At 51.1% G+C, this 57,671-nt stretch carries 43 protein-coding genes and 1 tRNA gene (2 of these 44 only partly in view); 23 read left to right on the top strand and 21 right to left on the bottom strand.

Annotation, left to right across the window (positions count from 1 at the left end; all coding sequences use genetic code 11):
• The 10 genes from rpmC to rpsJ all read right to left on the bottom strand — a co-directional run.
• A protein-coding gene (gene rpmC / locus SH451x_RS01040; RefSeq protein ID WP_479360416.1) for a 50S ribosomal protein L29 crosses the window boundary here: on the bottom strand, window positions 1-166 show its 5' portion. It extends 29 nt beyond the left edge of the window; 166 of the gene's 195 nt are visible here — the first part of the coding sequence; it begins with the start codon at window positions 164-166; the stop codon falls past the left edge of the window.
• A 47-nt stretch (window positions 167-213) separates the two neighbouring features.
• A complete protein-coding gene (rplP, locus tag SH451x_RS01035) occupies window positions 214-621 on the bottom strand; it encodes a 50S ribosomal protein L16 (RefSeq protein ID WP_479360415.1) in 408 nt (135 codons plus the stop codon).
• Window positions 569-1,282 (bottom strand): 30S ribosomal protein S3, encoded by a 714-nt coding sequence (gene rpsC / locus SH451x_RS01030; RefSeq protein ID WP_479360414.1) that lies wholly within the window; start codon window positions 1,280-1,282, stop codon window positions 569-571. The genes rplP and rpsC overlap by 53 nt, the downstream gene beginning before the upstream one ends.
• 21 nt (window positions 1,283-1,303) lie before the next feature.
• Window positions 1,304-1,654: a 50S ribosomal protein L22 gene (gene rplV / locus SH451x_RS01025; RefSeq protein WP_479360413.1), complete on the bottom strand. Its 351-nt coding sequence runs from the start codon at window positions 1,652-1,654 to the stop codon at window positions 1,304-1,306.
• Window positions 1,655-1,737: 83 nt separating this feature from the next.
• Window positions 1,738-2,001: a 30S ribosomal protein S19 gene (gene rpsS, locus SH451x_RS01020; protein WP_479360412.1), complete on the bottom strand. Its 264-nt coding sequence runs from the start codon at window positions 1,999-2,001 to the stop codon at window positions 1,738-1,740.
• Between the two features lie 93 nt (window positions 2,002-2,094).
• Window positions 2,095-2,952, bottom strand: a complete 858-nt coding sequence (rplB, locus tag SH451x_RS01015) for a 50S ribosomal protein L2 (protein WP_479360410.1) — start codon at window positions 2,950-2,952, stop codon at window positions 2,095-2,097.
• Between the two features lie 48 nt (window positions 2,953-3,000).
• Window positions 3,001-3,321: a 50S ribosomal protein L23 gene (gene rplW / locus SH451x_RS01010; protein ID WP_479360409.1), complete on the bottom strand. Its 321-nt coding sequence runs from the start codon at window positions 3,319-3,321 to the stop codon at window positions 3,001-3,003.
• 3 nt (window positions 3,322-3,324) lie between these two features.
• Window positions 3,325-3,978 carry a 50S ribosomal protein L4 gene (rplD, locus tag SH451x_RS01005; RefSeq protein WP_479360408.1) on the bottom strand — a complete coding sequence of 218 codons (654 nt, stop codon included), beginning with the start codon at window positions 3,976-3,978 and terminating at the stop codon, window positions 3,325-3,327.
• A 6-nt stretch (window positions 3,979-3,984) separates the two neighbouring features.
• On the bottom strand, window positions 3,985-4,635 hold the full coding sequence (gene rplC, locus SH451x_RS01000; RefSeq protein ID WP_479362937.1) for a 50S ribosomal protein L3: 651 nt from the start codon (window positions 4,633-4,635) through the stop codon (window positions 3,985-3,987).
• Window positions 4,636-4,883: 248 nt separating this feature from the next.
• Entirely contained in the window at window positions 4,884-5,210 is a 327-nt protein-coding gene (rpsJ, locus tag SH451x_RS00995) for a 30S ribosomal protein S10 (RefSeq protein WP_479360407.1), read from the bottom strand.
• Between the two features lie 890 nt (window positions 5,211-6,100).
• Here rpsJ and SH451x_RS00990 point away from each other — a divergent pair.
• A complete protein-coding gene (locus SH451x_RS00990; protein ID WP_479360406.1) occupies window positions 6,101-8,248 on the top strand; it encodes a CRTAC1 family protein in 2,148 nt (715 codons plus the stop codon).
• Window positions 8,249-8,254: 6 nt separating this feature from the next.
• On the opposite strand, the gene SH451x_RS00985 is transcribed toward SH451x_RS00990, so the two are convergent.
• The gene (locus SH451x_RS00985; RefSeq protein ID WP_479360405.1) at window positions 8,255-11,290 is read right to left on the bottom strand and encodes a CRTAC1 family protein; all 3,036 of its coding nucleotides are present in this window, start codon (window positions 11,288-11,290) and stop codon (window positions 8,255-8,257) included.
• 289 nt (window positions 11,291-11,579) lie between these two features.
• Here SH451x_RS00985 and SH451x_RS00980 point away from each other — a divergent pair, with 289 nt between their 5' ends.
• Complete coding sequence (locus SH451x_RS00980; protein ID WP_479360404.1) at window positions 11,580-12,818, top strand: hypothetical protein; 1,239 nt, start codon at window positions 11,580-11,582, stop codon at window positions 12,816-12,818.
• Window positions 12,819-12,838: 20 nt separating this feature from the next.
• Here SH451x_RS00980 and SH451x_RS00975 read toward each other — a convergent pair whose 3' ends face one another.
• Together SH451x_RS00975 and SH451x_RS00970 are read right to left on the bottom strand one after the other, a co-directional pair.
• Window positions 12,839-13,876, bottom strand: a complete 1,038-nt coding sequence (locus SH451x_RS00975) for a hypothetical protein (protein WP_479360402.1) — start codon at window positions 13,874-13,876, stop codon at window positions 12,839-12,841.
• Between the two features lie 406 nt (window positions 13,877-14,282).
• Window positions 14,283-15,101, bottom strand: a complete 819-nt coding sequence (locus tag SH451x_RS00970) for a 3'-5' exonuclease (protein ID WP_479360401.1) — start codon at window positions 15,099-15,101, stop codon at window positions 14,283-14,285.
• Window positions 15,102-15,238: 137 nt separating this feature from the next.
• Here SH451x_RS00970 and SH451x_RS00965 point away from each other — a divergent pair, with 137 nt between their 5' ends.
• The 3 genes from SH451x_RS00965 to nadB are packed head-to-tail and all read left to right on the top strand — an operon-like array spanning window position 15,239 to window position 17,969.
• The gene (locus tag SH451x_RS00965; RefSeq protein ID WP_479360399.1) at window positions 15,239-15,790 is read left to right on the top strand and encodes a dual specificity protein phosphatase family protein; all 552 of its coding nucleotides are present in this window, start codon (window positions 15,239-15,241) and stop codon (window positions 15,788-15,790) included.
• 56 nt (window positions 15,791-15,846) lie between these two features.
• The gene (locus tag SH451x_RS00960; RefSeq protein ID WP_479360398.1) at window positions 15,847-16,329 is read left to right on the top strand and encodes a hypothetical protein; all 483 of its coding nucleotides are present in this window, start codon (window positions 15,847-15,849) and stop codon (window positions 16,327-16,329) included.
• On the top strand, window positions 16,326-17,969 hold the full coding sequence (gene nadB, locus SH451x_RS00955; protein WP_479360397.1) for an L-aspartate oxidase: 1,644 nt from the start codon (window positions 16,326-16,328) through the stop codon (window positions 17,967-17,969). Before SH451x_RS00960 ends, nadB begins: the two co-directional genes overlap by 4 nt.
• Before the next feature lie 50 nt (window positions 17,970-18,019).
• Here nadB and SH451x_RS00950 read toward each other — a convergent pair whose 3' ends face one another.
• Window positions 18,020-20,272: a M56 family metallopeptidase gene (locus tag SH451x_RS00950; protein ID WP_479360396.1), complete on the bottom strand. Its 2,253-nt coding sequence runs from the start codon at window positions 20,270-20,272 to the stop codon at window positions 18,020-18,022.
• A complete protein-coding gene (locus SH451x_RS00945) occupies window positions 20,269-20,652 on the bottom strand; it encodes a BlaI/MecI/CopY family transcriptional regulator (RefSeq protein ID WP_479360395.1) in 384 nt (127 codons plus the stop codon). Before SH451x_RS00945 ends, SH451x_RS00950 begins: the two co-directional genes overlap by 4 nt.
• A 345-nt stretch (window positions 20,653-20,997) precedes the next feature.
• Here SH451x_RS00945 and SH451x_RS00940 point away from each other — a divergent pair, with 345 nt between their 5' ends.
• The 8 genes from SH451x_RS00940 (at window position 20,998) to SH451x_RS00905 (ending at window position 37,415) form a co-directional block, all read left to right on the top strand.
• A complete protein-coding gene (locus tag SH451x_RS00940; protein WP_479360394.1) occupies window positions 20,998-21,429 on the top strand; it encodes a hypothetical protein in 432 nt (143 codons plus the stop codon).
• Window positions 21,430-21,493: 64 nt separating this feature from the next.
• Window positions 21,494-27,025 carry a DUF5724 domain-containing protein gene (locus tag SH451x_RS00935; protein ID WP_479360393.1) on the top strand — a complete coding sequence of 1,844 codons (5,532 nt, stop codon included), beginning with the start codon at window positions 21,494-21,496 and terminating at the stop codon, window positions 27,023-27,025.
• Window positions 27,026-27,360: 335 nt separating this feature from the next.
• Window positions 27,361-29,760, top strand: a complete 2,400-nt coding sequence (locus tag SH451x_RS00930) for an ExeA family protein (protein ID WP_479360392.1) — start codon at window positions 27,361-27,363, stop codon at window positions 29,758-29,760.
• Between the two features lie 62 nt (window positions 29,761-29,822).
• Window positions 29,823-30,497, top strand: coding sequence for a hypothetical protein (locus SH451x_RS00925; RefSeq protein WP_479360391.1), 675 nt, complete (start codon window positions 29,823-29,825; stop codon window positions 30,495-30,497).
• Between the two features lie 192 nt (window positions 30,498-30,689).
• Window positions 30,690-31,916, top strand: coding sequence for an App1 family protein (locus SH451x_RS00920; RefSeq protein WP_479360390.1), 1,227 nt, complete (start codon window positions 30,690-30,692; stop codon window positions 31,914-31,916).
• A gap of 155 nt (window positions 31,917-32,071) precedes the next feature.
• Window positions 32,072-33,190 (top strand): aspartate-semialdehyde dehydrogenase, encoded by a 1,119-nt coding sequence (gene asd, locus SH451x_RS00915; protein ID WP_479360389.1) that lies wholly within the window; start codon window positions 32,072-32,074, stop codon window positions 33,188-33,190.
• 82 nt (window positions 33,191-33,272) lie between these two features.
• Window positions 33,273-34,463 carry a DUF6688 family protein gene (locus SH451x_RS00910; protein WP_479360388.1) on the top strand — a complete coding sequence of 397 codons (1,191 nt, stop codon included), beginning with the start codon at window positions 33,273-33,275 and terminating at the stop codon, window positions 34,461-34,463.
• A 165-nt stretch (window positions 34,464-34,628) separates the two neighbouring features.
• Window positions 34,629-37,415, top strand: coding sequence for a C45 family autoproteolytic acyltransferase/hydrolase (locus SH451x_RS00905; protein WP_479360387.1), 2,787 nt, complete (start codon window positions 34,629-34,631; stop codon window positions 37,413-37,415).
• A gap of 8 nt (window positions 37,416-37,423) precedes the next feature.
• Here SH451x_RS00905 and trpD read toward each other — a convergent pair whose 3' ends face one another.
• Window positions 37,424-38,467: an anthranilate phosphoribosyltransferase gene (trpD, locus tag SH451x_RS00900; RefSeq protein WP_479360385.1), complete on the bottom strand. Its 1,044-nt coding sequence runs from the start codon at window positions 38,465-38,467 to the stop codon at window positions 37,424-37,426.
• A 141-nt stretch (window positions 38,468-38,608) separates the two neighbouring features.
• On the opposite strand from trpD, the gene SH451x_RS00895 reads away from it, so the two are divergent.
• From SH451x_RS00895 to SH451x_RS00885, 3 genes are read left to right on the top strand one after another with little or no spacing between them, the layout of a single operon-like run.
• Window positions 38,609-39,556 carry a nucleoside hydrolase gene (locus SH451x_RS00895; RefSeq protein WP_479360384.1) on the top strand — a complete coding sequence of 316 codons (948 nt, stop codon included), beginning with the start codon at window positions 38,609-38,611 and terminating at the stop codon, window positions 39,554-39,556.
• A gap of 28 nt (window positions 39,557-39,584) precedes the next feature.
• Window positions 39,585-41,192 carry a serine/threonine protein kinase gene (locus tag SH451x_RS00890; RefSeq protein ID WP_479360383.1) on the top strand — a complete coding sequence of 536 codons (1,608 nt, stop codon included), beginning with the start codon at window positions 39,585-39,587 and terminating at the stop codon, window positions 41,190-41,192.
• Window positions 41,193-41,242: 50 nt separating this feature from the next.
• On the top strand, window positions 41,243-41,983 hold the full coding sequence (locus SH451x_RS00885) for a ferredoxin--NADP reductase (RefSeq protein ID WP_479360381.1): 741 nt from the start codon (window positions 41,243-41,245) through the stop codon (window positions 41,981-41,983).
• Between the two features lie 26 nt (window positions 41,984-42,009).
• Here the strand turns inward: SH451x_RS00885 and SH451x_RS00880 are convergent, their stop codons facing one another.
• The 3 genes from SH451x_RS00880 to SH451x_RS00870 are packed head-to-tail and all read right to left on the bottom strand — an operon-like array spanning window position 42,010 to window position 45,089.
• Window positions 42,010-42,801, bottom strand: coding sequence for an SDR family NAD(P)-dependent oxidoreductase (locus SH451x_RS00880; protein ID WP_479360380.1), 792 nt, complete (start codon window positions 42,799-42,801; stop codon window positions 42,010-42,012).
• Window position 42,802: 1 nt separating this feature from the next.
• Window positions 42,803-43,930 carry a hypothetical protein gene (locus tag SH451x_RS00875; protein WP_479360379.1) on the bottom strand — a complete coding sequence of 376 codons (1,128 nt, stop codon included), beginning with the start codon at window positions 43,928-43,930 and terminating at the stop codon, window positions 42,803-42,805.
• 37 nt (window positions 43,931-43,967) lie between these two features.
• Entirely contained in the window at window positions 43,968-45,089 is a 1,122-nt protein-coding gene (locus tag SH451x_RS00870; RefSeq protein ID WP_479360378.1) for a 6-bladed beta-propeller, read from the bottom strand.
• Between the two features lie 382 nt (window positions 45,090-45,471).
• On the opposite strand from SH451x_RS00870, the gene SH451x_RS00865 reads away from it, so the two are divergent.
• Window positions 45,472-45,918, top strand: coding sequence for a hypothetical protein (locus tag SH451x_RS00865; RefSeq protein WP_479360377.1), 447 nt, complete (start codon window positions 45,472-45,474; stop codon window positions 45,916-45,918).
• A gap of 70 nt (window positions 45,919-45,988) precedes the next feature.
• Here the strand turns inward: SH451x_RS00865 and carA are convergent, their stop codons facing one another.
• Window positions 45,989-47,122 carry a glutamine-hydrolyzing carbamoyl-phosphate synthase small subunit gene (gene carA, locus SH451x_RS00860; RefSeq protein ID WP_479360376.1) on the bottom strand — a complete coding sequence of 378 codons (1,134 nt, stop codon included), beginning with the start codon at window positions 47,120-47,122 and terminating at the stop codon, window positions 45,989-45,991.
• A gap of 326 nt (window positions 47,123-47,448) precedes the next feature.
• Here carA and SH451x_RS00855 point away from each other — a divergent pair.
• The 6 genes from SH451x_RS00855 to SH451x_RS00830 all read left to right on the top strand — a co-directional run bounded on the left by SH451x_RS00855 (window position 47,449) and on the right by SH451x_RS00830 (window position 57,109).
• Window positions 47,449-47,521, top strand: a tRNA-Gly gene (locus SH451x_RS00855).
• 121 nt (window positions 47,522-47,642) lie between these two features.
• Entirely contained in the window at window positions 47,643-49,118 is a 1,476-nt protein-coding gene (tig, locus tag SH451x_RS00850; RefSeq protein ID WP_479360375.1) for a trigger factor, read from the top strand.
• 122 nt (window positions 49,119-49,240) lie between these two features.
• Entirely contained in the window at window positions 49,241-52,132 is a 2,892-nt protein-coding gene (locus tag SH451x_RS00845) for a hsp70 family protein (protein WP_479360374.1), read from the top strand.
• Between the two features lie 134 nt (window positions 52,133-52,266).
• The gene (locus tag SH451x_RS00840; RefSeq protein ID WP_479360373.1) at window positions 52,267-55,377 is read left to right on the top strand and encodes a PVC-type heme-binding CxxCH protein; all 3,111 of its coding nucleotides are present in this window, start codon (window positions 52,267-52,269) and stop codon (window positions 55,375-55,377) included.
• The gene (locus tag SH451x_RS00835; RefSeq protein ID WP_479360372.1) at window positions 55,374-56,666 is read left to right on the top strand and encodes an APC family permease; all 1,293 of its coding nucleotides are present in this window, start codon (window positions 55,374-55,376) and stop codon (window positions 56,664-56,666) included. The genes SH451x_RS00840 and SH451x_RS00835 overlap by 4 nt, the downstream gene beginning before the upstream one ends.
• A 32-nt stretch (window positions 56,667-56,698) precedes the next feature.
• Complete coding sequence (locus SH451x_RS00830) at window positions 56,699-57,109, top strand: CoA-binding protein (protein ID WP_479360371.1); 411 nt, start codon at window positions 56,699-56,701, stop codon at window positions 57,107-57,109.
• Between the two features lie 41 nt (window positions 57,110-57,150).
• Here SH451x_RS00830 and SH451x_RS00825 read toward each other — a convergent pair whose 3' ends face one another.
• Window positions 57,151-57,671, bottom strand: the 3' portion of a protein-coding gene (locus tag SH451x_RS00825) for a DNA-methyltransferase (protein WP_479360369.1). 424 nt of this gene lie beyond the right edge of the window; 521 of the gene's 945 nt are visible here — the last part of the coding sequence; its start codon lies off the right edge, out of view; the stop codon is at window positions 57,151-57,153.

Raw genomic sequence — 57,671 nt, 5'->3', positions numbered from 1 at the left:
ATGTTCGCACCTTCGCAATCAAGCGGCGGTTTTTCCGCAACTGATTGGTGGCATCGTTCCGCTCAGTCTGCGACTGAATTCGCATACGGAAAATATTCTCCGCAGCTTCCTTCGCCGTCGCTTCCAGCTGTTCGTCGCTCATTTCTCGCAAATCGCGAATACTCATCTCAATTCCTCTCGACTTTGACCAACTGTCGGCGGCACGCCGACAATTTACATCGGGCGTCGTCGTACCAATCGAACCTTAATAGGCATCTTTGCTGCCAGACGTGCAAAGCAAACTTTCGCTTGCTGCTCGCTCACACCAGCCAACTCATATAAAACCGTGCCCGGTTTTACGACTGCGACCCAGTAATCTGGTTCGCCTTTACCTTTACCCATTCGAGTTTCCAACGGCTTCGATGAAACCGGTTTATCTGGAAAAATTCGAATGTACAGCTTACCTTCACCACGGACGTATTGGTTTGCCGCGATACGACCCGCTTCGATTGTCTGAGCTGGAATCCAGCCTGCTTGTTCACTTTGCAAACCGAATTCACCAAAGACAACCGTATTCCCGCGGGTTGCGTTACCTTTTATACGACCTCTTTGGCTTTTTCGGTGCTTGACCCGCTTGGGCATCAGCGCCATCTTTACCATCTCCCGCGTAAGAACCTTGATTTACCCAAACCTGAATACCGATGTTCCCCTGAGGGGTTGAGGCCTCGGCGAAACCATAATCAATCTTTGCCTGGATCGTGCTCAGGGGCAGGGCACCTGCATTTCCCTTTTCGCATCGAGCCATTTCAGCTCCACCCAATCGCCCCGACATCTGAATCTTGATGCCCTTGGCACCCGCATCCATTGTCGTTTCAATCGCTCGCTTCATGGTTCGACGGAAACTACTGCGCCGTACCAATTGATTCGCTATGTCTTCTGCAACAAGCTGAGCGTAGATCTCAGGTCGCGACAACTCTTCAATCTTAAGATTGACACGTCGTCCGATCAGGTTCTGCAACTCCTCTTGTAGATCTTCGACTTCCTGTCCCTTCTTGCCAATGATCAAGCCTGGCTTGGCCACAAACAAGATCACACGCACCTCGTCGCGAGTCCGCTCGATCTCAATTCGATCGATTCCAGCCTGGCGATAATTTTGCTTTGTTGGATGCTGCTTAATGAACTTGCGAATCTTCTGATCTTCGACCAGCAGCTCTGCAAAATCCTTCTTACCTGCGTACCAACGACTCTTCCATCCAGTAACAATACCGGTACGAAAACCAATTGGATTGACTTTTTGACCCATGTTTGATCTGCCTAATTCGCGTTAATCCAAAAGTTCCAAGCTTACCGTAATGTGACTGGAACGCTTTAAAATCTTAAACGCCTGACCACGAGCGTGAGGTTGAAACCGCTTAAAAATCGGTCCGCCATCAACGTGAGCTTCTGTAACGACCAATTGTTCAGGAGAATGAGATCTTCCCTCATTCTGATCTGGATCTTGTGCGTTACCAATTGCACTGCGAATTACCTTCTCCAACATTCGCGCCCCACGATGCGGCTGGTATCGCAAGATTTCCATCGCCTCATCAGCGAACTTACCTCGCACCAGATCCGCCAAGGGACGAACCTTGCGGGCGCTAATCCGAGCGTAACGATGCGTAGATCGAAACGACATGACTATCTTGCTCCCAAATTTCCGTCAGCTAAATCAAACCTGCAAACGCTGCACGATCACACGACCGTTGCCGCAAACACTTGTTACCGCTTATTACCTTTACCGCCATGGCCTTTGAAGGTCCGCGTCGGAGCAAACTCGCCCAACTTATGACCCACCATGTCTTCAGTTACCAAAACCCGAATGTGCTGGCGTCCGTTATGGACCATGAACGTTGCACCGACGAATTCAGGTACAATCGTGCAGCGCCGCGCCCATGTTGTAATGGGAGCCGAGCTTCCGATCTTGCTAAACTTCTCAAACAATCTCGGGTCGACAAATGGACCCTTTTTCGTTGAACGTCCCATGAACTAAACGCCACTCTCGAGCTGTGCTGTAACCAACTAAAACACCTACCGTCACTAAACCTCGCCAAAGCAAAGCTGAGTAACATTCGTTTACTATCTCAACTTCAACTGGCCATACCGAACCGACTTGCGTCGTCGAATAATCGCCGTGTTCGAAGGCTTGCGAGGACGTCGTGTCCCACCACCCTTGGCAGGCTTGCCGGTCGGACTAACAGGATGACGACCACCCTTAGTACGACCTTCACCACCACCGTGCGGATGGTCAATTGGATTCATCGCTGTTCCACGAACCGTCGGGCGGATGCCCTTCCAACGATTTCGTCCAGCCTTACCAATTACAATCGCATCATGATCAGGATTACTAACTTTACCAATGGTCGCACGGCAGCGACTCGGTACACGGCGAACTTCCCCACTAGGAAGCTGCAACTGCGCCCACGTGCCTTCACGAGCCATCAAAACTGCCGAAGTTCCAGCCGAACGGCACAACATTGCGCCACGTCCAGGCTGAATTTCGATACAGCAAACTTCAGTACCGGGCGGAATACTCCGCATCGGCATACAGTTACCAACAGTCGGCGCAACCGTATCACCGTTACTCACGATCTGACCAGCCTTCAAACCGTCAGTCGCAACTACGTAACGCTTTTCACCGTCGCGATAAACCAGCAGAGCAATACGAGCCGATCGATTCGGGTCATACTGGACCGAGTCAACTTTGGCATCAACACCATCTTTGGTGCGATGAAAATCGATGACTCGATACAGTTGCTTGTGCCCACCGCCACGATGTCGCGCGGTGATCTTACCTTGATTGTTTCGTCCACCATGTCGCTTAAGACGCTTTAGCAGAGACTTCTCTGGCTTAGCACCTGGCGTCAGCTCAGCGAAATCGCTTACGCTCGCACCGCGGCGTCCTGGCGAAGTTGGTTTGTAATGTCGAATACCCATGTCTTTATTTCCTGAAGCAGCCTATAAGGTGTTAAAACACATCACGGCCTAGAAAAACTCCAGCTTATTGTCCTCATGCAGCTTCACGATGGCCTTCTTCCAAGCCTTCGTAACGCCTTCTTTTGCCTTGTAACGTCGAGATTTGCCCTTGCGATTCTGTGTCGCAACCGCGGAAACCTTAACATTAAAAAGCTCTTCGATCGCAGCCTTAATCTGAACCTTGGTCGCCAAAGGGTTCACTTGAAAAACATAGCGATTATGACGCGATGCTTTGTGAATACCTTTTTCGGTAACCAATGGCTTAATCACAATTTGATGAGGCGACAAATCTAAACTTGTCACAATCCGTTTCTTAGTTGCAGTTGCCATCGCTTAGCCATTCCCCTCTGAAGAAGAACTTCCCGCACACTTCGACAACAAGCTGTCCAACGCTTCGCGTGTCACCACCAGCTTGCGAGGTCGCAGGACGTTCAACGCATTCAAATCACCCACCGGCGAGACAGTCACGCCCGGAATGTTTCGAGTGCTCAAGTAAACGTTTCGATCCAATCCAGCAGTCGCAATCGTTGCCGTCTTGCCAGACAAGCCTAACGCCTGAATAGCGGAAAACATCGTCTTAGTCTTCACAGCATCAACAGTCAAACGATCAACCACAACCACCGATCCGCTTTCGATCTTCGAAGCAATCGCCATACGCGTTGCAGCTTGAACAGCCTTGCGCGGCAGCCGATAGTAATACGATCGAGGCTGACGAGCATTCGCATGACCACCACCACGGCGAACCGGAGATCGCTTCGAACCAGCTCGAGCGTTACCCGTTCCCTTTTGACGGTACATCTTCTTCGTCGAACCCGACACTTCACTCCGTGTCTTGGACTTATTACTACCTTGACGCTGGTTCGCCAAGTACATCACCACCACATCATGCAGCAGCTGCTTGGTTACTTTAGGCGCAATCTGACGCGGGTCGACTTCAACGTCGCCGACTTGCTTGCCAGACATATCTAAAACAGGAAGCGTTACCATTTCGGCCTAACCAACTTTATTTGTTTCGCGAATAATCACATACCCACCGGCCGCCCCAGGAACAGCACCGCGGACCAACAGCAAATTGTTCTCAGTATCGACGCGAACAACCTTCAGGTTTCGCATCGTCATCCGATCATTGCCATAGCGACCAGGCATCTTACGACCCTTGACGGATCGACCAGGATACGTACCAGCCTGAGTACCACCAGCATGGCGATGCACCTTCTTCACACCGTGCGTCGCTCGTTGACCAGCAAAATTGTGTCGCTTCATAACCCCAGCGTAACCACAACCCTTAGTAATGCCGGTCACATCAACGGCCTCTACACCATCAAGCACATCAACCTTGATCTCTGCTCCAACTTCCGCAGACGGCTCATCCATTCGGAACTCGCGAACAAATCGCTTTGGCTCGCAATTGGCCTTCGGAAGAGTCTCGACTCCCGCAGCACGGGAAGAACGCTTGGAACTGATCGCAGCAACATGACCACGAACGGAACGGCTCACAGATTCACGGGAGCGATCACCAAAGCCCAGCTGGATTGCAGAATAACCGTCGCGATCAACCGTGCGGACCTGCAAAACGTGGCAAGGCCCTGCCTGGATAACAGTGACAGGAACGGCGGATCCGTCCTCTAGATAAACTTGCGTCATGCCGACCTTGCGGCCGAGTATACCCTTCGCCATCGTCACTATTTCCTGTCGATCGCTTTGCCTAGCAGGACCAATCAAAACCAGAGAAGCGTCGCGGCACCGAAGCACCAAACTCCCTGTCGCTCGACGAAAGCCTGACTAAAACAGCCAGACCACTCGAGCACTCGATAGGTTACCTACCAGACTTCCACGGCATATAAATTTCTTAGGGAAGCTGGAATCGGAACAAAAACACCCACAAACTCAGATCAGCGAGAAGTCGCCTTGATCTTTATGTCTACCCCGGCAGGCAAGCTCAACTTATTCAACGCCTCGATTGTTCGAGCGGTCGCTTGCTTGATGTCGATTAGACGCTTGTGCGTGCGAATTTCAAATTGCTGACGAGCTTTCTTGTCGATATTCGGACCAGAAAGCACCGTGTACCGCTCAATTCGAGTCGGCAATGGAATCGGACCATGTACTTCCGAGTGAGTACGCTTAGCAGTTTCAACGATCTCCAGGGCGCTCTGATCCAAAACGGCATGGTCGTAAGCTTCCATCCGAATTCGAATCACTTCGTGCGAACCTGCAGACACGTTTGATATTCCTTGAAACTACACACAGACATCACTTCGGAACAACCCGAAACCACTCGAACCACTCGGTTCTACGCTCAACTTCAGAATCACCGAAGTGAAAAAAGTTAAGACGAAGCGGTATCTCGCTCAGCGAGAGCGGAAGAGAATACGACTGCCTCCAAGTATCGTCAACATCAAAAACGAAGTTGGGGCAAGTTTTTTCGAGCAGTGCGGTAGCGAAAATGCCAGCAATTCCGGTACGTTTTCGCTTAAAACTGTGGAAAACGCGTCGACACTCAATTTTGAGTTCAGCGGAACTCGACCACTCCAATCAGCGATCTGAACGGCACTTGAGCTCCTCTGAAAAGGCACCGCCTGCCGATTCTAAACCTCTGACACAAAGGCACTTGCGTCACAGCTACAACCGTCTGGTCATCAATTATGTAAGTCAGATGGAACACTGACCGTCTACCCAATCAGATCGCAGCAAACCAGGAAAGCTTCCCAGCTCTTTCTGACAGCGACGGCGTCGGCAGATCCCGACACTTATTTACGAAAACCCTTGCTACAATAAAGTATTAATGTAGCTCTTGCTTTTCTCGGCTAACGCTTGGCTTGGCTGCACATTAGGCATCTGCAGTAGTTGTGGGCCATTGACTCAGGAAGCTTGTATGTACTACGGGAACATTCGTTGCTCGCGCACCGGAAGAGTAAGAGGGCTGGGCCTATGCTTTCTCCTCGCCATTCCCGTGCTGGGTATCGCTGCCTATTGGGTTTCGAGCGACGTGGCAACATCTGACGGCGGGCCTCGTCCACGGCCAGTCAAAAAAGAATCGCCCGCAAACTCGGGCGCGAACTCTGTCCCTGCAAACGCTGCAGAAAAGTTATCGGTTCCCAAGCAACCATCAATGACCCGACTGGCAGATGTGTCGAACGCTCAACCTCGCCACCACATGGACACGAGCGGTTTTACCTTGATGATCCCCTCGGACCCGTGGAGCCCAACGGCGTCATTGGATGAATTTAAGAAAAACTGGATTGCTTACCGCGACTTCCAAGGTGAGAAGATCGATCGCCTGTTATCAAAGGTCGATGCCACCAGCCAATCGGAAGGCCCCCTTTTAGCCGCTAAAGCAAGCTTCCTTATGTCCGAGGGACGAGCCGATGAAGCTTGCGAGGTACTTGAGCAATTGCGTCACGGAGTTCAGTCGAGGGGCCTAGACGAGATGCGAAAAATGCTGAGCAGCGTCGTCTTTTTTCAAGGCATGGCCGCTCTGCGACTTGGAGAAAACGAAAATTGCGTGATGTGCTTAGGGGAAGGGGCCTGCATCCTTCCAATTCAAAGCGCAGGAGTGCACCAAAGGCCCCGAGGCTCTCGATCGGCTGTGGAGTACTTTACCGAATATCTAGACGCTTTCCCAGACGACCTGGAAGCTCGATGGCTACTAAACCTGGCCCACATGACACTGGGGGAGTACCCCGATAATGTTTCACCAAAGTATTTGTTAGGCCTTAAGCATTATCACAACAAAGAGTTTAGCATTGAACCGTTTAAGGATATCGCTCCGACAGTGGGCTTGAATCGTTTCAATCAAGCTGGTGGTGCAATTATGGATGACTTCGACAACGATGGCCTCTTGGACCTTGTCGAATCGAGCATGGATCCCAAGGAAAACATGGCGATTTATCGAAATCTTGGAAATGGCAAGTTTGAAGAAAGGACTGAGACCAGCGGAATTGGAAGTCAGTTTGGCGCTCTGTATTGCGTGCAGGGAGATTTTAATAACGACGGACTTTTGGATGTCTATTTACCGCGTGGCGCATGGCTTCCGTATCCCGTGCGACCATCGCTACTACGAAACGATGGCAATTTCCATTTCACCGATGTAACAGACCAATCGGGTTTAGCCGAATCGCTCAATTCCAATTGCGCACAATGGGCAGACTACGACAACGACGGTTGGCTCGATCTATTCGTCTGCTGTGAAAGACAACCCAACCGCCTGTATCGAAACCTTGGCAACGGAACATTCGAAGAGGTCGCTCAACTTGCCGGTCTAAAAGCGGATGTGTCAGCGTATTGCAAAGCCGCAACCTGGACCGACTACGACAATGATGGTTATCCAGATTTGTTTACCAACAACCTTGAAGGCACCGCGGCCTTGTTTCACAATAATCGCGACGGCACTTTTACTAACTCAACGTTGGCAATGGGAATCGACGGCCCTCAATATGGGTTTGCATGCTGGACTTGGGACTTCAATAACGATGGATGGCTCGATATTTTCGCGACCTGTTATTCCCGCACGCTCAAAGAAGTAGTGAAAGGCCTCGAGGGAACGCCGCACAGCATCGAATCGAACCGACTGTTCCTTAACGTCGAAGGCAAACACTTCAAAGATGTGACCAAAGACGCGAGCCTCGATATGGTGTTTTCCACGATGGGCTGCAATTTTATGGATGTTGACAACGACGGATACCTCGATTTCTATCTGGGGACCGGCGAGCCAAGTCTTACGATGCTAGTCCCCAATCGAATGTTCAAAAACATTCAAGGCGAAAGGTTCGCAGAAATCACGAGTACAGCGCGCGTCGGTCACCTGCAAAAGGGACATGCAGTCACGAGCGCCGACTGGAATCGCGACGGCGACGCCGACGTCTTTATTCAAATGGGCGGTGCGATCGACGGCGACAAATTTCATAACGTTTTGTTCGACAACCCAGGTAACGACAATGCTTGGATCAACGTCAAATTGCTCGGAACAAAATCAAATAAAGCCGCGATCGGAGCTCGAATCAAGGTCAGTACCAACTCCCGCTCTGCACCCCATGTTTACCGTCAAGTGTCCTCGGGCAGCAGCTTTGGAGCAAATTCACTCGAACAGCTAATTGGGTTAGCAGATGCTACGGCCATTGAATCAATAGAAGTTTTTTGGCCGACCAGTGGCACTACGCAAGTCTTCACAGACGTTGGCATCAAACAGCATCTTGAGATCACCGAACAGCTTGACGAATTCCGAACACTCAAACCGAAGACAATCACTCTAGATAATTAGCCAAGCTCAGTCTTCAATTAGTTCTGAAACACCTTCAATCGCCAAATACGACTGGTTGGCTGGGACTGCTAAGAAGCTTTGTTCCTGCCCGCTGGGCCAACGGATGGTTAGTTCGTCAATCAACTGATGATCGCCGATTCCGATGTCCAGTACCGCTTGATTGGAGCAACCGTACCCATTGCCGCGCACAGACTCGGTAAACCATCTGTCATCTTTGCATTTCAGACTTACTACTGCCCCCGTCGCATCGCGATCGGAAACAACTCCGACCAGCCTCACCCGCACAACAGATCCACCTGCGGTGTTGTTCTGTAACAGGGCAATGGGACGATCGAGGTGTGTCGCAACAAAATCCATTTTCAGGTCATTATTCCAGTCCAGCATGGTTAGCACACGCCCCAGGGCAGCCTTGGTGAAGTATTCGTCGATCTCCACCCCATCCACTTTCTTGAAGCCTTGTGCACTTCCCGCAAAGAATTCTGGCGGCATAGCATATGGCACTCCTTTGTAACTGAAATCCTCTACGTGACCGTTGAGCACAACTAAATCGAGCCACCCGTCACGATCAATATCGATGGCTTGCGTGCCGAACCCCAAGGTTTGCTTGTTGTTTGCGTTAAAACCATAACGCACGCTAACTTCTGAGAAAACGCCGTTCTGTCGTCCGCTATAAACAACATTCGATTCGTTCAAAAAATTCGTGATGAAGAAGTCTAAGCGGCCGTCGCGATTGAAATCACCACTTGCGATCCCCATGGAAGCCTGAGGGACTCCCAACGCGTCGTACGCAACCCCTTTCGCCGCCGCTTGGTCAGCCAGCGTATAACGCATATATTTCGTCGACGGTGATTCGGTCTTTTCAAACTCGTGCGCAATGAAAAATGTATTCGCATTCATATCGTTGGCAATGTAGACATCATTGCCAAGCGCGGAATCAAAATTGGTGACAAGCAGACCAAAGCCACGTCCATCTCGCGTTTCGATTCCCGCTCGAACCTTCGCTTCCACAAACCCTCCATGCTGATCACTAATCAGGAACAGATCATTCTTTGCGGCATATTCGGTCGGCGCACACACGCCCGACTTGCCTTGCTGATTGACGCATTCACGGAGAACCATTTCATCGACAGCGGCATAATTGACGCAGATCAGATCGGGTAAACCGTCACCTGAAATATCCGCCATCGCAGCAGAAGTCGTAGCCGAATTCCGATCCGTTTCGAAAGCAGGAACGGCTACTCTTTGAAAGGTTCCGTCGCCTTGATTCTTCCAAAGTGAATTCCCACCCAGATTGGCTATTAGAAGGTCGGCCCAACCATCGCCATCAAAATCGCCAACCGTTGCCCCTACTCCCCAAGCGCCGTCGTGAACGCCAACGGTATTTGCAACGTCCAGCCAACCAACGCTCTGTAAATTCTTGAAAAATCCCGGCCTTCTTTCGAAGCTTGGATCGCGCGGATCGCCCCCCCCCTGAGGCAAAACGAGATCAGGCCAGCCATCTAAATCATAATCGAGAACACCCACGCCCCCACCAAAACTTTGGTACATCTTCAGTGCCCCGATCGTATTCTCCTTACTTGCATTGTCGTGCCAGAAATTGAGCCCGACCGACGCGGCAATATCCGTAAGCTGAAACGCCACCTGTCTCGAACTCATCTCTATTTCTTCGAGTTCTGCCACATCATATAAATCACTCAGTCGGACTTCAGCTTGATTTGGTAGAGCCGTCAACTCGGACACAGTTTTAGGCAATGCCGCAAACTCTGGTGTGGAAAGGCCCGGCGTCAAATTTTGCGCCGCGATTTTCTGCTCCGGAGAAGCGGGCATCTTAATTCGCAAAGCGTTCATCCATGCCGCGGCTTCGGTGTGACGTTGCATAGGGCGCAAATGACCGACCAGCTTCTGCACAAGAGGCACTGTCGCTCGCGGATCCGAACCGCCGATAGACGACATCAGCTGCCGGACTGCAGTGGAGTGTTCAAGCTGTTGCGTAATATCTTTGCTGATCTCAACCGCATCGAGTGATTCAGCGACGCGAGCAAGCGAAGTCCATGCTTCGGTGTCGCCATTGTGGACTTGCAGCGCTCGAGCGTAGCAATGCGCCGCAGATCTGCTTTCGTTAGCCGCCTCGAAGCAATTACCTTCCGCAATCCAGATAAACAAATTGCGGCGATGCTCAACCGGGACCAAGGCTATTTGTTGAGCTGCCATTGCATAGCTTCCAAGTTTCGCGTGACAGTAAGCGCGATACGCCGCAACATCGTACGCAATCCTTGGTTCTCGCGACGCCTCTTCAAGCGAATCTAAGGCGGCCTTGAAATCTTGCAGATGCATCGCGTTGTACGCGATTGAAAGATATGGAATCGAATTCGCCGGCCGTTGAGCAAGGATTTCTTTTGCTTGATCATCGGAGAAAAGAGGCTGCCTTACATCCAACAAGCTTAATAGCAAACTCTGGTCTGCGCGTCCCTGGCTAATAAGCTGATAAATTAGAGGCAGAGCTTCATAACGTCGGCTTTGACGGTGCAACGATTCAACGAGATCACGAATCGCTTCCGAGTCCTCAGCCGAATGTTCAAGGAGCTTACGGTACTTTGCTTCGGCCTCGAGCCAATCGCCGCGAATTATCTGCCACTTAGCAGACGTGATAACAGCCAAGCGTCCAATAGCATCGTCCTGAGTCGAGATCGAATCGACGATGGAGATCGCCGTTTCCTGCTCCCCTTTTTCCCAGTGAACGGCCCCAACAACCAACAGTGCAAGCGGATTTTCCGGCTCGATTAACAGGACTTGCGAAGCTTCAGCGAACGCCTCCTCTATTCGCTGTTGATGCATCAGTTGTGCGGCCCGTTCGGCTGATGGCTTGGTGGCTAAACCAGAAGTTGCAATCGCACTGGTTTCCGCATTGGGAGCGTTCGATTTCTGCTCCTTTTTTGTAACATCGATCTTTTTTTGTGATTCGCAGCCACACAACAAAAGATTGGCTAGAGAAAGCACACAACATGTGAAGAAGATACTTGGTCGACAAAATCGAACAGCCATGAAACGCCTAGCGCTGCCGCAACGAGAAAACGCAAGTTTTGAACCGCAATGCAATTGCGAAGCTACCAAGTCTAAACGTCACTGACGGCCACCGCTACTGGCTTAACGGGAAATGTCGAGCGTACACGATGGATTTGTTTGGGAATGCAAAGTGTGTGGTTCGCTGAATCGGGAACCCTAAACTGTTCCAAAAAAGTTCGGCAATAAGTCGGCCCTTAAAGCGTAAATGCGGGCTGGACGAGAAATTGGCTACTCATATAAATCACTTCTTCGGCATTTTGAGTAAGTCGTGTATAAACGACAGAAGACGGAGCGTTTTCGCATCAAATCGGACGAGCAATGCCATTTTCAAATCCAGATCCTTCAAATGAATAGCCCAACCTCTCCTATCGAAACAATAGCATCGATCACACGCGAGCAAGGTAAACTTGCTGCCGTAAACTGGTTGGTCGACCATCTTCGTGAGCAAGACCAACTGTCTGAACTCTTCGAAGCGCTCAAAATGCGATTGCGAATCGAAATTGGCATGCCTCCCGTCGCTTCCGATGGTGATCCACGTTTAGCAGAAGAACACAACGATGACCTTGAGCGAGGGCTAATTGAAGCTTGTCGCGAAGTTGGCTCGAAACTTTTGAGTCGGGGTAGACTCGAAGAAGGCTGGATGTACATGCGCGCAGTGGGCGACTTGCCGGCGGCCGCAGAAGCTTTAAAAGACGTCGCTGTGACCGAGGATAACTTGGATGCAATCCTATTGCTGCTAATGCAAGAAGGAATCGATCCAAAACGTGGTACCATCGAGTGCCTGAAACATCGCGGTACATGCAATACCATCACGATGCTAGAGTCCGTCGTTGCCATGCGAGGTCGCGCTGATCAACAAGCCGCAGTAGGTGTGCTAGTGGACCACGTCCATGAGGAAGTGCTGCGGAACGTTCGAGCAGACTTGGAACGTCGCGAAGGCAGCCAACCGGCGGAACAAACACTTGAAGCGATACTCGCTGCTCGGCCACAACTGCTGCAAGGAGGCGCTTATCATCTCGATACAACTCACATCGCCTCAACAGTTCGCTTCGCTAGAGTGCTTGATGACCAAGAAACGCTGCGAAAGTCGCTTGATCTTGCTATCTATGGTCGACACTTGCACTCGCAATACCATTACAGCAGCGAAGAACCGTTCGTACCGCTCTATCCTATGTCAATTGCCTTCTTCCGCACTTTATTAGGCGAAAAAGTTGATACCGGGCTCCAGCTCTTCCTACGCAAAGCGGAAGAACTTCCTATCGAAGAAGTCGGTACAATCGCGATAGAAACATACGTCGACCTGTTAGCCAGAATCAATCGATTTGACGAAGCTTTGAAGGAACTACTCAAGCGAATGCCGCAAGGAGTGCGTCCCATGGGCGTTGCTCCATCGCTCCTAGACCTGAGCAAGATGGCGAATGATTACGAACCGATGCAGGAGCGTTGCAAACAAATCAACGACTTGATCGGATTCGCAGCCGCAACGCTCAGCAGCTCAGAAAAATAATAACGCACTGACAGTCAAAACTACTTTTGTTCAACGGCTGCGACACCGTTCGTAGCTACCATGTGCTCGACAACGTTGGGCGTACTCCATCGCGAGAACAAAATGTACGCACTAGCCAAATCAATGGTAAGGTCATCGGCCCCCGTCCATCCAGTTGGGACGTGCATCGAAACAACCGCCGCGTTGATACTCATCGATTTCAAAGGATCCAGGTATTGGGGGAACCTAGTCGCTATAGCTCCGATCAAAACCGGTGATATAACGTTCGAATCCAAAGTCACGTAGCCACTAGGACCGTCGGTCGAAGTCACTCCCCAGTAACCGAACTTATCGATTTGGTGTTTGATGGCATCTTGCAGCATCTCTTCATAGTTTGGCTCGTTTGCAAAACAAAGCGGATAGGCATACACAAATAGGGGATAGTCCACACGACGGATTTGCATTGGAAAATCCATCCCAAACAAGCGATACAGGATTGCTCCTTCGGAAGAGTCATTCCATGTATAGGGAATAAGCTCCATCTGTTCGCTACTTTTAGTTGCGCCAGCTTGGCTATCGTCGCATGGCTTCTTGGCCCAGACAAACCCGTGCAAAAAGACGCCATCCCGCAACACGAGATCGCGGTCGATCTTTTCAAGCTGCGTTAACACCATTTCCTTCAGCGACAGATCGTTCAGCAATTCGGCTGCTCGCAAAATTCCGCTATAAAAAATCGCGGTGTCGATCGTGGAGACTTCCGAAAATGCCTTGGGATTACCCTGGGTATCTGTAAAGTGACTTAGCCAGCCGCGATTCTTAGCAGGATTCGCCGCAACAGTCTTTTCAAATGCCGTTTTTGCAATGGCCGCGACCTCTTCGGTATCGCGCAGACCTCGGGAAGCCCCTTCCGCCAAAGCTAGCACACCGAAGCCTGTCGCCGCCGAACTGACAGTACTTGGGTCCGAAGCGCGGTCCAGAAAGAGCCCGTCACGATCCTTCAACGCTTCAATTCGGTTGAGGAATGCCGACTCGTCGCTAGCAAAAAGGAACGAGACTGAAAGGAAAAGTACGGAAAACATTGTCTTTTACCCGGTTCTGAGGTGGGAAGGAGCACTTGCGCGCTTCTTATAGGTGGGACGTCAACCGTTTATCGTGCCATGTGAATTATAGCACAATCGGCATCAATGTGCACGAATTTTACTTTAATGCGACATTTATGCCAAACAAGGCACCACAGAGCGATTCAGGAAAGAATTATGCACAGCGATTTCAGGTACCGCTGGCAGCGCGACCTGAGCCAGTTCTACCCAGCCTCAAACCCCGCATTTCTTTCGTATTTCGCCTAGGTTGCCCGATGGCGTTCGAAGCGGGAGGCACCTTAGGATTTTTCCCAGGTCGCAAGCAAGAGCGGTTTTGCAGAACCTACTTCAGAGTTAGCTGGAAATGCACGCAGGGCAAGAGGCTGCACGTCCTCTGCATTTGCAATCATTCCCAAGGATTTTGCCATTCTTTCCAGCAATCTAGATACTGTTGATAAGCGGGATGCGTTTCAGCCTGACTTTCGAGCATCTGCTTGACATCTGCTGTCAGCTCGGCCTCGCGCGTCAAATCGATCAATCCCATCAACAATGCTGTTCGCAGAAAAACAAAGTACGTGTCCAAAACATCACAACGACAGTACTCGCTGATCTCGGCATGTTTTCCTTCATCATACAGCTTTTGGACCATGTCGCCTTGAACGTCCATCTTGCCCGGTTTGTCGATCAATTTGGACGCAAGATTTAGCCCCCCGCGAAACCACGTTCCACCGAAATTGGTTAGGATTTCGTGCAAATCCATATGCGACGTGACGTTATAGCGATTGCGATTTTGTTGGTAAGTTCGCTCGAAAAGATTGAACCAAGCCGGGACGCTAACGCCAAATCGATACGCTGCCAGTTCCATGAGAGGTATATCAAAGCCGCGACCATTGAACGTTACAAACGTGGGACGTTGATACGCTTCCCATCCGGTCCAAAAATGTTTCGTGATGACCGAAGGCCGAAATTGCGGCTGATCGAGAGAAACGATTTCAGCCAGCGAGAGGTCTTCGCGAACTTTCCCAATCACCACTGCGACGGGGAGGTGGTAGGTATGCGGGATGAATTCACTACCGCTTTTCTGCAACAGTTCTTGCTGAAATTTGCAGATCGCCTCTTTCCCTGTCAGCCCTTCTCCGGGAAAACGGCTGGTCGAGATAAGATCGCCGTCAGCGATGCTTTCGACGTCAAAGATAAGGTATTTGATTTTGTCGCGATTGGCCATGATGTGGATCATGTTAGCCAATTTTCGGCAGCGTTGCAGCGACCCATTAACATGGCGGACCAACAATTGCTGTTCAAATCGCAGCGTTCAAGCATAATGTTTTGGTTCACGGTTATTCCAATGAGACAAATTGCCCGATGAAATCCTTAGTAGCAAGGTCGCTATTCCTCCCGACATACGCCTGGAACATTATGCTCGGGCGGATCCTCAAGCATCGGCGTTGGTGGGACTATGTCGATCCATCTGTTATTCTCGGCGCACGACCAATGCAGCGAGACCTGAAGCGGCTTTATGAGGAGGGAGTGCGGGGCGTCGTCAACATGTGCCAAGAATTCCCCGGTCCGGTCGCTGCCTACAAAACTTTGGGAATCCAGCAGCTGTGGCTTCCGACCATCGATTTCCAGCCACCATCCATCGAGCATGTAGCCCAAGGCGTCGACTTTATTGAGCAACTATCGCAGCGAGGGGACAAGATCTATGTACATTGCAAAGCAGGTCGTGCGAGAAGTGCAACAGTCGTACTGTGCTGGTTAGTAAAACATCGTAAAATGTCGATCGAAGAAGCGCAACTTCATCTTCTTGCCTGCCGTCCACACGTTAATGCAAAGCTGGCGGACCGGTCTGTTGTACAAAACTATGTATCGCAGCTGCAGAAAATTGATGAAGAAAACGCCAACGCAAAAATTTAGCTCCCACTGCTCACGCTACTATACTGCTTCCAAGCTTACGAAAGGCCCAACTCAGAATGTCTAATTTTCCACCTAACGCTTATCAAGGTGCACCGATGGCTGCACCACCCAAAAAGAGCAACAAAACACTCTGGATCATCCTTGGAGTACTTGGAGGCCTGGGCGTAATTTGCTGCGGCGGCGGTGCGCTCGTGACCTACATGGGCTACAAAGCGGCGACCGGTATGGTTGGCGAACTTGCTCGCCAGGTCGTAGACCAATCCCCTGAAGTCCAAGCAGAAATCGGCACGGTTCAGTCTGTCAGCCTAAATCTGCAAAAGACTGGCGATACCGGTAACAATACGATGGTCTTCGACTTGGTTGGCAGCAACGGCACCGCAGAACTACTTCTGCAAGTCGACCAAGGCAATCCAAACGCGGCAAGTGCCGTTCTGCGTACCAGTGATGGGCGTGAAATTCCGCTCGAAATGCCCGACCTTTCGCAGCAAGTTGAAATGGGAGAGCCGAGCGAAATGGAACTGGAAGAATCCACTCCATGACCATAGAAGATCGATTCATCGATTACGATTGGCAGACGATACCGCGTTATCTTCTGCAACTGCAACCGAAACGAATGATGCATTACTTCACCGATGTCTTGATCATCGGTGCCGGTTTGGCTGGCTTACGTGCCGCCCAAGAAATTGATCCATCATTGAACCTGCTAATCGTAACCAAGGATCGACTTCAAGAGTCCAACAGTTCTTACGCGCAAGGCGGCATCGCCAGCGTGTGGGACCCGTCGGATGAATTCGATAATCATGTCGCCGACACGCTCACGGCCGGCGGTTCGTTATGTGATGCTAAAGTTGTTGAGCGGGTTGTACAAGAAGCTCCCGCCCGCATCGCTGAACTTATCCGTTGGGGAACCAAGTTTGACGAACGTGACGGCGAATTGCTGCTGGGCCGCGAAGGGGGACATTCGCACCAGCGGATCTTGCACGCGTTGGGCGATGCCACCGGCAAAGAAATTATGCGGGCCATTATCGATAAGACTCGCGATTTACCGAACGGCGAGATCTGGGAATCCGCCTTTACGTTAGATCTGTTGACCCAAGATGGCGTTTGTCGAGGCGCCGCGATTACACGCACCGGCAATTCACAGCCCGTGCTGGTTTGGGCCAAACAAACCATCCTGTGCACCGGAGGCTGCGGGCAAATCTATCGCGAATCGACAAACCCTCGCGTTGCGACGGGCGATGGACATGCAATCGGCTTTCGCGCTGGAGCTGTCGTACGCGATATGGAGTTCATGCAGTTCCATCCAACGGTGCTCTACATCGCCGGTTCGTCCCGCACGTTAATCACGGAAGCAATCCGTGGCGAGGGAGCGCACTTGCTCGATTCAAACGGCTACCGTTTCATGCAAGATTACGACCAGCGAATGGAACTCGCTCCCCGCGACATCGTTTCGCAGTCGATTGTGTCGCAGATGGAAAAGACACAAAGCCCTTGCGTATACTTAACGATGAAGCATTTGTCGCCGACGCACATTCGCGAACGATTTCCGGGTATTGCCAAAGTGTGTAAAGACTTCGGGCTCGACATCGCCACGGATTCAATTCCGGTCAGGCCCGGGGCTCACTATATGGTGGGTGGCCTCGCGATCGATGCAGAAGGCCAGACATCGGTTCCAGGTCTTTTTGCCGCTGGCGAAGTCACGAGCAGTGGGCTTCATGGCGCTAACCGACTCGCTTCCAACAGCTTGCTTGAAGGACTCGTCTTTGGCGCATCCGCTGGCAAGGCCGCAAACCTGCTCGCTTTAGCGGACAACGCGCCGATCCGACCACTGGAGTTGGAAGCACAGCGGTACGTACAAAACCAGCAGATTGATACGGTAGATATTCGCAATGCTCTTCGTTCTCTGATGGGACGAAAGGTCGGCGTACAGCGTAGCGAAGAACCCTTGGAAGATGCGATTCAAAACATCCTCCAATACACTCACTATGTTTTGCCACAATCTTTTGGGAGTGTCGAAGGCTGGGAGTTGCAGAACCAACTGACCGTAGCTCTCATGATGGCGATGTCAGCCCGGCAACGGCGCGAATCACGCGGCGTCCACTTGCGAACCGACTACCCCACCATGGACGACAAGAACTGGAAAGTCCACCTCGCGATCAAGCGAAAAGACGCACACTAGTGGTGCGTCAACGCTCCGAAATGCATGGCTAGTCCTACTCTCCAGGCATGTTATTCTTCACGAACCGTGGCAGCGAAGTCGCGCATAAATTCCATGTCGGAAATTGGCTGCGTACGAATCGCAAGCACCCTAGCCATTTTCTGTTGCGGTGGCTTCGCTTCATCATATGGCATCGGTGAAAAGACAAGCAGCACTTCATCCGCCGAGAGACGACTTTGTATCACCATCGAATCGGATTGAATCGAGGGAACTTGGATCGTGCATCCCATATCTGGCCGATTCGGCAGCATTGCTGGCACTTCCGCAAGCTTCACATCGCCAATCTTTGACTGTGTGAACACACATTGCAGATCGACCTTATCTCCCTCTGGCGCAACCGTATTCTTTACACAATATTTCCAACCGTCTTCGAATACCGAGATCTTGGGCTCCATCGCTCGAGCGGAATCACCCTGAACCATCGATACATCGGTGACGAACGGTCGCTGGATGACATCCTTGATAATTCCACACTGACCGTTGAACATCGTGACCCTCGGCATTTGCAACACATTGGTAAGAGGATCGCTCAGACATCCGCGAATCAGTCTTTCACTTTCCACTTGACTGACTTTGATAGCCAGTAGCGGCCCGGTCGTTTGCGTTTCCTCACTCGCCTCGGTCGCCGCAGCTTGACCGCCGGCGGCGTTAGTGGAACTTAGAGTTGCCCAAATTTTTTCGTCAGCCCGCCCACTAGCTGGAATCCGCTGACATTTTGTATCTTCGTCGCCAGAAAACCAGTCGAGTTGATTCAGATTTCGAATATTGGTTTCGATCATACGTACGTCCGCGACCACTTGCCAAGGCCCAGATTTCTCAAAGGCATCCAGTCGCTGCTTCAAAAACGCCTCCTGCGTCGGAGTCGCCATCGTTGTTAGTACGCTATCCGTAATTGTCGGGCTTCCCAACGTAGTCGGATAGGTAAAGTACGTGATGACGAACCGTTCAGCATCAATACCAGGTTGTAACTCGCTCGCCTTTCGCATTGCGGCATGGACGTTCACAGAGATTTCACGTGCTGCGTTCAACTGACTGTCAACTTCAGATGCCGGTATCATGGCTGGCAGTTCTGCCTCATCCAGCCAGCTTTGCAGATCTGGCAATTCTGCCTGTGAAGGCGCCGATTCCGTTGATTTCGCATCCGTTAAACCGCTACATGCAATGAGTGCTATTGCTGCGGAGGCAACGGTCCGTACATACCAAGGTCGATTTGATTTCATTCCCGTCAACGCTTCAATCCTCGCACGCAAGTCTTTTGATGACGACATCGCTAGGAGTCCGACGACGGGGGCGGCAGTTGCGCGACTTGCTCCACTGGCGAATCGCAAAAGTAGTTGTCCGTATGCGTTAACTTTCGATGGAGCCAACTGGCGTGTTACTACTTCGTCGGCAGCGCGTTCGATGCTATTCTGAAGCTTGGCATGCGCGACCCACGATACAGGATTGAACCAGTGTAGCGATCGTGCCAGCCCCGACACTGCTAGCACCAATGCATCGCGTCGACGGACGTGAGCGAGTTCGTGCGCGAATATCAAATCGATCTCGCTGTTCGAAAGCTGCTCTCGCCATGCGGTTGGCAGGCATAGCACCGGTCTTAAGATTCCAAAAACTGCAGGTACATGCAAGCCGTGAACTTGCCTGATCTGCGGTCGGCGTCCAACCGTCAATTGATCGCAGGTACGAAGAAGGCGGTCAACGATTTCTCGATCTTCGACAAGAACGCTACCTCGTAATCGCAAAAGAAACCGGCAATAAGCGATTGTGCTGCGACAAAGGAGGAAAGCAACGCCAGCGGCCCACAACCAAGTCATGCAACTGAGTGCGATCTGAATTAAGTGCGGTCTCTCCGCGGCGTCTGAACGACGATCTCGTGCGTGCGACGGCGAATCTAACACGACGCCTTGCGTATCCGCCTTGCTTGCCCTTGCCGGCATGGCGTTGATTGAGTTTATCGCGTGCCATGCATTAGCATCATAAAAAAAATAGTTGCTTCCGTGACGCGGTTCGTTATGTGAGCTGATTGCAAAGATGTCGTCCGCATTGATTTCCAGCTTGGGGGCCATTGCCAGCGGCGAATCGATTGAAAATGGCAGCAACAATCGTGCCACCACTAACATCCAAAGCCAACATTGAAACTTGGCCGGAATTTGCTTTTGGAACAGTGCCGCAAGAAGTAGCACCATGACGAACAACGGCAACGCTCTCCACGCCGCAATCAGGACTAAGAGCAATCCATTGCGTACTAATTCATTGATCTCGATCATTCCTTTGATCCCTTCGTTTTGGCTGATTTTGAATCGAGTAACGCGCGAAGCTGAGCCAGTTCCTCTTCGCTTAAATTCGAAGTCTTTACGAAATGCAATAGAGCCGGCGCTGCTTCGCCACCAAAAACTTTATCTATGAATGAGCGACTCGCGCAGCGAATGCAGTTACTTCGCCCCACGGCAGCGGTGTACCGATATTTTTTGCCGATCTGTTCTGTGGTCAACGCTCCTTTTTTGACAAGTCGATGGAGCATTGTCTTGACAGTGGCATCCGACCATCCGTTGCATGTGCCGAGCGCCTCGATCACATTGCTAGCTTCCGTTGGCTGAGAATCCCAGATGAGATTCATCACAATCCATTCCGCGTCCGATAGTTGCATTTACGACTCCTTTACCGATGACAGATGTAAACAGTTTACATCCGTAAACGGTCAGGACACAAGAGGACTTTGCAGAAGTTACAAAATCGCTTGGCCGGAACTCTAAATGATTTTTAAAGATAACGTTTTCAACCTAGCAATCGAAAAAGCCTCAGAATGAAACGCTCATTCATGGCTTCAAAACTGGAGCGTCAGAAAATTTCAGCCTAGTAGCTGAAGCCGAATGCGTTGGATCATTGGTACGCAAGTAGAAGCACCTATCTGCCTATGATTGCTGAGCATTTTCGTAGATGCTAGCATGATCTTAGGAAAACAAGCCCCCGTCGCATAAGTAGTTGCCTACGAATGCTAGTCACTTGTAAAACAATCGGCAGAAAAAAGCCCCTCTTCGATGATTGGTCCGTTCCCTTGCCACCGGACACCGGAGGACATGGCGATGGCGATTTTACTCTCGCGGACCTGCTCGAGTGTGTTGTTCGCTATGAAGTCAAAGCTTTTCGACAGCGCCAGATTAATCGACAGTTTGTACGTGCATTAACTGCTCCCGAGATCGAAGCCAGCGCCGCTCAAGGTAAAGTCGAAATGGGCGGCAGCGAAGTTGGCGTTCAACATGTGGATGAAGACAGTGCAGTTGCCGTCGCCTTGACCGCTTTCGAAGACGGCATGTACTTGGTCATTATCGATGACATTCAGTACAAACGGTTAGACCAACAAGTATTCGTCACACAAGACAGTCGGCTAACCTTCATTCGACTAACGCTGCTGACCGGCGCCTGAACGGCATGTTTTGTAATCTAAATCCGCATGGATGATGTTGCTTTAGTATAGGAATCTCTCAACTATGTCTAAAATTGATGCGATCGAAGCTGAACTCGCAAAATGGAAGATCGATACAACTTCCGATGATGACGAAGAAACAGGTGAGGAAAGGGGCGTCGCTAAACTAAAAACACTCCCAAAGAAACATGCGTCGATCGCTTACCATTTTTACGGAAGAGACGAGAGCGGAAAATCGCTTGCCTCGCTCTGGCAAATGAAAGATTCCGATCGAGCGGAGATTGAAGCAAAGCAATACTTGGCGTTCTCTGCTTTTGATAAACTCGCTGCAGTCGACCGAAAGAAAATCTTTCAAGCGATGGTACCAGGCCTGTCCGAATGGCTAGAAAATACGTGGCAGTTGCAAAAGTTAGTTCCCTATTCTGTCGGCTATTCAAGTAAAGCTTTTCGAGCCCCGAATCATCCTGAGCACACTTTGCTGACTCGTTGCGATTGGCTTACGTCCTTTTTGAAAGCCGTCGCCAATTTCAAACCTGAAGTCCTTACACCCACCTGGTTGGCCACTTGGTCGCAACACGCATTCCGTTATCAAGCGTCACACATTGCTCCGGTGCTAATCGCCGCTCTGAATCAGAAGAACAAAGTGGGCGACGAAGTCTACGAGATCCTTTATCGGACAATCACTAATCAACATCCAATCGGCGTAATGTCTGACTTTGTGATCAGAGCACTTCTTGGTTGTGATCGTCCGGAAGCGTGGGAGATCGTTGAAAAAACATTGCTGGCCGCACAACGTCAAGAAGGTTTGCGCCAATCTATTCTTCAAAATGCGGACATCGCAAACCCAAATGCGTTTATACGGCTTCTGAAACTGATCGTCGATGAGGACCTAATTCGTTTCAGCAGCGTCGCCAGATCCGTCGATGTCTGGTTAGGTTTGAACTGGGATTCTGCTAGCGTAAAACCATTGTCAAAGGCGGTTTCATCGCTCTTGCGTTTGCTTACGTCCTTGGAAGAACGAACCAAAGCACTCGAGTCTAACGATGCAGAATTGGTCTACATTGCCTTGTGGTCATATGCTTTTGAAGATGCAGTGGAAGCGACCAAACTTGCGTCAAAACTACTGACACACGCAAACGATGAAGTACGATTCGTGGCTGTTTGGGTTTTGGGGCAAATCGCCACGCCGTCTTCCATCGCCGCAAAGTCACTGGCGATCGAAGACGAAAACTTGCAAGTTGCCTTTCAAGCGGCAATACCTAATCGCGAAGTTCGCATCGCACCGCAAGATATCGAGCTAACTTCGACTCAACTCAAACGTTCAGATTCTGCAGCGAAGGATACCTTTGAACGGCTTGAACTATTATTTGCAAGGCTGCCGGAAAAGCCGATTGTGTTGAAGGCAATAGTTTGGCCTTGGCTGGAGCGCAAGGTCGAACGCAAAATGATCACTGGCGCTATGCTGGCCGAGCTTCGTGAACGCCCACCAACAGCAATGCTGCCTTATCTTAAGTCGCTAAGCTGCTGGGAGCAACAGTTGGTTATTGGCCTACTTGCTCAACAAAAGAAATGGGACAGCCTGACAAGAAACACCTTAATCGAGCTTGCAGGTCATACTTCAACGGACGTGCGTCAGGCCGCATTCCAAGCATTGGAAGCACAAATCCTTAAGCCTGACGAGTTAGAAATTTTTGAAGGCTATCTTACGCGCCAAGCGGCCGATCTGCGGAAAGGGACGCTTGGACTAATTTTGAAAAGTGACGACCGAGTCGCATTGGACAGCGCAACAAAACTAACGAAAACAAGCAACCGTAACCAAAGGTTAGCCGGTCTAGAATTGCTTCGCCAGTTGGCCGAAGGAAACCGCTTGCGTGACGATTGCAAAATCGCTGCGGACAAGTTTCAGCAGCAGCAAAAGAAGCTGTCCAAAGAGGAAGAACTGCAACTGGCGGCGATCTATGATTCGGATCGGGAAGCAGTTTCACCAGAAAATGCATTCGGGTTTATGAATCCTGATGGCCGCAGCAAAGTTATCCAACCGAAATCGAAGAAAGTTCCGCTCGTCAGCAAAGCGGCACTTGCATGCATACGATCCTTAGACGACTTGATTCTTAAACACAGCACCGATGTAATTCGACTTAAAACGTACAACGGCTACCAAGATCTCGTGCTTGGCGAAGTAGCGTATTATCATCTGCCACATGTCGACAGCCGAAAAACAGTCGATGCGCAGGTGAAGAAATTCCCGCTATGGGAAATTTGGTCGGAGTGGTACCAGAAGCGGCCCTCTACCTTAAAAGACAAGGATGGACTGGAGATTCTGCGAGCGTTAGTCTACATGGATCTCATCACAAATTATCGATTTCGTAACATGACGAGCTTGAAAAAAGATACTCGAAAGTTACAGATTCTCGAATCGGTCATCGGCGCGACAGAGGAACTCAAGCTCAATTACATTGAACTTGTCAAGAGAATCCTCGAGTGGCTATTCGATGCGTATCAGCCAAATAATTTACACAACTATTTGTTAGACTGCGCGGAAAATACCTATGCCAACGTTTCCGATCATGAGCTCAAGGCGCTGCTGGCAACGAAGGAGAAAGAAGACACAGGATATGCAGTATTGAACTATTTTAGCAGAGCTGACGACGAGCAAGACTGGCGTGAAGACCCAGTCTTCAGAGCTTGGCCAACAATGCTGGACCGCCTACTTCGCAACAGCAACTTAAAACTTGATCATGAGAATAAGCGACGTTATTGGCAAGCGAGACGATTTCGAGACGAGCCTTGTCCCGGCGCTCGGCGAGAAAGACCTTCGATCTTTGAAGTTGTCGCAGCATACAAGAATCAGTTTGCTACGTACGACGACATGGTTGATTGCTTAATCGGACCAAAACGTAGTCAGTATGGAGCTTATTCGGACTTGGAATTGCTGACTTCCCGCTCGTTGGGAAAAGAGACTCGTGAACTGTTAGACGATACACCAGAGCTTTCTGTTTTGGTCGACAACGTCCGTTCCAAAGTTCTTAAAATCGAATTAAATCGCGGCGAGGCGAGAACTCCTGTGACCGAAGTTGCACTTGCAATCGGCAGCTATCCAGGTGCTGAAAATCTCTTCCGCGTGATGGCGGCGCTTAATAATGGGAAGTTCAAAATCGACCGTGGATGGCGAGGGCAAACAGCAGATTCAAGAACCGCTACGTTGACTCAGTTGCTCAAGCTATGTTACCCAACTGATAGCGACACGGAAGCTGATTTTTCAAAACGCGTCAAGCAGGTCATGGCGGAAGGTTACTGTAACGAATCAAGACTTCTCGAGTTGGCATTTCTTGCCCCCCAGTGGAGCCGACTTATCGCCAGCGTCATCGGCTGGGAAGGTTTTAATGAAGGGTTGTACTGGTTCATCGCACACATGAACACGTGGTATAGCGATGCGAAGAATGCGGCAGCCGATGCCGAAGGTATTACTCCAGAAGCTGACAATGAGGAAACGGCGAGCGACAGTGAAGATGCTGAAGAATCCGATGAAGCGGAGACGATCTCGACGCCTATTCCGCAGAAGCTAACTCCATGGGAACGGCTAATCCTCGAGCGCACTCCATTGTCTGACGAAGAACGCCGCGAAGGAGCTGTAGACGTAGCTTGGTTTAATCAAACCTGGAAAACGTTGGGGGAAAAGCGCTGGAAGCAACTTGCTGAATCGGCGAAATTCGCTGCCAATTCGGCGCAGGCAAACAAAGCTCAATTCCTGGCCGATGTCTTGTTAGGCAACCGCTCACGAGATGAGTTGATAGACGGTATCACCAAGCGATTCCTCAAAGAGTATGTCCGTTTACTTGGGTTGCTTCCGTTGGCTAAAGGAGCAAAGCGCGACAAGGACCTTATGGAGCGCTACGAGACACTTCAAGGCTACAGAAAGTACGCGCGAGGTTTATCGTCTTTGACTAAACCATCGGCGATGCGCGCGATTGAAATCGGCTTTAGCAACCTTGCTAGGCTCGCTGGTTATCCCGATCCACTTCGTTTGGAGTGGGCCTTGGAGGCCGAGTCGACGAAGGATCTGCTGCAGGGACCAATCCACGTCACGAAAGAAGGCGTAACGGTGACTTTGAGCCTGGATGAAAATGCGAAGCCGCAATTGACCATCGATCGAAACGGAAAACCGATCAAATCAATTACCGCCCCACTTAAGAAGAAGCACCCTGAAATCGCAGAGATTGCGGACCGCGCCAGTGACTTGCGAAAGAAATCAGGTCGAATCCGGCTGTCGCTCGAAACAGCCATGTGCCGCGGAGATAGTATTACTGCAAGCGAACTGCAAGCGCTTTGTAGCCATGCGATCCTGGCTCCCCAGATCGCTAAACTAGTTCTTATCGGCGAGGGAATCGCAGGCTATCCAGACAAGGGAGGCAAAGTTCTACGAGACTTTAGCCAGAAACTGGAGCCGATCAAGAAGAACGAGGCTTTGCGAATCGCGCATCCGAGCGACCTATTCCAACTTGGAAATTGGGACAAGTGGCAACACGAATGCTTTACCGCAGAACGAATCCAACCGTTCAAGCAAATTTTTCGTGAACTTTATGTCCTGACGAATCAAGAAAAGAAGAAGCAGAATACTTCCTATCGGTTCGCGGGACAACAGATCAATCCTAGCCAAGCAATGGCACTGTGGAATAGCCGCGGTTGGAATACGCAAGGAGAGATCGTCAAGATCTTCCATGATCTATCCATCATCGCGAGCGTCCACTTTCAAAACAACATTGGCACAGCGGCTGAAGTCGAAGGCCTGACCGTTGATGGGATAGCGTTTCGCAATCGTGACACTTACAAGCTGATTCCTCTTGAACAAGTACCTGCCGCGATCATCAGCGAAGTCATGCGCGATATTGATCTCGTCGTTAGCGTCGCACACCGTGGACAAGTCGATCCTGAAGCAAGTGCTTCTACTGTTGAAATGCGATTGGCTTTGTTGCGAGAAACATGTGAACTCCTCGGGCTCGGCAACGTGAGCTTTAAACCTTCACATGCCATCATCCAAGGCTTCTATAGCCAGTACTCCATCCACTTAGGCAGCGGCGTCGTGCATCGTCTGCCAGGTGGAGCTCTTGCTATTCTGCCGGTTCACGCTGCGCACCGTGGCAGAATCTTTTTGCCCTTTGCCGACGAAGATCCCCGAACAGCCGAAATCATTTCGAAGGTGTTGCTGTTGGCTCGCGACGAAGAGATCCTCGACCCGATGATTCTGGATCAGCTGGGCGCTCCGGCAAGTATGCGCAGAATGCCAGCACCAACGCTTGAGCAAGAGAAATCCGAGAACGGCAAGAAGCGAAGATCGACCACACCGACCGAACCGATAGCTGGTGTTTCAGAAACAACGGTCGGCCGGTCCACAAGGCGCTTTGAATTCCAAGAGGGGGCATCCAATAAATTCTGGGAAATTGAGCTTAATGGAACCTCGCTTACCACGAAATGGGGACGCATCGGATCTACAGGCCAGTCCAAGACTAAAGAATTCGCAGACGATGAAAAAGCTCAAGCGGAGTTTGACAAGTTGGTCTCGGAGAAGGTCGGCAAAGGATATAAAGAATTGAGTTGAACCGGTGGAAATGGTCGCCGTCGAGGGATTTTATGAACCACTGCCTGGACCTTCCATTTGCCGGATAAGTTATCAGCCAACTTCGATTCAGAACCGGAAGAACACCTGCAGTTGTAAGGCGATTTGCTAGCGATCGCGTCGCGTTGCTAGCAAACGTCGACGGCAATTGCGCTGGCAAGATGTACCAATTGCGCGGGATTTACTGAAGCGTATCATCCAATTGTGCCGACAAAATCGATAAAGCCATTACGCATACTTACGGAAAATATGGCTTTCGCTAGTCGCAGCAAGTGCCATAACGCAGCTAACAAAATCGCGTTTAAGAAAGTTCAAGGATGAACGAATCAAGATTTGCATTCACCAATCGACCATTCGCCGCCGTTCCACGCATCGAACAGTATGTGAATGTTGGCAATAGTGAATGGATCAGCCGGCAATGTATTGAAGCCGTCAGCCGCAATGACGGCCCCGTCGCGATCTTTGGCGGCGCTGGCATGGGCAAGACTATGACGTGCCTCAGAATCGCGCAAGCAGTCGCACAGTCTGCGGAAGTCATCTTGCTATCCAGTTCGCAGATCGCAAGCCGCGCCGACTTGCTCAAGACGCTTCTGTTCGAACTGCGTATGCCATATCGTGGATTGTTTGATGGCGAGCTAAGACTCAGCTTGATCGAACGATTGCAGCATCGCAGATCCCCTGGCGCGGAAAATATTGCCCTCATCGTCGATGAAGCTCAGGCGTTATCTCCGCGCATCCTGGAAGAGCTTCGTCTATTAACAAACCTGACTGTCGATAACGCACCTTGCATTTCGCTGATCCTGTGTGGATCGATGCGACTGGAAGAGATGCTATGCAACCCTCAGTTAGAATCGTTACAGCAACGAATTTGTTCACGACATTTCCTGCGTCCACTGACGATCGACGAATGCGTTGAATACGTTCGTCACAAAGTAGAACTCGGCGGTATTAGACTAGAACGCGTATTCGATTCGTCCGCGGTCGATGCGATGTTTCTAGTTAGCGGCGGTGTACCACGTCTGATCGATCAGATCGCAGACCGTGCAATTGCCAGCGCTGTTGCAGCAGTTAACAGACCTATCAATGCAAGTGACATCGAACAAGCGTGGCACGCTCAACAACAAGCAGTTCCACCTTGGTCAGATCCAGGCATTGCCACAACTTCGTCGAAAGCAACCGTTGTAGAGTCTCAAGCCGAAGACCAAATAGCAGCGATGGTGGAAGACGTCTCCGATATTTCGAGTGAGGTCGCTTCAAAGAATGAGATCGGGCAGGCGCAGCAACAGTCCACGTATGCGTCTGAGTATGCCAGCACCGACGAGTCTAGCACCCAGCGTGACGAGTTGGCATTCTTGGGGTTTGCTGAAGAAAGTCAGTCGCAAGCAACGCAGCAGAACCAATCGGAACCGTCGCTCAAAATGCGAACTCGCGTTCCGCCGTCCGCAGGCATGGGGCTTAGCTCTGTAATTCCTCGCGACACGACCGAAGACAACCCGAGCAGCCCTAATGCAGACGTCGCCGCGTTAAACGAACAGATCAATCAAGAAGACGACGAGTTCGAACAAGCACTGGAAGCATTCGACCTGCGTGTTCGAGCTGAAACGTTAGAAAAAGCTAAAACCGTTGATGTCGAAGCATTGTTCGGGAACGATTTCACAGACGAAACTTACCTGTTGAAGTCTGCTGAAGAGCAAACCTGTGCAAATTGTAACGGAGCCGGATTTTGCATCGATTGCGACCAGATGGAGATCATCGCGCAGCCTTCGCTGGCGGAACAAGAACTTGCTTCTCAAGCATTCTTCACAGTCGGAATTGAAGATAGCTTTGTGGCCGATGACCTTTATCATAATGTCGCCGAAACCACCGCCTCCGGCGCAACGTCGGAAGATGCGTATGAGCTTCCGACGTTAGAGCAGCGTCTGGCCGATTCGGAAAACGTAGCCGCGACCGTGAGCGAAGTGGAATACGAGTACGAAAGCTCTGTGGACTACTTCTCCTTTGACAGCGAGTCGGAAAATGTTGACCAAGAACATGTGGCTAAGAGTGCGACGGAGGCATTCCGACTTGACACCGACAGTGTAGAACTAAATTCAGCCGTCGTAGGCTACGGACATGAGCCGCAAAGCCGTGAAAGCTTTGACCTTCAGCCAATAACTGCTGAAACAGTACATCCGGATGGTATCGAGAACGAACTGTTGGATATGATTTCCAACATCAATTTGGAATCAATATCAATTGACCCAAGCGCATCGTTCCAAACATTTGATCGGCACGAAGTGTCGGCAGAACAGGCTCGATGGGAGCATAGCGAACAGCAGCCAGAGCAGGGTGGTCCAACAGCGTTCGGAAACTTCGTAGACGTCACCGGACAGACGCCTTCATTCTTTAGCGATGCATTTGATTCGGTCGTAGAATCTGCAACCGATGAAGATATCGACGTCGATGCTGAAATTAACTACCATCACGACTCAATATCTTTGCGTGAACGATTGCAGGACCTTGAAACTCTAGCATCTGTCGACCGACGCAGTTCGAACTCTCTCTCAATGAGCGACTTTGATTCCGACAGTACGCTCGCAAATTCGGACGATCGCGAGATCTTGATAATCGACGAAGATGTCGCGAGCTACATCCCTGAAACTCATACCGACAGCAAACCGGTAGCTGCTGCCATGTTGCAATCATACTCAAAGCTATTCTCTAATCTCCGGACGTAGTTATCGGCTAAGACCTCCCCTCCAAATTTTTATGTAAGTACTCATTCGACAAGGAACCATCTATGGCCAGAGCACACGAGCCGATTGAGAACCAGGTCGATGACTTAGCGATGCAAGTGGCTAGACGCGTGCTGGCAACGACTCGACACGTGTTTGCGATTGTGGAATCATCTAGCAACAACCAACAAATTGTATGGCCAGAGTGCGAGCCTCCCAGTTCCATTAGCCCATCGGCGTCTGATTCAGATACAAGTGTTTCACGATTGTCAGCATCGCAGCGACTGAGGCATTCGATACAGACTAGGCTGCCGGTGGGTGGCCTGTGGTGCATTTTAGATGGCTTCGGTTCCAGCGATGCTATTGTTCGTCTTCGTCCCGCAGGCGAGACGTCAGCGAAAAAGAGAGACGCTCGAAAATTCGCCCTGCCAGCGCCAGCAAAATTCGACGACAACACTCGTCCCAGTCCTCTCGAAAAACAATTTGGACAGCTAATCGCAGAGGGTGATGAACGCAATCTCTGCACACTTCTCACCGAGCTTACCAGCGATTTCAACTGGATATCGTTTTACGTACTCCGTAGCGATCTGACTGTCCTATCTACATTATTGCGGCATTGTGAACTGGTATTTGCGGCGGTAGACGGCAAATCTCCGCTTTCGCATGCACAGTCCAAACTCTTCAAAAATTGGCGGCGTAGCGGAATTCCCCTGCAGGCGGCTTGGCTAGTCGCTGCGTAATAAAACCTCATCAAATTTTCTTTTTCGTCCTTCGGGAATTTGGTACTTCTGGGGTAAAATGCTGGTCGATTTGGAAATGAAGGTATTGGGAAACGGTACTGGTTCAACAATTTTCTAACGCTGGCGGTCTTGGCTTAATTACGATATCGTAGCGTTGTGATAGCCCTAGTTTGCATCGCCCAACGTATACGAATGCACCAACCTAACACACGCTCTCGCCTAAGTGACGCGATTGAAACTCTAAGCAGTACATCAGAATTGTCGGGTATCGAGAATACTGACAATTTAATTCTGCCTCTGCCGCTAACTCCTCAGCTAGCCGCATCGGATGCACTGCTTCAAGGCGACGGCCTGCTTCTGAATACAGCACCGCTTCTTGCGGCGCCGAAGCTCACGACGACACTGTACCGCACGTATGGTTATCGGCATGCGAAGTCTGGTAACTGGCGAATTGTCGTTCAAGGGCGCCGTTGTTATGACGTGCCGACGCAACTGAATCTAACCAAGCGACTTATGTTGCGTGGCTTGATCAAGCGGTTGCAGTTGCCGCCGGAACTTTTGGACAATCCAAATTTTCAAGGTCGCGTGGCAGGCTTTCTAGTCAATGCCGAACCTGGACACAAAATAAGGGTTGAACTGGTCGATCAGATTCATACCATTCGTCGTCGCACCAGAAAGAGCGGCACATTCAGTGGTCGCATTAATATTGCGGCAGGAGCCTTCGCCAATCACGAGGTCTTTGGTCGACAAAAACGTGAAGGCCTTGCTCCAGTCATTCAAACTTACGATCAATACGAACCAGCTAGAACTGAACTCTTTCTGGCGGACACATTCGGAATCAATGTCGTTACCGATATCGATGACACTGTAAAGCAAACGGAAGTCACCAGTCGGCAACGGATGCTTCAACGCACGTTCCTCGATCCCTTCGAACCGATCGTCGGGATGGCCGAACTCTACCGCAGTTGGGCTGAACAGTTTCCAATTCTGTTTCAGTATGTATCGTCAAGCCCGTGGCAACTATATCAGCCGTTGCAGACATTCTTGGATGAGTTCCGATACCCGCTCGGCAGCATCCATTTGCAATGGTTTACGATCCGCGAAGAGCTGCTTAAAAAATGGCGACTGTCTCGAAGACGCGGTAAGGAAGCAGTCATCCGCACGCTGATCAAACGAATGCCCCATCGACGTTTCTTGTTGGTAGGCGATTCGGGTGAACGCGATCCGGAGATCTATGCCAACTTGGCCGAGAAGTTTCCGCGATCGATCCTTGGCGTTGCCATACGCCAGCTGGATTCGCGTCCGCTGGAAAAACAGCGACTGAAGCAGGTATCCGACCGCCTTAACTCGATTCCTTTGCGACTTTTCCGCGAACCTACCGAAATCTCCGATCTCGTTGAGGAGTGGTATCGTACCTAGTTCCGACTGGAACGAACGTGTGCGATGACGGAATCCCGCCCAAGCGGACACGCAAACCCTAGACGAAAACCAGCTTCCAGTTAAGCTGTCCGAGTCGGGCGCAGAAAACTGCGACGTTCGGTTGTCTCCTCTCAAATTCTTACAAGTATAGATTCGTGAAAACTGTTGGCATAATCGGTTGGCGTGGCATGGTCGGTTCTGTTCTGATGCAACGAATGCAGGCAGAAGGCGACTTTAAGACGATTGAACCCGTATTCTTTTCGACCTCGGACGCCGGCGGTGAAGGTCCGACGGTTGACGGACAAGCCACCGGAAAGCTTTCCGCAGCAGACGATCTGGCCAAGCTAAAGACACTCGATGCCATCGTAAGCTGCCAGGGGGGCGATTACACCAAGAGCGTCTACCCACAGCTTCGACAATCGGGCTGGAACGGCCATTGGATCGATGCAGCATCCTCGCTGCGCATGGATGATCAGGCGATCATTATTCTTGACCCTGTGAACGACAGCGTGATTCGCGACGGCTTAAAGAAAGGTATCCGCACTTTCGTCGGCGGTAACTGCACTGTGTCGCTCATGCTGATGGCGTTGCATGGTCTTTTTAAGGCAGATCTGGTGCAATGGATTACCAGCATGACTTACCAAGCTGCCTCGGGTGCCGGTGCCAAGAACATGCGGGAACTGTTAAATCAAATGGGTTCAATCCATGGTTGTGTTGCAGACCAACTGGCAGTGCCAAGTTCTGCAATCTTAGAGATCGATCGCTGCGTTACCGATCACCTGCGCGGCGATGCCATTCCAACGGATAACTTCTTAGTTCCTCTCGCGGGATCACTGATTCCTTGGATCGATTCCGACCTTGGTACAGGGCAAAGCCGTGAAGAGTGGAAAGCTCGCGTCGAGACAAACAAGATACTCGGTAAACCAGCCAATACGATTCCTGTCGATGGTATCTGCGTCCGTATCGGCGCCATGCGATGCCACAGTCAAGGCTTGACCATTCAGCTCAAAAAGAATGTTCCTCTCGACGAAATCGAAGGCTTGCTTGCGGAGGCCAATGCTTGGGCGGAAGTAGTACCGAACACCAAAGACGCGTCGCTTCAACGCTTAACACCGACGTACGCAAGTGGGACTTTAAACGTACCTGTTGGCCGACTGCGCAAGCTGGATTTAGACGGCAGCGGCTGTCAATTGTCAGCGTTCACTGTTGGCGATCAACTGCTTTGGGGAGCGGCCGAACCGCTTCGCCGAATGGTTAGAATTCTGGCGGAGTAAGTGACATACTCTTGCTTTTGTAAGTTATCTTGATGCAGGTCGTCTCTGGAAGCAATTTTCATTTAAGCGACTCGTCAGTCCAATGGAAGCATCGACTACTCAAGAAGCAAACGACGATGACTTTGCATTCGCCAGTTCGACAGTTGAACCAAGTCAACCGAATCGCAAAGAGGCTCGCAAAGCGGAACTTGTTCGTTCAGCGAAGCTGGCAGTAAGGCTAACAGCGTTCTGCGTCGGCATCATTGCGCCGCTGATCTGCGTCGTTATTAGTTTGTTCGCCAATCCGTTCGATGATCTCTGGCAAAGCGGAGAATTTGGCGTCTATGCATCTCTGCTTTTCAGCAGCCCAGCCGTCCTTCCACAACTGCTCTTTATGTTGCTTCCGATGATTGCGTTGGGTACGTACATCATCCGCCCCGCGTTTGCTCGATCGTCATGGCTGCGAGCTGGAATCTATCTCGGCGTTTTGGTGGCAGCGTATTTCCTAGTGTTATCCGTCACCGTCTCCCTCGAATTGCAGTTTGGCTTTCTCGGTTTGCTTACCACGTTCTTGGCCGCATGGATCGCCAGCTACTGCGTGCGAAGCGTGCTACGCATCATCACGCTCACGACGCTCCTGGCAGTGCTAACAACGTTAACAATCTCGTTTGAGTTCCGTTACCTGCAAGGCGCACTATTTTGGTTGCTTGCCTTACCAATTTTCGGCGCACCTATTAGTTGCTTTATCGTCTATTTGTTTGCCGCTTTGAAAATCGCAAAAGAAGCGGTTGCGGCTCGTGGGCAATCTATCATTTGGATTACATCAGCCAGTTTCGTTAGCTGGTTAGTAGCGTTGAGATTCTCAATCGTCCTCATGCTCGATGAATACGCGAAGCTGCCGACGAGCCCGCCCGATCGCTGCTATTTTTGCAGTGCATCGGCTCATGGTCACGCGAGCCTGGTCAAGCCGCAGATCGTTACGATTGAGGGCAAGACGTTTCAGATTACGCACCAGTTGCAACTGCTGAAGTTTTTTGAGATTGCACTTTTGATCGCGACGCCGCGCTTGCACCGTCAGCTTCGAAGGATTTACGACCGCATCGGCCCAAAACTTGCCCAACGCTGCGCCCGAAACGCGTGGCTGAGCGACGCAACGTACATACTGTTGAAACCGCTGGAAATCCCCGCGACTATGATCGCATCTTGCCTGAGAATTCCGAAGCAAGCGATTGCACAAATTTACATGCCTGAAATCAACTCTTCCTCGCCACGCTCCGGGACAAGGGGAGCATGAGGCGTGAACGAGATGTCGTGAGAAGAGCTAGCTCAACATGCAACGCAGAAATAGTTGTCGCTCGATAGGTTGCGACAAGGGAATTCGTCGCAAAGCTGTGTTGCTATCGTGCGTTCAAGGGGGATAGAATCGGTTAGCCTCCCACTCTACACAGGAATGCGAACAATGCATCGATTCGTCCTTGGTTTAATGCTCTCCCTATCGAGTTGTGTTGTATGGCAGCCCGTCTGCCATGCAGAAGCACCTTCGTTATCGCACGTGCTCAACCCTTGGCTATCGATCTTAAAAGGAAGACAATCTGATTACACCGTCAAGGGATTTGCAGAACCCGTCATCGACGGCAAAACACGGCACATTGATTTCTCGCTTACTTGCTTTGACCAAGAATCATTCGACCTGGAAGTCATCCATGAAGAGTATGCGGTAGCGATACGCCGGCGGCCTGACGCGATCGCGTTTGCATTGCCTATCCACAAGAAGGTATATATTGGGAGCGGGCAATGTGATCCAAACGATAACTTGAAGCCTGATGGAATCATCGATCGTTTGGTCAGTTCCGGCACAATAGTCAAAGTCGCGAGCCAAGTCATTTCCGACATTGATTCGGATGAAGTTGGTGCGTTGCTGGAAACGTTTGCAAAACTACGCTTTGATGCAACTGAAAATGCTTGGCTCGGAGAAAAGGCGCGCGTAGAACTTGCGCAGCTCGGCACGATCCGCGCCTACATCAACGGTACTCATCTGGAAGCGACAATTGAGTCATCTTCTGGGAATCTACGTTCGACTACTGATTGGCCAGGGATGGAGATTTTTACTCGTGATCGCATAGAAATCGAACGACAGCTTGCGCGCGGTATGCGGCGCACATTCGAAGTGCTTGCCCCCTCCAACCTTTTGATTTCTCCAGAGCAGCTCGACAAGAAAGTAGAATTCGGTGAACTTCGGTGGGTGGAAAATCATCGCGTTGTCCTCCTATATGGATCGCCCGAAGAAATCGGCACCGCTCATGGCCAGCTTCTTGCAAGGGAGACACAACGTTGTATCGATTCGGTTCTTTATGCGTTTGGAACAGCCCAGACGATTGCGACAGGCAGATGGTTTCGCGATGATCTGGAAAAGGCTTACACGCGATTAGAGCCGCATATTCCAGAGCGGCACAAAGCCGAAACGCGGGCCTTGGCGTCCAGCATTAATGTTGACGCTGACTTAATGGAAACGCTCAATGTGTTCCCGGAATTATTTCATTGTTCAGGTTTTGCTGTATTCGGTAATGCTACGGTTGATGGAAAGCTATACCATGGTCGCGTCCTGGACTACATGACAACGATAGGTCTGCAAGATGCGGCTACAACGTTCATCGTCGCGGCTGACAACCAAATCCCTTTTGCAAATGTTGGTTATGCTGGCTTCATCGGAAGCGTAAGCGGCATGAATGCAGAACGAGTTTCGTTGGGCGAAATGGGTGGGCATGGTGAAGGGCAATGGGACGGCGTCCCGATGGCGACACTGATGCGTCGCGCGCTGGAGGAGTGCTCGACTTTAGATGAAGTGAAAACGCTGTGGAGTGAGAGCCCTCGTACTTGCGAATACTTTTACGTTTTTGCGGACGGCAAGAACCGCACCGCGGTTGGCGTGGCTGCCACGCCGGAATCGATTCAGTTTGTGGCGCCCGGAGAAGCCCATCCACGCTTGGGCGAAGGGATCGCAGATGCGGTTGTCTTGTCTTCAGGAGCAAGGCTCGAGGAATTGCGAGCGAGAGTTCAGACTCAGTATGGAAAAATCGACACGGTTGCAGCTCAACAACTGATGGCTCGACCGGTCGCGATGGCGTCCAATTTACACAATGTATTGTTCGTGCCCGAGGATGGATTCATGTATGTCGCCAACGCAAGCCACACTCAACCAGCCGCCGAGCGACCTTACATCAAGATTGACCTGCTAGCGTTGCTGCGAGAACTGCCTGCGGCCTCGGCAGAGAAGTACGCTTCTAGCCGAGCGTTGCAAACGGCCCCTACCACTAGCATCGAGGACGGCAGTATCTTTTCCGCAACCGACTCGCTATCGATTGGATCGGAAACGGTCGGTGACGCAACGAACTGTCTGAATGGACTGAAGTGGGAACCAGAAAAATTTGACGTAGAACTAACGCAAGCGAAAGAAGGTCAAGGCGATTGGTTGCTGCGGTTTCCATCCCCCGTTCCAAGCGGCGTATCGCTGAATGATTCCGTTGCCATGGAGTGGTATCAAGCCCGTGACAAGGAAGGCTCGATCTTAAACGCTCCCGCAGTAGTGGTAGTCCACGAGTCTGGCAGCGGCATGACGGTTGGACGCATGATAGCCAAATCTTTTCAGACGAACGGCATCCACGCCTTCATGTTGCAATTGCCTTACTACGGTTCGCGCAGGGGTCCCGATGGACGTCCCAAAGGCGACCGCTTGATCCATGCATTGAAGCAGGGTGTGGCGGATGCGAGGCGAGCGAAAGACGCTGTGTCGGCAATGCCATATGTTGATGCCGATCGAATCAGTTTGCAGGGAACCAGCTTGGGTGGTTTCGTAACAGCAACAGTCGCTGGACTAGATTCGGCGTATCACCGTGTTGTAATCTTACTGGCTGGCGGCGATTTGTATAATGTTTTGATGGAAGGCGAGCGTGACGCGGCTAGAGTGCGAGAAGAACTTGAAAAGGCAGGCTTGACTGACGATCAGATCAGGAAGATGTTTTACGAAATCGAACCGCTGCGATTGGCGCATCGCATCGATCCAGACCGGACGTGGATCTTCTCCGGCACGCTTGACACAGTCGTTCCGCCCCGCAGTTCGAAACTGCTTGCGGATGCGGCGAAACTTTCACAAGACCATCATGTGGAAATGTTGGCCAACCATTATTCCGGCATCATTTTTCTGCCCATGATTACAAGGCAGATGAGCGAGATTATGTCAGAGTTTTGACGTCGCTCTTAAACTTGCGATGCAACTCGATCACTGTTGGTCCGATCGGCCAAACGTTGCAAGATACTGCTCGCGAGTCCGTTATCGATAGCAGCCTCGCAACGATGACGCGCTGAAAGCAGATTGTCTTCTAAACCGACAAGCCAGATACCGGCAGCCGCATTCGCAACGACAATATCGCGGGCTGCATTTCGAACACCCGAAAGAACCAAACGGATCACAGCGGCACTTTCCGCCGCGTTGTCTACCAGCAGGTCATCGACAGAGATCGAGTCGAAACCAAATGTCGCCGGTGTCCATTTTAGTTCCGTGATACCATCCGGCTCAATTAAAAGCACATGGGTCGGCGCTGAAAGGGAAACTTCATCGAGGCCATCTTCGCCACGTACAACAATCGCTCGAAACGCTTGCAGTTCCTTCAACGCAGTTGCCATTTTCAGGGCGAAATCGGCCTTACCAACACCTAAGACTTGGTAGGGAGCCCCGGCGGGGTTACACAATGGTCCCAGAAAATTGAAAAGCGTAGGCGTAGGAATTGAACGCCGAACGGCACTTACATGCTTCATCGCTGGGTGGAGCAGGGGAGCGTAGCAGAAGCCGATTCCAAGATCGTCGATACATTCTTCGACAATTTCACGAGATGCCTCGATGCGAATTCCAAGCTCGGACAGAACGTCGGCCGATCCCGTCGAACTTGTGACGCGACGATTTCCATGTTTAGCAACAGCAGCTCCGGCAGCCGCAGCGACGATGGCGGCCGCTGTTGAAATGTTGAAGGTTCTCGAGCCATCGCCGCCTGTACCGCAAGTATCCAGCAGGTTCGTTCGCTTGGTACGTATGGGAGTCATCGTCGCCCGCAGTGCCTCGGCCGCCCCCACAACTTCCTCGACTGACTCACCTTTTTCGTGCAACGCGATTAACAATCGGCGCATTGCCTGATCGTCAATTGTTCCAGCCAGCATAGCTGATACGATATGATTCATCGTTTCGCGCGTCAGATCGTGCCGGGCTTCGACTTGTTCGAGCGCTTGTTGCATGATTGATTGGTTCATATCGAAAATGGTACACTAAAATTTGCGTTAGATTCCTGGTGAACACGTGTTTTTTGGTGACTTGACACTTAGTTTATCCTTTAATTTTTTTGCTGACTGCATTGTTGCTCCCAGAACACTCGACTTTAGCTAAAACAATCTATGCAAAAACGCATTATCATCGACTGTGATCCGGGGATTGATGACGCAATCGCTTTAATTATTGCGATGTTTGATCCTCGACTTGAGGTCATGGCGATTACCGCAACGGCGGGTTCGGTCGACGGCAGTCTTACGACACGTAATGTGCTCGCCCTGATCGAGCAAACGGATCCACCGCGTCACCCGCGGACTGGTTCGGCTTGTGACCCCGACGATGCCCCCGTATCGGATGCCGCGCTGTTACATGGCAAAGATGGCCTGGGAAGTTGGAAAATTGAGCCGGCTTCACGTCAGCACTTGATCGCCAGCGACAAACTGATGGCTGACGAAGTGCGGGCAAATGCTGGAAAAATAACGCTTTTGTGCATGGGGCCGCTGACGAACGTCGCAAAAATGCTCAACCGGGACCCGAAGCTCGCAACGGCCATCGATCGAATCATCATGGTGGGTGGTGCGATCGATTGTAATGGGGATACGACAGCGGCAGCGGAATTCAACATCCATTTTGATCCGATTAGTGCTGATCAAGTTTTCCGGTCGCCGACAACAAAAACGCTTGTCCCATTAGATATCACGAACCAGCTATCTTTCGGGCTCGATTTGATGGACCTGTTGCCCGCCGAGACATGTCGCGTTGGTAAGGTTTTAAGGGAAATGTTGCCGTATTATTTTCGCTCAATGCGGCAGAACTACGCTCGTGAAGCGATTACTTTGCAGGCCGTTGTCGGTTGGTTGATGCTGACCGAACCCCAATTATTCACTACGCAAGAAGAATTTATCTGCGTCGAGACGGCCGGAAAGCTAACTCGTGGTGCTTTAGTAGCCGATCGTCGTCCTTTTGTGAGTAATCGTGCTAATATGGAGGTAGCAACCAGCATCGACGTAGATGCTGCCTACGTCGCTGTTCAGCGTGCGTTGAAATTCGCGGCTCAGAACACCGGGGATTGATACCTCTCCGCTAACTCAACTGCATTCAATGGTTCGGTCACGCATAGGACCTCTTGCTCTAGAAGTGCCGCTTGGCAAGAGTGGCGGTACGCTCTACCGCGCAATCCACGTCCAGCAACGCAGTCAAGTTGCACTGCGGTTGCTTTCTTTTCCGCTCGGCCTGACGCCTGAAGCGAAGAAGCAATTCATGGACGACGTCGATCGACTGAAAGCGTTGCGGCATGATCACATTGTGCGTTGTTTTGGTGGTGGTTTTGATGGCAATGATGCTTACCTTGTCTACGAATTGATCAGTGGCGAATCACTCGAAGACCAACTCAGTCGCGTTGAGCGATTACCTTGGGAAATAGTCCTGCAATATGGACTTCAGATGTGCGACGCCTTACAGTTCGCCCACAACCAAGGCTGGCTTCATCAAAACTTGAGCACAAGTCAAGTGTTATGCCAGACGGATCAACAAAGTATTAAACTGAGTGATTTTCGCGGGGAGGCGATCAGTCGGCTAGCAAGTCGACCGCGGACGCTTCAAAGTCTCTCATATCAAGCGCCCGAACAATTCACCTCGGGTTTCACACCACACCCAGCCCTCGACCTTTATGCGTTAGGCGCAATCCTTTATCATGCCCTCACTGGCTTTCCGCCGGTGCGAGGCGACTCGATCGAGCACATCCGTCAGCAAGCCCTCAATGCAGAGATCCCGCCGGTCGCAACGGTTGTATTCGATTGTCCGGTGTGGCTCAGCAAGATTGTCGACCAACTGCTTCAGAAGAATCCGGTCCAACGGCCGTTCACGGCAGCAGCTGTTGCGATGGCGCTTCAAGAGGCCGAGCGACGCGCGATGAGCGGGGCGAGCGTCGTCGAACACGCCATGGGAGGCTTTTCGCCACTGCAAATGAATCTCGACAAAGACGAAGCCGAGAAAGCGCTGGGCGTCAAACCGAAAAAGAAGCGAAAATCCGCCAACAGCGATGTTCCCCTCCTTGAACGTCCGCTCGTGTTGATTGCGTGTATCGCTCTGGCAATCGGGCTGACAGCTTATATGTTGATGCCACTGGACGAAGCAACCATGCGACGCCGGGCCGAAAAGCTTTTAGCCAACCAAGATAGTATTTCCTACAACGACGCTCGCGATCGATATCTGATTCCGATGGTCTCTCGGTTTCCAAGTGGCCAGCACCGGGAGTGGGCGGAATCTCAGTTGGAATTTATAGAAATGGTGAACGCCGAAGCCAAAATGGATCGGAATGCTCGCTTCAACCGCGACCCGTCCAGTGAAGGCGAACGTCGATACTCCGAAGCAAGACGATACGAACGATTTGGCGACCGAATCAGTGCTTTGGAACGTTACAAAGCCATTGTAGAACTCTATCAGGAGAACCCGGACGAACGACCATTCGTTAATTTATCGCTGCGACAGATTCGCGAAATTGAAGCGGAGCCTCCCGACAAGGAAGAGCTAAAACGATTCTTGACCGGAAAACTAGATGAGGCAGAACAACTTTACGAACGTGGAGATGTGCTCGCAGCAAAAAAAATATGGGATAGTATTCTGAGTTTATACAACGGCAATGCAGAAATGGTCTCCATCGTGTCCCGCGCGCAAGGCAGAATCGATAGAATGCGTGACGGGTCGTAAGCCGGCCCGGCAAAGGAAACGGATCACGGGTAGACTCTTTTGGGCAGATCATGAAATTTGTAACAGGCACGGTTGTTGGGAAGCGAATCTGGTCCGACGGACTTTTTACCATTCAAGTAAATGCACCCGGAGTCGAGCCCTTTGAACCAGGGCAATATCTTCAAGTTGGAATTCAACGGCCAGACAAACACGTGCACCATCCTTATTCGGTCGCGTCTCCCCACGGCGAAGTTCTCGACTTCTTTGTCGTACGCGTGGATGACGGTCGCTTGACGCCGACACTTTGGTCGTTGACCGTCGGTGACAAGGTCGATGTCTCAACTAAGGCAACCGGCAGCTTTACTCTTTCGCACGTCGATGGCGGTGAAGACCTATGGCTGATTGGAACCGGCACTGGCCTGGCGCCCTATATCGCCATGCTGCGCTGCGAAAGCACCTGGAAGCGATTCAAACGAATCATGCTTGTTCACGGCGTACGCTACGCTCACGACCTGGCGTACCAAGACGAGATGGAAATCTATAAAGAGAAATATTGCGGTAGGTTCCAGTGGCTACCAGTCGTTTCCCGAGAACAAGCCGGTGAAATACTCACTGGTCGCATAACTCAAGTTTTATCATCGGGCTGCTTGGAAAAGCGTGCTGGCATCGACATCACTCCAGCGCACAGCACCGTAATGATGTGCGGCAACCCGGATATGCTCAATGACATGCAAGCGATTTTGCTTGCTCGCGAAATGACTCGACACACTCCCAAAGAGCACGGAAACTTGATTGTCGAACGCTATTGGTAGCTTGATCTTGTTGAGGATGCCGCACGTCAGTGCTCGGGACAATCGGGTTGTTGCCAAATCGACATACCACCGTCAACATAGACCGTTTGTCCATGGATGTGGCTTGCTAAATCACTCAAGAGGAAAGCGGCCGTGCCTCCGCAAACATCGGCGTTCGGAACTTGGCCGTTCGGTGTATGCAATTGCATCCATCGTAAGGTCGCATCGTCAGCGTCTAGCACTTGGTTTGTCAAAGGCGTCCTGACAAGCCCTGGAGCAATAGCGTTCACACGAATGCCGTGCGGTGCCAGTGCCACACACAACGACCGTACCAGACCAGAAACCGCTGCCTTGCTGGCGTCATAAGCAGAGTGATTGGGCTCCGCTAACAAACCGTTGATACTTCCGGTAAAAAGGATTCTTCCAGCGACTTTATTGGCAATCCATTCCCGCGCAAACGCTTGCGATAGAAAATACCCTACCGCTAGGTTCAGGTGCATGGTCTGCTGGAAAGTGGCAATATCCATCTCCAGGAATGGCTTGTCGATAAATACTCCGACGTTGTTGACTAAAATATCGACCGACATCCCAGCTTGACTAGCCGCCCTGGTCAGTATCTCAACACAGGTTTCGACCGGCTGGTTCAAATCACAATAGCGTACTTCGATGCGAACCCCCGAAGCTTTGCAGCGATTGATAGTTTGGACAGCGTCTGCGTTTTCGTTCAAACCTTGCAAGATCAAATCGCAACCAGCCGTCGCTAATGCAACTGCAATAGCGCCGCCGACTCCTTGTGTACCGCCTGTGATCAGAGCCGTTCGTCCTCGCAGATCGATCATGCTATATATCCTGCGACTTCCTAACATAAGCCCGCAGTGGAGCATTTTGACCATCGTCAATAATCACGCAGTCGCGCAGAAGTTCGCGTTCGGTACGCGGCACGGTTGGTCCCAGGGTTGAAGTCCTGCAAAAAATCCCAAAGCGTTTTCCGACCACCTTCCAACCGGTAGCCTCGGAGCCGACTACTTGCACTTGGGTGTAAAGCGGCCACGAATTCCAACTGTTGGCCAGGAACATTGGTTCGCGGCCAATTTCAAACGCTCGCTGGCGACCAAGCATACGCAACAACCAAGGCCAAACGAATACCTTCAAGTAGTAGTGCATCCGACGACTCACCCAGAAAAACACCATGCAACAGGCCCCCAACAAAAAGATGTCAAAGACTGCGGCCGCAAAGGGACTAAAGCAGTATAGCGCCGTAAGACCCGCGCTAATGCTTTTGTTTGCCATCTCCAGCAATGCATCGATGGTGGGAATCGGCGTAATCCAAATCAGCAGTTCAAAGAACAGCTTGATCGTTCCAACAACCAGTAGATTAACACCTGCGAATATCGCCAAGACGACATCCAAAGGCAAAGTCGCAAAGCCAGCAGCCTCGAGCATTGGCGTTTGCATTTCAGGCAAGGGCTCTTCGGAAATCCCACCGAAGATCCGCATACCAACTAATATCACGATCACTGAATAGGTTTCGAGCTTGTCGACGATCAGTGCGAACGGTTTACTTACTTTCGAGAAACGAGGCAGACTTGTAACTACTGTAAGCACCACCATTGCCCAGAATAGGAACTGGTTGGACAGTGGACTACCTTCGGCAAAGAGACTACTACGCTGCGCTAACCAGTCTGGGCCGTAAGTTGCTACGCCGGTTAGGCAGGCCATGCCAAAAAATGGCGAGATCGCTATTGGCGAAAGAGCTCCTAGCCAATCGGTGGCAGCAACGCTCTTTGCAAGCGTATTGGCGCGCTCAATTACTAACTTATCTTCTTCCGATGCCACCAACTCCGGCAAATCCTCCGAAGGTTCACGCCTCTCTTCGGAAATCTGGCTCGCACCGCCCAACGAAACGAATGCGAGTCCAATGAAAAGGCCGGCGAAAATCCGGGCGTAACGACTGTTAAAGATTAGCATTCTTGTACTTGGTCCCTGACGCCGCACCCCTGTGTTATCAGGCTATGCGTTCTAATTTTGTAACTCGCCCGGTGGAAACCCACTCAGCCACGAAGATATTACCTTGGGAATCAAAGCATGCATCGTGGGGGTGAACAAACTTTCCATCGATCCATTGGCTTGGATCTTGGCGAATTTTTTTGTCTGCGTCTGATTTAATCCGGGAAACGTCACTGCACAAAGTCGCCACGGGTTTGTTATCGCTGCCGAGCAACGTCACTTGACCGAGCAGTTCAGGGACGAGCATCAAGTTCTGTTGAGTATCGACGTTCGCTGGCAATCCAAAGCCTTCGATAGTGTCGATATATTCACCTTCCATCGTAAACCGCTGTAACGCATTGTGTGCCCGGTCGGTAACTACGATCACCGGCAAGTGGACATTCCGGCGGTCGATCCAAATCCCATGTGGCGTATTGAAAGTCCCGGCGCCTTCACCCGGGCCGCCGAACTTGCTCACCCATTTGCCGTCGGAGTCGTAGCGATGAATGAAGTATGAGCCATAACCATCGGCTAGTAAAAATCCGCCATCATCGAGGAACGCAAAGTTCGTAGGCATGAACCTATCGCGTCCCCATTCACCATTTCGATTCTCATCTTCACCCTCGGCATATACACCACTTTGCACTGGAGCTCTTGAAGTCCAGACGGTTTCACCTGTCAAAGTAAGCTTTGAAAACGCTTTGACTTGTTTATATCCCGATACGTACAAGAACTGGTCGCTGCCTTCAGTGCGAACTTCTAAGCCGTGTCCGCCACCTTGAAACTCCGTACCGAAAGCTCGCACAAAATCACCCTTGGAATCGAAAACGAAGATGGCTGGATGATCCTTCTTCGACTCAAGCCCTTCGTGAATGACATACAGATTGCCGGCTGCGTCGACCGCAACGTTGTGCGTTGTTTGCCACGTGTAGCGATCCGGAAGCTTTGGCCAGTGGTGGTGAACTCGATATTTATATTCGCCTTCTCCGGTAATGATTTCGTCGGCAGCACGCGAAGAAGTATGAATCGCTGGAGCGAGTGCGAGCGCGGTCGCCCCTACAGTCAGGCTCTTCACAAAATTCCGACGGGAAGCATTGGCGTTCGCAGACACTCGATCGAACTTGTTTTTTTGATGACTCATTTTGGCACCTTAGCGGGAGAGAAAGGAAGGCAGGAATATGGGCCGAATCCACAGCTTAACCAACCGTGGATTCTTGCAAAATATTTTGGCGAGAATAAACGAACGCGAAAGCGAACACATATCGTATCGCAATGACGACATCCACATTACATCGGATCTTATTGTCCAAATGAACAAAAATAAAGTTCGACCCAGATTTCGTCGCTGAAATTGGCAATACCCCTGGGATTTCGCCGTGATTCGAGTTTCTCCAGCCTCAAGCAAGCTCACGAAATTCTACCAAGATTTTTTTGGCATCCAGTTTGTTACTTAAGCGTGCTGGACAACGAACAACTTTGAGTTCGAACCATCGGCAATCAATTGCTCTAAAGGAGTTTGATCAATGAAATCTTCAATACTAAAAATAGCCATCGCAGTGCTAGTCACATCCAGCGGCGTCACCGCTTTTGCCGACGGTCCCAATCGCAATCATTATCGCGGCGGACAAGGATACGGCGGCCCAGGATACGGCTATGCAGGCGGCCCGCGTCATTACAACCCTTACCGCGGAGCAGACTATTACCGGGGAAGCAATCTTGGTGCAGCGCACCTCTATAACTATAACTACGGCCCGCAATTCAACCGCAGCTACAGTTCGCTACGAGTCCCCTATGGCGTACCAAGCACTCGGAGCGTAATCATTGGTTCGGCTCCTGGCTACAGCCAATTTCGCAGCCCATATAACAGCCCATATAACAGCCCGTACAACTATGGACAATATCGACATCCCTATGGCGGTTACAACCGAGCGCCATCCAATTTCGGATTCTCGCTTTACATTGGCCGGTAAGCGATTTAGCTCAAGCCCCTAACAAAAGAGCTCGCAGTTTGACGCTGCGAGCTCTTTTCGTTGCGTAAGATTATTTATTGCGCGAGATAACTTGTTGGAACTGGTCAAACAGGTAGCTGCTGTCATGCGGACCAGCGGAGGCTTCTGGATGATACTGCACGCTGAAGGCTTCGACATCTTTGCGGCGCACACCAGCCACTGTATTGTCATTCAAGTTGCGATGCGTAACCTCCAAGTTGTCAGGCAGAGTAGCTTCGTCAACGGAAAAGCCATGATTTTGTGAAGTGATTTCAACCTTGCCACTGCCGAGCCTCAGGACAGGTTGATTCGCACCACGATGACCAAACTTAAGTTTGTACGTTTTCGCACCGCTGGCAAGCGACAACAGCTGATGCCCGAGGCAAATCCCGAAAACTGGACGTTTGCCCAAGAGTGATTGAATGGTGCTGATGGCATATTCAAGTGGTTCGGGGTCACCTGGACCGTTGCTCAAGAAAACCCCATCCGGCTCTTCTGCAAGCACTTGTTCGGCCGTAGCCGTCCCAGGAAGAATAACAACATCATTCCCACGAGCGGCTAAATGACGAGGAATGTTCCACTTCATGCCAAAATCGAGACATACGACTCGAGGCCGATCGCCTTTGCTTTCCGATTGATCAAAGCAAACCAACTCGTGGAGTTTTTCATCCCAGCGGCGTTTTGCGTGCGGCACGACTTCGCGCACCAAGTCGCGCCCAACGAGTCCGGGACTGCTTTGGGCTTTTGAAATTAAAGATGCGTCGTCCAGGTCGACCGTAGATAGAACACCGCGCATGGCACCACTGGAACGGATGCGTCGTACCAAAGCACGCGTTTCGATCCCTTCGACCGCAATGATATTGTGTTGTTGCAGGTAGTCCTGAAATGACTGCTGCGAGCGATAATTGCTAGCGATGCGGCTATTCTCGCGGATCAAAAATCCGGAAACCTGAGGCTTCGCCGACTCAAGGTCATCGTTGTTGACTCCATAATTCCCGATCAGGGGATAGGTCATCGTCACGATCTGGCCGCGATAACTCGGGTCGGTGAGGATTTCTTGGTACCCGGTCATCGAGGTATTGAAGACGACTTCGCCATCAATTTCGCCTTGGCTGCCGATCGAGTTGCCTTCGTAGATCGTTCCGTCTTCGAGGGCGAGTTTTGCAGGAATTGGTTTTTGAGTCACTGGTCTACCGTACAGGTGGCTGTTAGCCGCTATTAATGAAGAGATATGCTATATAACCACCATCGTATGGGGAGCGGGCAAAATCGAAAAGGGAGACTTCGAAGTCGGCAAAACGTGCCAAAATTCCTGCCTTGATTCTGGCTTCGCCCTTGCAAGGCTCTTGCCGGACCCTATAATCCCCATGCTCTGCACGGAACGAAATGATTTGTGCAGTGAAAAAATCGGGAATCGCGTTCCCTTTTCAGACGCGAATCCGTACCGTTGATCAGCAAGCGTCGATCAGCAAATTATTAAAACCGGACAATCAGTCGGCTGAAAATCGTCTTGCGGGTGTAGCTCAGTTGGTAGAGCACAACGTTGCCAACGTTGTTGTCGTGGGTTCGAATCCCATCACCCGCTCTTCTTTCGCCCTGATTGTCCGTTTTTTTTACCCGCATTAAATCAAACAGCGACTCGTTTCGATTCGCCCACTCATTTCCGCTTCGAAACCATTCGAACCAACTATCCAGCTGAACAAATTATGTCTAGTGACGCCGCTGTAGAGCAACAAAACGACACCAAACTCGACCTACAGACCAAAATGTCGGAGACGGGCGCTTGCGAACGACACTTCGTCGTCACCGTACCGCGCAGCGACATCGACAAGCAGTTCAAGACCGCATTCGATGAAATCGCTCCACAAGCCGAGATGCCAGGCTTTCGCGTGGGCAAGGCACCTCGCAAGCTGCTTGAAAGCCGCTTTCGCACTCAAGTGAAAGAGCAAGTCAAAAGCACACTCGTAATGCAAGCTCTTCAGCAGATCACGGAAGCTGGCGACATCTCCGCTATCAGCGAGCCAGATATGGACTACGGCGCTGTCCAGCTGCCTGACACCGGCGATTTCACTTTCGAATTCACAATCGAAGTTCGTCCTCAGTTTGACACGCCAAACTGGAAAGGGCTTGAGCTAACTCGTCCAACTTTTAACCTGAGCGAAGAGGTGATCGACCAACAAATGGTCCGCACGCTCAGCCGATTTAGTGATGGCGAGGCAATCGATACCGGCGCCGAGCTTGGCGACAAACTGGTGATCAATGCAACGTTCACCACCGGCGGCACACTGATCAGCACGATGGAAGAAGAAAGCGTCACCTTACGCGAAAAACTTTCGTTCGCTGATTGTGAAATCCCTAATTTTGGCGAACTGATGCAAGGCGTCAAAGAAGGGGAATCCCGCAGCACTTCGATTAAAGTGCCCGGCATTGAAGAAAATACCGAGCGTTCTATCGAAGCCACCTTCGAAGTGGACTCGATCTTCCGCCTTGACCCTTCTGCCATTCCGCCGTCAATCCTGGAGACGTTCGGTTTTGATTCGGTCGAAGAAGTCCGAACTTTTGTGCGTGGAGAACTTGAAAAACAACAAGAATTCCAACAACAGCAGCACATTCGCACGCAAGTCACCTCCGAATTGCTCAAGGATTCGAAGTGGGACATGCCTAACACGCTGATTGACCGTCAAACGAATCGCGAATTGCAACGCCGTGTTCTCGAAATGCGTCGCAATGGATCGAGCGAAGATGACATCAAGATTGCTGTGAATGCAATGCGCCGGAACGCTCGTGAGAACACGATCGCAGCTCTTCGCGAACACTTTCTTCTCGAAAAAATCGCCGAAGAAATGCAAATCGAGCCAACTTCAGAAGAATACGAAGCTGAAATCGAAGCGATTGCCGACCAAGCGGAATCGACCGTGCGAAAAATGCGTGCGATGCTTGAGCGATCTGGCCAAATGGACGCGATCCGCAACCAAATTATCGAACGCCGTGTGATCGAGGAAATTATCAAAGAAGCTAAAATAACGGAAGTTGAAGACGCTTCCTTCTTGAAAGCTCTGCCAAACGAATCGGCTATTAACCAATTTGTAATTCCAGTCAACGCTGATTTGCCGGTCGCTAAATACGACGACCGTCCAACAGATGGCGAAAAAGATAGCTCGACCGTAAAGCTCGAACGCTAAACGTTTTGTGATTGGCTGGTCAAACCTAGCGCCACCTTGGAAACAGGTAGCATGACTAGCCTACCTATAGAAAGCTGCTGATTGGACCGGCAGCTATCTGATTTCACGAACAAACTTGCAGCATGACTGCGACGAAACTCTTTGATTCGGCTGCTCCCGCGCGATTTTGCGTTGGGATCGATCTTGGTACGACCAACTGCGCTGTTGCTTACGTCGATTCTCAGTCGCCCAAACCAACCATCCAGCAGTATCAGATCGCACAATTGGTCGATCTGGGAACAATCGAACGACGCACAACATTACCGTCGTTCCTCTACCACTTTCCAGCCGATACGCCTGCACAAAGTACTGGCGTCATCCACGAACTAGACAGCAAGTACTGTGTCGGTTGGTATGCAAGGACGCGGGGTGCGGAACAACCGCAGCGTCAGATCGCTTCGGCCAAAAGCTGGCTCTGCCATGGCGGAATCGACCGGACGGCGAAACTGCTGCCCTGGCACGCAGATGACGACATCGCCCAAATGTCACCTGTTACGGCCTGCAGTCGCTACCTCGCGCACATCCGATCTTGTTGGGACAAAGAACACCCCGATGCGCCTTTGGCAGAACAAGACGTAGTGGTCACATTGCCAGCATCTTTTGATGAAGTCGCGAGGGAGCTGACCATCGAAGCTGCGAGAGAAGCGGGGCTACCGAAGATCTTGCTGATCGAAGAACCGCAGGCTGCCTTTTACGCTTGGCTAGCAGATCATCAAAACGACTGGGATCAGATTGTATGCGATGGGCAAACGATCTTGATTTGCGACATTGGTGGGGGCACCACCGATTTCACTTTGATTCGTGTCCGGGAAATCGACAAGAGCGTCCACAACACTTCCGCTGCACTTGAGCAACAGTATGGTCTGCATCGCGTCGCGGTAGGGGATCATTTGCTGTTGGGGGGGGATAACCTTGATGCTGCTTTGGCGGCAAAACTAGAACAAACAGCTGCACAAGCGGGAGAAGCAGAGATAACATCGCGGCAATGGGATTCATTGCGACTGCGGTGTAGGCAAGCGAAAGAGACTCTCCTTTCTGAGTCGCCGCCTGAGGACTACAAATTGCATCTGCCGGGCACCGGAAGGCGACTGATTGATTCGGGCCGCAATTTCATAATCACGCGAGACGACGCCAAAAGTCTGCTGCTGGATGGATTCTTTCCTTACGCTAGCATCGATTCCCAACCAGAATCTGAGCAAGTGGGTTTTCGAGAATTCGGGCTGCCGTTCGCCAAAGATCCCGCAGTCACCAAACACCTTGCAAAATTTCTTTGGGAACATCGCTTCGCTGGGCGAAAAGACGACGATCCCGCATCAGCCCGTGACCTTCTTGCCGCGCGACCCGATTGGATTTTGTTCAATGGCGGCGTCACTTCTTCCGCTTTGATAAGACAGCGAATTTGCAGCCAGATCGATTCGTGGTTTGCGGAAGCTTCGGGTGGCGATTGGAACTGCGGGGAGTTGAAGAGTTCGTCACTAGATTTAGCAGTATCGCGCGGAGCGGCGTATTTTGCGTTGGTTCGACGGGGTGAAGGTCTTGCGGGCGGGCAGGGCGTCCGCATTGATGCTAGACTTGCTCGTGCCTACTTCCTGTCAGTACAAGAAATCCCTCCTCGTGTACTGTGTGTTATGCCAGCGAACGCGCAGACGCTTGAGCACCATGAATTTGCGGACTGTTCGATCGACGTCCAAGTAGGCACTCCGGTCCAGTTCCCGATATTTTACAGTAGCACGAGACTAATAGATCATGCTGGCGATATAGTCGATTTGGAAGTCGATATAATGCTGCCGTTGCCGATGATACAAACAGTTCTGCAGGGCAAACGCGGCAAAAAAAGCCGAACTGTGCCGGCAATTGTCGAGAGTGCGTTGTCGGAAATCGGCACACTGCAATTGTACCTACATGCGACGTCGGACTCATCCGAACTTGCTGACCAAGCAACGACTCAGGAACGCTGGAAGCTAGAATTCGATTTACGTTCAACTGTTCAAACCGATCGGCAACACCATAGCGGACTCGCAGAACGCTCAGGTATCTTGAGCTTAACGACACTTGCGAATGCCGAAGCAGTCATTACGCGAGTGTTTGACTCTAAAGCGGCCATTCCATCGACGAAGAATCTAATGCGAGAACTCGGCGATGCGCTTGAGCTTCCCAGGGCCGACTGGCCAGCATCGTTGCTGCGTGAACTTTGGTCTACCACGGTCGAAGTCGACCGCTCGCTTCGCAAATCACCCGAAGCAGAAGCGCGTTGGTTAAGCGTATTAGGCTATTTCCTACGCCCCGGTTTTGGGTTCGCGGCGGACGACTGGCGAGTTGCTCAAACGTGGCGTGCGGTGCAAGGCAAACTTCAGAATCGCGGCAATGCCAGCGAAGCAATCATTTTGTGGCGTCGTATAGCTGGCGGGTTCACTCCGGGGCAACAGCAAACGTTACTCGAAGAGAGTCGACCGCTCTTGACTAAAATCACTCAAGCCAATCTCTCTGGAGTTTCTAATGGCTATGCCAGTGAACTTCTTCGCTTGGTTGGGTCTTTAGAACTGATCAGCGCGACGGAAAAGCAGCTTCTGGTGCAGATGTTGTTAGTGGCTTTGTCCAAAGAAAAACTGAAGCCTCTGGCAAGTGCACTCCTGTGGGCAATCGGCAGGATCGTGTCGCGACAACCTGTTTATGGTCCGCTAAATTGCGTCTTGAGTTCCGGTTTTGCAGAATCGATCGCTCTAAAACTTCTAAAGTTGAAAATTGATGATCAACTGATTGCGAGCAGCCTTGTTCAAATCGCTCGAATGACAGGCGATCGCTATCGCGACCTTTCGCAGAACGTACGCCAACAAGTAATCTCCTACTTAAAATCGCATGGCAACAACGAGCGTTACTTGCGGCAAGTACAAGAGGTTTTGCAACTGGACAGCGCTGACGCAGCAGAGATTTTGGGCGAAAGCCTCCCGTTAGGAATCCAGTTGAGGTCGATTTAGCGGTGCATTGCGCTAAAGCGTAGCGTCGCATAATGGACCTGGAGCACGTCGTGATTTATAGTAGAAGCGATTTTCGTGGACGCCACGAACTCCCTCAAGCCTGTCCTTCCTCCCGCCTTAACAGGAACTTTTCTATGCTCTGTACGTTTCGCACGGCTCCATTGCGAAGAACGCTGGTTGTCGCAACCTTCGTTTTGTTTCTGGGAGACATTGGACTCGCTCAGAAACTTGAAGTGCCTCGTCGACACGACCGTCCACCTGGGCCACCGATTACAGCTCAAGAAGCCGTAGCAAAAATGACCGTCCCTCCAGGTTTTCGCGTCGAGATCGTGTCCGCGGAACCAGACTTGGTGAACCCGGTCGCAATGGCAATCGACGAGCAAGGTCGATTCTGGGTCACTGAGAGCGTGGAGTATCCTCGGATGGATGCCGGTGTTGGGAGAGACCGCATCAAAGTACTCGAAGACACCGACGGAGATGGGCGTATCGACAAGACTACGGTATTCGCAGATGGGCTGAACATTCCATCTGGTATTGCCGTCGGTCACGGCGGCGTCTGGGTAGCGAACTCACCTGATTTGCTTTTTCTTGAGGATACGAATGGCGATTTGAAAGCCGACAAACGGTCGGTTGTAGTTACTGGTTTTGGTCGCACCGATACACACGAGCTTCCGAGTGCCTTCACCTGGGGACCCGACGGTTGGCTATACGGGCTCAACGGCGTATTCAACTACAGTAATGTCTCTTACTCAAAAGAGAATCCTAACTACAGCGACGATCATCCTGGCTGGGAGTTTACCTGCGCACTGTGGCGAGTTGATCCCTGGACTAAAAAGTTTGAAGTGTTTGCGGAAGGCACGAGCAACCCATGGGGCGTAGCGATTGACAATCGAGGCGAGTTCTTTTTATCTGCTTGTGTCATCGATCACCTGTGGCATATTGCTGAAGACGCATATTACATTCGGCAGGGGGGACCTTACCCGGCTAATACTTGGCCGCTCCGCTCCATCGTTGATCATCACCATCAGAAAGCGGCATATTGCGGGATAACCTATTACGATAGCGATGCTTATCCCGAAGAATATCGGCATGTGTTGTACATGGGCAATATTCACGGCGGGTGCTTGAACAGTGACGTTGTCCAACCGAAAGGCAGCTCTTATTTTGGAAAGCCTAAGCCTGACTTGGTCACCGCAAACGATGCTTGGTTCATGCCCGTTGCCCAGTTAACTGGGCCTGATGGTTGCATCTACATCTTGGATTGGTACGACCAGTATCACTGCTATCAGGACGCCAATGCAGATCCGGAAGGTGTTGAACGTGCACGTGGTCGACTCTATCGTTTGGTCTACGAGGGGAACGATCCCAGTGCCAAAAAGACACAGCTTGCCGGTACTGGTTTTTCGAAACTAGGCAGCACCGAACTTGTCGAACTGCTCAAAAGTGCGAATGGTTTCGAGCGCTGGACAGCACAGCGCCTGCTCGCGGAAAAATCTGAAAAGTCGAGTGTTAAGGCGTTGGTTGCGTTGCTCAATGATCAGTCTCAGGACGAACGCACTCGGATGCATGCTCTCTGGACAATCGGCAGCATGAAACACGACATCGTCGATGTCGCACTGCTAAGCTCCCTTGCTAAAGAACTTCCCGCGTCACTGTCATCTTGGTGCATTCGCTTGCTAGGAAATGAAGCAAGCCTTGGAAATGGAGCGGCGGAGCAAGCATTGGTGGCAGCGGCCAAGTCAAACGCGTACAGGACGCAAGACGCAGCTCTATGCCTTGACTTGGTTTCAGCAGTTACAAAGTGCTCTTCGACGCCAGCAGCGATTCGGGCTGAACTCATACTCACGGTTGCAGCCCAGCATTTAAGCGATGAAACCATCCAACACGTTGCATACAATTGCCTACGAGAAGTGGCCGACGATCCCGATGCGATCAAGACGATCGTAGATGGCTTTAGTTCGGCAAGCTCGTTTGGTCCGTTTGCTGCAAAGTGGTCCAAAGGATTTCTCAACTTTAGTACCGATGCGACCAATATTTCAGAAGAGCACGTGGCCGCCGTTGTGCACGCCTTCCTCCGTGCGTCCAAGAACGACGAAGCGTTAAAGAAGGCGACTCTCTCGTGGGTGCACGAAAATGCTTTGCAGAACGGCGAAGACGCAAAGACGCTCGACGCAGTCATCGCTGCGCAATGCAAATCGACGGTACAGCAGCTTGCTCGAGAAGAGTCCTCTGTGTCCGACAATGCTACTCTCGTGATGGCCGTGTGGAAGGACAAGATGGCGATGGACCAAGTTGCCAAACTGGTTGTGTCTGACAATGTGTCGACCGAGGGCCGAATTGCTGCCCTCAAGACGCTCATCGTTTCCGGTTCAGATCGAGTGACTGAACTGACAGCGGCTGTTTTGGAAAACCCCAAAACAGACAATTCCACACGAGGGGCAATCATTGACACGCTCGGGATAAGCGACAAAGAATCGACGGCAGCGTGGCTATTGGAAAATTTTGCCAAGCTCGATCAGGGGCTACAGACGAAAGTCATTGAGTTGCTGAGCCAGCGGCCGGCGTGGACCAGATTGCTCTTGGCGGACGTTGCAGCGAAGCGCATCCCGACGGAACGTTTCAATCTCAATCAGTTGCGCCGGATTGCTTCTTTTAAGGATTCCGATATCCGCAGCAGCGTAGAGGAAATCTTTGGGCAGATCCGCAGTGATTCGGGCAACCGTCAAAACGTTGTAAATCGAATGCGCGACATGCTTGGCGGAATGGGCGGAGACCCTTACGCTGGCCGCGAGGTTTACAAACGCGTTTGCTCTCAGTGCCATTTACTGCACGGGGAAGGCTTCTTGGTCGGTCCCGATATTACCCGAAATGGTCGAAACAATTGGCAACAGTTGATTCAGAATGTGTTCGACCCGTCTGCTGTAATCGGGCCAGGTTTCCAAGCTGTCAGTATCTTGACGAACGACGATCGGATTTTGACCGGTCTGCCAGTGGAAGAAACGGAGCAGGCGATCACGCTAAAGATGCAAGGTGGCAAAGTTGAAACGATTTCACGAAGCTCGATCGAGGAGATCAAACGGGGTGAAGTTTCGCTGATGCCGGAACAAATAGAGAGCCAAATGACTCCACAGGAGATGGCCGACTTATTTGCATATTTGGCATTAGACAATCCACCAGAAGACCCCAACGCACAGTTGCTTTCGGGTGCCCCTGCGTTGCAAATCCGCGAAACGGTCAAGCCGTGAGCGAGTCTGGCAAAGGTAATATTCGTCTCGCGTCGGCCATTTTTTTGGTCGTCGCCAATATGATCGGTGCCGGCGTATTCACAACGTCTGGTTTTAGCCTTGGTTCACTTCAGTCACCATTTTGGGTGATGCTCGCATGGCTTGTTGCCGGTGTGATCGCGATATGCGGGGCGGCAAGCTACAGTGCGTTAGGAGTACATTTTCGAGAGTCTGGAGGCGAGTATCTCTTCCTTTCACGAACAATTCACCCAGCGGCTGGTTTCGTCGCGGGCTGGATAAGCTTAATCGCTGGATTCACCGGTCCCATCGCATTGGCCGCCAAATCTTTCGCTGTCTATGTGGGGCCATTGATCTTTACGAACGAGATCTTAGAGAGACCAATCCAACTGAATACTATTGCCGTCGTGGCGATTTGCTTTGCCGCTGCGGCCCATGGTCTGCACGCAAAAGTTGGTTTGTTGCTTCAGAACTTGCTGGTCGCCATGAAGCTCGCTGTGCTTTTCGTTCTGATAGGTTTTGCCCTCAACGCGCCGAGTATCGAACAACCGACGGCAGAATTCTCGGCATTCAATTTTGCTGACAGTCTGGTCTGGATATCGTTCAGCTATTTGGGCTTTAACGCAATCGTATATGCTGCCTCTGAGATTAAGAATGTAGAGCGAACTCTTCCAATAGCGACTTTTGTCGGAACATCGATCGTGATTGTGCTCTATTTGCTGTTGAACTATGCGTTCGTCTACAAAGCTCCGTTCGAATTGGTTGTTAACAGACCAGATATTGCTGCCGCAAGTGCTGATTATCTTGGCGGGGCAACGCTAGCCACAATTGTTCGTATCGTCATTGGGATAGCACTCTTAACTTCCGTTTTTGCCATGATCATGCTGGGGCCACGCGTCTATTCGCAGATGGCAGTCGATGGACTACTACCCAACGTTTTTCGGGATCCAAGTAGTTTCAAAGCGATTGCGATTCAGGCAGTCTTAGCCATCGTTGCGGTCTGGGTAAGCTCGCTGGACGATCTGCTGCAATACTTGGGGCTTACGCTTTCGATTTCGTCGGCGCTCAGTATTGCCACACTGTTTAAACTCAAGTCAAAGGGGGCAGCGCTCAGAATACCATTTTGGCCGATTCCGCCGATCGTATTCATAACGGCAACGTCCGGTTTGGCTGTTGTGTACAGTATTAATTCGCCCTGGAAAGCTTTCGCATCCTTCATCACCATCGCTGTCGGAATTGTGGCGTATTTTTTGCTCCAACCAGGCTCGACTCGCCGCCAGCAATCGAAGTGAGCGTTTAAGCCCTATTAGTATTGGAACAGACAATGGCAGACATCGAGCTATTTTTTTCCGCAAAGACCTACGCAGTCGCCGGAGCGTCGCGCGACCGTAGCAAGTACGGCAATAAAGTCCTTCGAGCGTTGCTGTACGAAAAACATGATGTAGTCGGTATTCATCCGACTGAACAGGAAGTTGAGGGAGCGGTCGTATACCCGTCTCTGGAAGTTGTGCCCCAAGCAATCGAAAGTTTGTCGATTGTCACACCACCCGCAGTGACTCGACAAGTCGTCGCTGACGCAATCGCAGCAGATGTTAAGAACATCTGGATGCAACCGGGAGCGGAAGATGCGATGGCTATTCGCCTCGCGGAAGAAAACGGCGTGAACGTTATTGCCGACGGGCCATGTGTGCTAGTAGAACTTGCAAGACGGTCAACCGATAGCGAGAAGAGTTAACCTTCGACGGATTATTCTCACCTTTTAAATCGACGCACCGACTATTCGAAAAGCTGATGGCTTTTTGAAGGCTTTTTCTTGCTCTTGGGTTTTGCCGTACCGCGTTGACGAGCTTTCAGGGCTTGTTCAGAATTTGTCGCAGGCGCGCTGACACGAGGTTCTTCGGCTCCCTCCAAGCGGTCTCCCACTTGAACCGCATCTAACCTGGCTGTTCCCCGCTGCACGTAATCTTCCGAAAGCTCAAACCCGATGTAACGTCTACCAAGTTTCTTTGCAACCGCCAACGTCGTCGACGAACCACTGAAAGGATCGAGCACAATGTCGTCGGGATTTGAGCAAGCGCGCACAATCCTGCCTAAGAGCTGCTCTGGCATTTGGCAGCCGTGAAAGCCAGCTCGTTCTTTGAATGTTCCAGCCACGCGAGGGAAATACCAAGTATCTTCTTCGCCGCTAAACCCATCTGGCAAATCCTGAGGACGAAGTATCCATGTGTCGTCTGGAAGACGTCCCTTAGGATTGGCACGTTTGTCGCCATAGACCAACTGCCGGGCGGATGGAACAG

It is taken from the genome of Njordella aestuarii, from assembly GCF_056494165.1.
Note: the sequence above shows the minus strand (reverse complement) of the source record. Positions and strands in the feature narration are given on the sequence as shown.

What these genes read in the sequence shown, in the direction of transcription:
- rplP (WP_479360415.1), bottom strand. Translation starts at nt 621, where the DNA reads ATGCCCAAGCGGGTCAAGCACCGAAAAAGCCAAAGAGGTCGTATAAAA.
- rpsC (WP_479360414.1), bottom strand. Translation starts at nt 1,282, where the DNA reads ATGGGTCAAAAAGTCAATCCAATTGGTTTTCGTACCGGTATTGTTACT.
- rplV (WP_479360413.1), bottom strand. Translation starts at nt 1,654, where the DNA reads ATGTCGTTTCGATCTACGCATCGTTACGCTCGGATTAGCGCCCGCAAG.
- rpsS (WP_479360412.1), bottom strand. Translation starts at nt 2,001, where the DNA reads ATGGGACGTTCAACGAAAAAGGGTCCATTTGTCGACCCGAGATTGTTT.
- rplB (WP_479360410.1), bottom strand. Translation starts at nt 2,952, where the DNA reads ATGGGTATTCGACATTACAAACCAACTTCGCCAGGACGCCGCGGTGCG.
- rplW (WP_479360409.1), bottom strand. Translation starts at nt 3,321, where the DNA reads ATGGCAACTGCAACTAAGAAACGGATTGTGACAAGTTTAGATTTGTCG.
- rplD (WP_479360408.1), bottom strand. Translation starts at nt 3,978, where the DNA reads ATGGTAACGCTTCCTGTTTTAGATATGTCTGGCAAGCAAGTCGGCGAC.
- rplC (WP_479362937.1), bottom strand. Translation starts at nt 4,635, where the DNA reads ATGACGCAAGTTTATCTAGAGGACGGATCCGCCGTTCCTGTCACTGTT.
- SH451x_RS00990 (WP_479360406.1), top strand. Translation starts at nt 6,101, where the DNA reads ATGACCCGACTGGCAGATGTGTCGAACGCTCAACCTCGCCACCACATG.
- SH451x_RS00985 (WP_479360405.1), bottom strand. Translation starts at nt 11,290, where the DNA reads ATGGCTGTTCGATTTTGTCGACCAAGTATCTTCTTCACATGTTGTGTG.
- SH451x_RS00975 (WP_479360402.1), bottom strand. Translation starts at nt 13,876, where the DNA reads ATGTTTTCCGTACTTTTCCTTTCAGTCTCGTTCCTTTTTGCTAGCGAC.
- SH451x_RS00970 (WP_479360401.1), bottom strand. Translation starts at nt 15,101, where the DNA reads ATGGCCAATCGCGACAAAATCAAATACCTTATCTTTGACGTCGAAAGC.
- SH451x_RS00965 (WP_479360399.1), top strand. Translation starts at nt 15,239, where the DNA reads ATGAAATCCTTAGTAGCAAGGTCGCTATTCCTCCCGACATACGCCTGG.
- SH451x_RS00960 (WP_479360398.1), top strand. Translation starts at nt 15,847, where the DNA reads ATGTCTAATTTTCCACCTAACGCTTATCAAGGTGCACCGATGGCTGCA.
- nadB (WP_479360397.1), top strand. Translation starts at nt 16,326, where the DNA reads ATGACCATAGAAGATCGATTCATCGATTACGATTGGCAGACGATACCG.
- SH451x_RS00950 (WP_479360396.1), bottom strand. Translation starts at nt 20,272, where the DNA reads ATGATCGAGATCAATGAATTAGTACGCAATGGATTGCTCTTAGTCCTG.
- SH451x_RS00945 (WP_479360395.1), bottom strand. Translation starts at nt 20,652, where the DNA reads ATGCAACTATCGGACGCGGAATGGATTGTGATGAATCTCATCTGGGAT.
- SH451x_RS00940 (WP_479360394.1), top strand. Translation starts at nt 20,998, where the DNA reads ATGCTAGTCACTTGTAAAACAATCGGCAGAAAAAAGCCCCTCTTCGAT.
- SH451x_RS00935 (WP_479360393.1), top strand. Translation starts at nt 21,494, where the DNA reads ATGTCTAAAATTGATGCGATCGAAGCTGAACTCGCAAAATGGAAGATC.
- SH451x_RS00930 (WP_479360392.1), top strand. Translation starts at nt 27,361, where the DNA reads ATGAACGAATCAAGATTTGCATTCACCAATCGACCATTCGCCGCCGTT.
- SH451x_RS00925 (WP_479360391.1), top strand. Translation starts at nt 29,823, where the DNA reads ATGGCCAGAGCACACGAGCCGATTGAGAACCAGGTCGATGACTTAGCG.
- SH451x_RS00920 (WP_479360390.1), top strand. Translation starts at nt 30,690, where the DNA reads ATGCACCAACCTAACACACGCTCTCGCCTAAGTGACGCGATTGAAACT.
- SH451x_RS00910 (WP_479360388.1), top strand. Translation starts at nt 33,273, where the DNA reads ATGGAAGCATCGACTACTCAAGAAGCAAACGACGATGACTTTGCATTC.
- SH451x_RS00905 (WP_479360387.1), top strand. Translation starts at nt 34,629, where the DNA reads ATGCATCGATTCGTCCTTGGTTTAATGCTCTCCCTATCGAGTTGTGTT.
- trpD (WP_479360385.1), bottom strand. Translation starts at nt 38,467, where the DNA reads ATGAACCAATCAATCATGCAACAAGCGCTCGAACAAGTCGAAGCCCGG.
- SH451x_RS00895 (WP_479360384.1), top strand. Translation starts at nt 38,609, where the DNA reads ATGCAAAAACGCATTATCATCGACTGTGATCCGGGGATTGATGACGCA.
- SH451x_RS00890 (WP_479360383.1), top strand. Translation starts at nt 39,585, where the DNA reads ATGGTTCGGTCACGCATAGGACCTCTTGCTCTAGAAGTGCCGCTTGGC.
- SH451x_RS00885 (WP_479360381.1), top strand. Translation starts at nt 41,243, where the DNA reads ATGAAATTTGTAACAGGCACGGTTGTTGGGAAGCGAATCTGGTCCGAC.
- SH451x_RS00880 (WP_479360380.1), bottom strand. Translation starts at nt 42,801, where the DNA reads ATGATCGATCTGCGAGGACGAACGGCTCTGATCACAGGCGGTACACAA.
- SH451x_RS00875 (WP_479360379.1), bottom strand. Translation starts at nt 43,930, where the DNA reads ATGCTAATCTTTAACAGTCGTTACGCCCGGATTTTCGCCGGCCTTTTC.
- SH451x_RS00870 (WP_479360378.1), bottom strand. Translation starts at nt 45,089, where the DNA reads ATGAGTCATCAAAAAAACAAGTTCGATCGAGTGTCTGCGAACGCCAAT.
- SH451x_RS00865 (WP_479360377.1), top strand. Translation starts at nt 45,472, where the DNA reads ATGAAATCTTCAATACTAAAAATAGCCATCGCAGTGCTAGTCACATCC.
- tig (WP_479360375.1), top strand. Translation starts at nt 47,643, where the DNA reads ATGTCTAGTGACGCCGCTGTAGAGCAACAAAACGACACCAAACTCGAC.
- SH451x_RS00845 (WP_479360374.1), top strand. Translation starts at nt 49,241, where the DNA reads ATGACTGCGACGAAACTCTTTGATTCGGCTGCTCCCGCGCGATTTTGC.
- SH451x_RS00840 (WP_479360373.1), top strand. Translation starts at nt 52,267, where the DNA reads ATGCTCTGTACGTTTCGCACGGCTCCATTGCGAAGAACGCTGGTTGTC.
- SH451x_RS00830 (WP_479360371.1), top strand. Translation starts at nt 56,699, where the DNA reads ATGGCAGACATCGAGCTATTTTTTTCCGCAAAGACCTACGCAGTCGCC.